The organism is Streptomyces sp. NPDC086989 (genome assembly GCF_044745505.1).
Lineage (GTDB): Bacteria > Actinomycetota > Actinomycetes > Streptomycetales > Streptomycetaceae > Streptomyces.
The window spans coordinates 259,214-314,194 of record NZ_JBIVAL010000011.1; the positions used below are offsets into that span (position 1 = coordinate 259,214).

At 73.0% G+C, this 54,981-nt stretch carries 53 protein-coding genes and 1 pseudogene (1 of these 54 running past the window's edge); 30 read left to right on the forward strand and 24 right to left on the reverse strand.

Features of this window, described 5'->3' with window-relative positions; translation table 11 throughout:
* Nucleotides 1–908: the 3' portion of an alpha/beta hydrolase gene (locus tag ACIPK4_RS26625; RefSeq protein ID WP_402316694.1), read on the forward strand. The gene continues 106 nt to the left of window position 1, outside the view; the window shows 908 of its 1,014 coding nt (coding positions 107–1,014); the start codon falls outside the window, past its left edge; the stop codon is at nucleotides 906–908.
* Here the strand turns inward: ACIPK4_RS26625 and ACIPK4_RS26630 are convergent.
* Nucleotides 868–1,449 (reverse strand): TetR/AcrR family transcriptional regulator, encoded by a 582-nt coding sequence (locus ACIPK4_RS26630; protein ID WP_402316697.1) that lies wholly within the window; start codon nucleotides 1,447–1,449, stop codon nucleotides 868–870. The genes ACIPK4_RS26625 and ACIPK4_RS26630 overlap by 41 nt on opposite strands.
* 155 nt (nucleotides 1,450–1,604) lie before the next feature.
* Here ACIPK4_RS26630 and ACIPK4_RS26635 point away from each other — a divergent pair, with 155 nt between their 5' ends.
* On the forward strand, nucleotides 1,605–2,360 hold the full coding sequence (locus ACIPK4_RS26635) for an SDR family oxidoreductase (protein ID WP_402316699.1): 756 nt from the start codon (nucleotides 1,605–1,607) through the stop codon (nucleotides 2,358–2,360).
* A gap of 126 nt (nucleotides 2,361–2,486) precedes the next feature.
* Nucleotides 2,487–4,139, forward strand: a complete 1,653-nt coding sequence (gene dacB, locus ACIPK4_RS26640; protein WP_402316701.1) for a D-alanyl-D-alanine carboxypeptidase/D-alanyl-D-alanine-endopeptidase — start codon at nucleotides 2,487–2,489, stop codon at nucleotides 4,137–4,139.
* Nucleotides 4,140–4,151: 12 nt separating this feature from the next.
* Here the strand turns inward: dacB and ACIPK4_RS26645 are convergent, their stop codons facing one another.
* On the reverse strand, nucleotides 4,152–6,155 hold the full coding sequence (locus ACIPK4_RS26645; protein ID WP_402316704.1) for an ABC transporter ATP-binding protein: 2,004 nt from the start codon (nucleotides 6,153–6,155) through the stop codon (nucleotides 4,152–4,154).
* Nucleotides 6,156–6,302: 147 nt separating this feature from the next.
* Here ACIPK4_RS26645 and ACIPK4_RS26650 point away from each other — a divergent pair, with 147 nt between their 5' ends.
* Nucleotides 6,303–7,280, forward strand: a complete 978-nt coding sequence (locus tag ACIPK4_RS26650; RefSeq protein ID WP_402316706.1) for a MerR family transcriptional regulator — start codon at nucleotides 6,303–6,305, stop codon at nucleotides 7,278–7,280.
* Here ACIPK4_RS26650 and ACIPK4_RS26655 read toward each other — a convergent pair.
* Entirely contained in the window at nucleotides 7,270–8,310 is a 1,041-nt protein-coding gene (locus ACIPK4_RS26655) for a vWA domain-containing protein (RefSeq protein ID WP_402316707.1), read from the reverse strand. The two genes, ACIPK4_RS26650 and ACIPK4_RS26655, sit on opposite strands and share 11 nt — an antisense overlap.
* 186 nt (nucleotides 8,311–8,496) lie before the next feature.
* Here ACIPK4_RS26655 and ACIPK4_RS26660 point away from each other — a divergent pair, with 186 nt between their 5' ends.
* The 3 genes from ACIPK4_RS26660 to ACIPK4_RS26670 all read left to right on the forward strand — a co-directional run bounded on the left by ACIPK4_RS26660 (nucleotide 8,497) and on the right by ACIPK4_RS26670 (nucleotide 10,508).
* Nucleotides 8,497–9,045 (forward strand): DM13 domain-containing protein, encoded by a 549-nt coding sequence (locus ACIPK4_RS26660; RefSeq protein ID WP_402316709.1) that lies wholly within the window; start codon nucleotides 8,497–8,499, stop codon nucleotides 9,043–9,045.
* 123 nt (nucleotides 9,046–9,168) lie between these two features.
* A complete protein-coding gene (locus ACIPK4_RS26665; protein WP_402316710.1) occupies nucleotides 9,169–10,074 on the forward strand; it encodes an NmrA/HSCARG family protein in 906 nt (301 codons plus the stop codon).
* A complete protein-coding gene (locus ACIPK4_RS26670; RefSeq protein WP_402316711.1) occupies nucleotides 10,071–10,508 on the forward strand; it encodes a MarR family winged helix-turn-helix transcriptional regulator in 438 nt (145 codons plus the stop codon). Before ACIPK4_RS26665 ends, ACIPK4_RS26670 begins: the two co-directional genes overlap by 4 nt.
* A gap of 7 nt (nucleotides 10,509–10,515) precedes the next feature.
* Here the strand turns inward: ACIPK4_RS26670 and ACIPK4_RS26675 are convergent, their stop codons facing one another.
* Nucleotides 10,516–11,256, reverse strand: coding sequence for a MarR family transcriptional regulator (locus tag ACIPK4_RS26675; RefSeq protein WP_402316713.1), 741 nt, complete (start codon nucleotides 11,254–11,256; stop codon nucleotides 10,516–10,518).
* A gap of 253 nt (nucleotides 11,257–11,509) precedes the next feature.
* Here ACIPK4_RS26675 and ACIPK4_RS26680 point away from each other — a divergent pair, with 253 nt between their 5' ends.
* On the forward strand, nucleotides 11,510–12,181 hold the full coding sequence (locus ACIPK4_RS26680; protein WP_402316715.1) for a DUF4097 family beta strand repeat-containing protein: 672 nt from the start codon (nucleotides 11,510–11,512) through the stop codon (nucleotides 12,179–12,181).
* 35 nt (nucleotides 12,182–12,216) lie between these two features.
* Nucleotides 12,217–13,326, forward strand: coding sequence for a serine hydrolase domain-containing protein (locus ACIPK4_RS26685; RefSeq protein WP_402316717.1), 1,110 nt, complete (start codon nucleotides 12,217–12,219; stop codon nucleotides 13,324–13,326).
* 70 nt (nucleotides 13,327–13,396) lie between these two features.
* On the opposite strand, the gene ACIPK4_RS26690 is transcribed toward ACIPK4_RS26685, so the two are convergent.
* From ACIPK4_RS26690 to ACIPK4_RS26700, 3 genes are all read right to left on the reverse strand, one after another.
* The gene (locus ACIPK4_RS26690) at nucleotides 13,397–14,443 is read right to left on the reverse strand and encodes a S66 peptidase family protein (RefSeq protein ID WP_402316719.1); all 1,047 of its coding nucleotides are present in this window, start codon (nucleotides 14,441–14,443) and stop codon (nucleotides 13,397–13,399) included.
* On the reverse strand, nucleotides 14,440–15,063 hold the full coding sequence (locus tag ACIPK4_RS26695) for a GNAT family N-acetyltransferase (protein ID WP_402316721.1): 624 nt from the start codon (nucleotides 15,061–15,063) through the stop codon (nucleotides 14,440–14,442). The genes ACIPK4_RS26690 and ACIPK4_RS26695 overlap by 4 nt, the downstream gene beginning before the upstream one ends.
* A 73-nt stretch (nucleotides 15,064–15,136) precedes the next feature.
* Nucleotides 15,137–15,592, reverse strand: a complete 456-nt coding sequence (locus ACIPK4_RS26700; RefSeq protein WP_402316723.1) for a MarR family winged helix-turn-helix transcriptional regulator — start codon at nucleotides 15,590–15,592, stop codon at nucleotides 15,137–15,139.
* A 115-nt stretch (nucleotides 15,593–15,707) separates the two neighbouring features.
* Here ACIPK4_RS26700 and ACIPK4_RS26705 point away from each other — a divergent pair, with 115 nt between their 5' ends.
* Together ACIPK4_RS26705 and ACIPK4_RS26710 are read left to right on the forward strand one after the other, a co-directional pair.
* A complete protein-coding gene (locus ACIPK4_RS26705) occupies nucleotides 15,708–16,121 on the forward strand; it encodes a DUF1398 domain-containing protein (protein WP_402316725.1) in 414 nt (137 codons plus the stop codon).
* A 53-nt stretch (nucleotides 16,122–16,174) separates the two neighbouring features.
* Nucleotides 16,175–16,576 (forward strand): annotated as a pseudogene (locus ACIPK4_RS26710) (HD domain-containing protein); the annotation flags it as partial.
* A gap of 40 nt (nucleotides 16,577–16,616) precedes the next feature.
* On the opposite strand, the gene ACIPK4_RS26715 reads toward ACIPK4_RS26710, so the two are convergent.
* Nucleotides 16,617–17,594, reverse strand: coding sequence for a TetR/AcrR family transcriptional regulator C-terminal domain-containing protein (locus ACIPK4_RS26715; RefSeq protein WP_402316727.1), 978 nt, complete (start codon nucleotides 17,592–17,594; stop codon nucleotides 16,617–16,619).
* 226 nt (nucleotides 17,595–17,820) lie between these two features.
* Between ACIPK4_RS26715 and ACIPK4_RS26720 the strand changes: the two genes are divergently transcribed.
* The 3 genes from ACIPK4_RS26720 (at nucleotide 17,821) to ACIPK4_RS26730 (ending at nucleotide 21,289) form a co-directional block, all read left to right on the forward strand.
* Nucleotides 17,821–18,984 carry an FAD-dependent monooxygenase gene (locus tag ACIPK4_RS26720; protein WP_402316729.1) on the forward strand — a complete coding sequence of 388 codons (1,164 nt, stop codon included), beginning with the start codon at nucleotides 17,821–17,823 and terminating at the stop codon, nucleotides 18,982–18,984.
* A gap of 66 nt (nucleotides 18,985–19,050) precedes the next feature.
* On the forward strand, nucleotides 19,051–20,001 hold the full coding sequence (locus ACIPK4_RS26725; RefSeq protein WP_402316731.1) for an RNA polymerase sigma-70 factor: 951 nt from the start codon (nucleotides 19,051–19,053) through the stop codon (nucleotides 19,999–20,001).
* A 91-nt stretch (nucleotides 20,002–20,092) separates the two neighbouring features.
* Complete coding sequence (locus tag ACIPK4_RS26730) at nucleotides 20,093–21,289, forward strand: NAD(P)/FAD-dependent oxidoreductase (protein ID WP_402316733.1); 1,197 nt, start codon at nucleotides 20,093–20,095, stop codon at nucleotides 21,287–21,289.
* A gap of 130 nt (nucleotides 21,290–21,419) precedes the next feature.
* On the opposite strand, the gene ACIPK4_RS26735 is transcribed toward ACIPK4_RS26730, so the two are convergent.
* Nucleotides 21,420–22,088: a DUF4097 family beta strand repeat-containing protein gene (locus tag ACIPK4_RS26735; RefSeq protein ID WP_402316734.1), complete on the reverse strand. Its 669-nt coding sequence runs from the start codon at nucleotides 22,086–22,088 to the stop codon at nucleotides 21,420–21,422.
* A 250-nt stretch (nucleotides 22,089–22,338) separates the two neighbouring features.
* Here ACIPK4_RS26735 and ACIPK4_RS26740 point away from each other — a divergent pair, with 250 nt between their 5' ends.
* Nucleotides 22,339–23,088 (forward strand): helix-turn-helix domain-containing protein, encoded by a 750-nt coding sequence (locus tag ACIPK4_RS26740; RefSeq protein ID WP_402316737.1) that lies wholly within the window; start codon nucleotides 22,339–22,341, stop codon nucleotides 23,086–23,088.
* Between the two features lie 46 nt (nucleotides 23,089–23,134).
* On the opposite strand, the gene ACIPK4_RS26745 is transcribed toward ACIPK4_RS26740, so the two are convergent.
* The gene (locus tag ACIPK4_RS26745; RefSeq protein ID WP_402316739.1) at nucleotides 23,135–24,220 is read right to left on the reverse strand and encodes a DUF5937 family protein; all 1,086 of its coding nucleotides are present in this window, start codon (nucleotides 24,218–24,220) and stop codon (nucleotides 23,135–23,137) included.
* A gap of 100 nt (nucleotides 24,221–24,320) precedes the next feature.
* Here ACIPK4_RS26745 and ACIPK4_RS26750 point away from each other — a divergent pair, with 100 nt between their 5' ends.
* Both ACIPK4_RS26750 and fabV read left to right on the forward strand, forming a co-directional pair.
* Complete coding sequence (locus tag ACIPK4_RS26750; protein WP_402316742.1) at nucleotides 24,321–25,523, forward strand: MFS transporter; 1,203 nt, start codon at nucleotides 24,321–24,323, stop codon at nucleotides 25,521–25,523.
* A 160-nt stretch (nucleotides 25,524–25,683) separates the two neighbouring features.
* Entirely contained in the window at nucleotides 25,684–26,910 is a 1,227-nt protein-coding gene (gene fabV / locus ACIPK4_RS26755) for an enoyl-[acyl-carrier-protein] reductase FabV (RefSeq protein WP_402316745.1), read from the forward strand.
* 82 nt (nucleotides 26,911–26,992) lie between these two features.
* On the opposite strand, the gene ACIPK4_RS26760 is transcribed toward fabV, so the two are convergent.
* Entirely contained in the window at nucleotides 26,993–27,949 is a 957-nt protein-coding gene (locus ACIPK4_RS26760) for a LysR family transcriptional regulator (RefSeq protein ID WP_402316747.1), read from the reverse strand.
* Between the two features lie 160 nt (nucleotides 27,950–28,109).
* On the opposite strand from ACIPK4_RS26760, the gene ACIPK4_RS26765 reads away from it, so the two are divergent.
* Genes ACIPK4_RS26765 through ACIPK4_RS26775 form a run of 3 tightly spaced genes read left to right on the forward strand, consistent with a single transcriptional unit; the run spans nucleotide 28,110 to nucleotide 30,583 of the window.
* Entirely contained in the window at nucleotides 28,110–29,363 is a 1,254-nt protein-coding gene (locus ACIPK4_RS26765; RefSeq protein ID WP_402316750.1) for an MFS transporter, read from the forward strand.
* 27 nt (nucleotides 29,364–29,390) lie between these two features.
* Nucleotides 29,391–30,185 carry an SDR family NAD(P)-dependent oxidoreductase gene (locus tag ACIPK4_RS26770; RefSeq protein WP_402316753.1) on the forward strand — a complete coding sequence of 265 codons (795 nt, stop codon included), beginning with the start codon at nucleotides 29,391–29,393 and terminating at the stop codon, nucleotides 30,183–30,185.
* Between the two features lie 26 nt (nucleotides 30,186–30,211).
* Nucleotides 30,212–30,583, forward strand: a complete 372-nt coding sequence (locus ACIPK4_RS26775) for a MerR family transcriptional regulator (RefSeq protein WP_402316892.1) — start codon at nucleotides 30,212–30,214, stop codon at nucleotides 30,581–30,583.
* Nucleotides 30,584–30,717: 134 nt separating this feature from the next.
* Here the strand turns inward: ACIPK4_RS26775 and pip are convergent, their stop codons facing one another.
* On the reverse strand, nucleotides 30,718–31,731 hold the full coding sequence (gene pip / locus ACIPK4_RS26780) for a prolyl aminopeptidase (RefSeq protein ID WP_402316756.1): 1,014 nt from the start codon (nucleotides 31,729–31,731) through the stop codon (nucleotides 30,718–30,720).
* 343 nt (nucleotides 31,732–32,074) lie between these two features.
* Here pip and ACIPK4_RS26785 point away from each other — a divergent pair, with 343 nt between their 5' ends.
* The 3 genes from ACIPK4_RS26785 (at nucleotide 32,075) to ACIPK4_RS26795 (ending at nucleotide 35,868) form a co-directional block, all read left to right on the forward strand.
* Nucleotides 32,075–34,123 carry a calcium-binding protein gene (locus ACIPK4_RS26785; protein WP_402316759.1) on the forward strand — a complete coding sequence of 683 codons (2,049 nt, stop codon included), beginning with the start codon at nucleotides 32,075–32,077 and terminating at the stop codon, nucleotides 34,121–34,123.
* Nucleotides 34,124–34,341: 218 nt separating this feature from the next.
* Nucleotides 34,342–34,965, forward strand: a complete 624-nt coding sequence (locus tag ACIPK4_RS26790) for a histidine phosphatase family protein (RefSeq protein WP_402316761.1) — start codon at nucleotides 34,342–34,344, stop codon at nucleotides 34,963–34,965.
* 87 nt (nucleotides 34,966–35,052) lie between these two features.
* Nucleotides 35,053–35,868, forward strand: coding sequence for a class I SAM-dependent methyltransferase (locus tag ACIPK4_RS26795; protein ID WP_402316764.1), 816 nt, complete (start codon nucleotides 35,053–35,055; stop codon nucleotides 35,866–35,868).
* Nucleotides 35,869–35,876: 8 nt separating this feature from the next.
* On the opposite strand, the gene ACIPK4_RS26800 is transcribed toward ACIPK4_RS26795, so the two are convergent.
* Nucleotides 35,877–36,440, reverse strand: coding sequence for a pyridoxamine 5'-phosphate oxidase family protein (locus ACIPK4_RS26800; protein ID WP_402316766.1), 564 nt, complete (start codon nucleotides 36,438–36,440; stop codon nucleotides 35,877–35,879).
* A gap of 227 nt (nucleotides 36,441–36,667) precedes the next feature.
* Nucleotides 36,668–37,249, reverse strand: a complete 582-nt coding sequence (locus ACIPK4_RS26805; RefSeq protein ID WP_402316769.1) for a TetR/AcrR family transcriptional regulator — start codon at nucleotides 37,247–37,249, stop codon at nucleotides 36,668–36,670.
* 50 nt (nucleotides 37,250–37,299) lie between these two features.
* Here ACIPK4_RS26805 and ACIPK4_RS26810 point away from each other — a divergent pair, with 50 nt between their 5' ends.
* Nucleotides 37,300–37,491, forward strand: coding sequence for a nuclear transport factor 2 family protein (locus ACIPK4_RS26810; RefSeq protein ID WP_402316772.1), 192 nt, complete (start codon nucleotides 37,300–37,302; stop codon nucleotides 37,489–37,491).
* Nucleotides 37,492–37,512: 21 nt separating this feature from the next.
* Here ACIPK4_RS26810 and ACIPK4_RS26815 read toward each other — a convergent pair whose 3' ends face one another.
* Entirely contained in the window at nucleotides 37,513–37,998 is a 486-nt protein-coding gene (locus ACIPK4_RS26815; protein WP_402316773.1) for an NUDIX hydrolase, read from the reverse strand.
* Nucleotide 37,999: 1 nt separating this feature from the next.
* Complete coding sequence (locus ACIPK4_RS26820; RefSeq protein WP_402316776.1) at nucleotides 38,000–38,344, reverse strand: MazG-like family protein; 345 nt, start codon at nucleotides 38,342–38,344, stop codon at nucleotides 38,000–38,002.
* A 508-nt stretch (nucleotides 38,345–38,852) separates the two neighbouring features.
* Between ACIPK4_RS26820 and ACIPK4_RS26825 the strand changes: the two genes are divergently transcribed.
* Together ACIPK4_RS26825 and ACIPK4_RS26830 are read left to right on the forward strand one after the other, a co-directional pair.
* The gene (locus ACIPK4_RS26825) at nucleotides 38,853–39,446 is read left to right on the forward strand and encodes a TetR/AcrR family transcriptional regulator (RefSeq protein WP_402316779.1); all 594 of its coding nucleotides are present in this window, start codon (nucleotides 38,853–38,855) and stop codon (nucleotides 39,444–39,446) included.
* Nucleotides 39,443–40,363: an alpha/beta fold hydrolase gene (locus tag ACIPK4_RS26830; RefSeq protein WP_402316782.1), complete on the forward strand. Its 921-nt coding sequence runs from the start codon at nucleotides 39,443–39,445 to the stop codon at nucleotides 40,361–40,363. The genes ACIPK4_RS26825 and ACIPK4_RS26830 overlap by 4 nt, the downstream gene beginning before the upstream one ends.
* Nucleotides 40,364–40,682: 319 nt before the next feature.
* Here ACIPK4_RS26830 and ACIPK4_RS26835 read toward each other — a convergent pair whose 3' ends face one another.
* The 6 genes from ACIPK4_RS26835 to ACIPK4_RS26860 form a co-directional block, all read right to left on the reverse strand.
* Nucleotides 40,683–41,345, reverse strand: coding sequence for an SGNH/GDSL hydrolase family protein (locus ACIPK4_RS26835; RefSeq protein WP_402316784.1), 663 nt, complete (start codon nucleotides 41,343–41,345; stop codon nucleotides 40,683–40,685).
* Nucleotides 41,346–41,431: 86 nt separating this feature from the next.
* Nucleotides 41,432–41,986, reverse strand: coding sequence for a hypothetical protein (locus tag ACIPK4_RS26840; protein WP_402316787.1), 555 nt, complete (start codon nucleotides 41,984–41,986; stop codon nucleotides 41,432–41,434).
* Between the two features lie 17 nt (nucleotides 41,987–42,003).
* Complete coding sequence (locus tag ACIPK4_RS26845) at nucleotides 42,004–42,270, reverse strand: hypothetical protein (protein ID WP_054223900.1); 267 nt, start codon at nucleotides 42,268–42,270, stop codon at nucleotides 42,004–42,006.
* A complete protein-coding gene (locus ACIPK4_RS26850; protein ID WP_376196056.1) occupies nucleotides 42,267–42,515 on the reverse strand; it encodes a hypothetical protein in 249 nt (82 codons plus the stop codon). Before ACIPK4_RS26850 ends, ACIPK4_RS26845 begins: the two co-directional genes overlap by 4 nt.
* Before the next feature lie 79 nt (nucleotides 42,516–42,594).
* On the reverse strand, nucleotides 42,595–43,392 hold the full coding sequence (locus tag ACIPK4_RS26855) for a response regulator (protein ID WP_402316790.1): 798 nt from the start codon (nucleotides 43,390–43,392) through the stop codon (nucleotides 42,595–42,597).
* Entirely contained in the window at nucleotides 43,389–44,717 is a 1,329-nt protein-coding gene (locus tag ACIPK4_RS26860; protein ID WP_402316793.1) for a sensor histidine kinase, read from the reverse strand. Before ACIPK4_RS26860 ends, ACIPK4_RS26855 begins: the two co-directional genes overlap by 4 nt.
* A 358-nt stretch (nucleotides 44,718–45,075) precedes the next feature.
* Between ACIPK4_RS26860 and ACIPK4_RS26865 the strand changes: the two genes are divergently transcribed.
* The 3 genes from ACIPK4_RS26865 to rox all read left to right on the forward strand — a co-directional run bounded on the left by ACIPK4_RS26865 (nucleotide 45,076) and on the right by rox (nucleotide 51,651).
* Entirely contained in the window at nucleotides 45,076–47,370 is a 2,295-nt protein-coding gene (locus ACIPK4_RS26865; protein WP_402316796.1) for an MMPL family transporter, read from the forward strand.
* 422 nt (nucleotides 47,371–47,792) lie between these two features.
* A complete protein-coding gene (locus tag ACIPK4_RS26870; protein WP_402316799.1) occupies nucleotides 47,793–49,820 on the forward strand; it encodes a HelD family protein in 2,028 nt (675 codons plus the stop codon).
* A gap of 313 nt (nucleotides 49,821–50,133) precedes the next feature.
* On the forward strand, nucleotides 50,134–51,651 hold the full coding sequence (gene rox, locus ACIPK4_RS26875) for a rifampin monooxygenase (protein WP_402316801.1): 1,518 nt from the start codon (nucleotides 50,134–50,136) through the stop codon (nucleotides 51,649–51,651).
* A 128-nt stretch (nucleotides 51,652–51,779) separates the two neighbouring features.
* Here the strand turns inward: rox and ACIPK4_RS26880 are convergent, their stop codons facing one another.
* Both ACIPK4_RS26880 and ACIPK4_RS26885 read right to left on the reverse strand, forming a co-directional pair.
* Nucleotides 51,780–52,577: a VOC family protein gene (locus tag ACIPK4_RS26880; RefSeq protein ID WP_402316895.1), complete on the reverse strand. Its 798-nt coding sequence runs from the start codon at nucleotides 52,575–52,577 to the stop codon at nucleotides 51,780–51,782.
* Nucleotides 52,578–52,729: 152 nt separating this feature from the next.
* Complete coding sequence (locus tag ACIPK4_RS26885; RefSeq protein WP_402316804.1) at nucleotides 52,730–53,833, reverse strand: DUF5954 family protein; 1,104 nt, start codon at nucleotides 53,831–53,833, stop codon at nucleotides 52,730–52,732.
* A 338-nt stretch (nucleotides 53,834–54,171) separates the two neighbouring features.
* Here ACIPK4_RS26885 and ACIPK4_RS26890 point away from each other — a divergent pair, with 338 nt between their 5' ends.
* Nucleotides 54,172–54,912: a class I SAM-dependent methyltransferase gene (locus ACIPK4_RS26890; RefSeq protein WP_402316898.1), complete on the forward strand. Its 741-nt coding sequence runs from the start codon at nucleotides 54,172–54,174 to the stop codon at nucleotides 54,910–54,912.
* Nucleotides 54,913–54,981: the final 69 nt, after the last annotated feature.

A 54,981-nucleotide genomic window follows, 5' to 3' on the forward strand; every position in this document is an offset into this window, starting at 1 on the left:
CCTGGCAGCGGCGGGACGCCGCGTCCCGCCCCCGGCCCACCGCCGAGGACCTGCGCGCCGACGGCCGCTTCGAGGTGACGGAGCTCCGCGTCCCGGGCCCGCCGGACGCACCGGACGTCACGCTCGTCAGCGCGCGCCCCTCGGGGCTCACCGGCCCGTTGCCGCTCCTCTACTACATGCACGGCGGCGGCATGGTCATGGGCAACGCCTGGTCCGTGCTCCCGGGGATCCTGCGCGAGTGGGCCCACCCCCTGAACCTCGCCGTCCTCTCGGTCGAGTACCGCCTCGCACCGCAGGCCCGTTACCCGGAGCCGCTGGAGGACTGCTACGCGGGACTCCGCTGGGCGGCCGCCCACGCGGCCGAACTGGGCATCGACGCGGAGCGCATCGTCATCGGCGGCAAGAGCGCGGGCGGCGGGCTCGCCGCGGCCCTCGCGCTGCTGGCCCGGGACCGCGGCGGCCCCGCCGCCCTGGGCCAGCTGCTGCTGTGCCCGATGCTCGACGACCGCGGCAGCACCTTCTCCAGCCACCAGATGACCGGCCTCGGCGCCTGGGACCTCACCTCCAACACGACCGGGTGGCAAGCCCTGTTGGGCGAGCGCCACGGCGCCGCGGACCTGCCGCCCTACGCGGCCCCGGCCCGCGCCACCGACCTCTCCGGGCTTCCCCCGGCCTACGTCGAGGTCGGGTCGGCCGAGATCTACCGGGACGAGGACGTGGCGTACGCGAACGCCATCTGGCAGGCCGGCGGCCAGGCCGAACTGCACGTGTGGCCCGGCGCCTACCACGGCTTCGACGGCCTGGCCCCGCACGCCGCCCTCAGCCGCGACGCCCGCGAGGCCCGCACCCGCTGGCTCCGCCGCCTCCTCATCCCTCCGACGGAGCGCGCCTCAGACCGTCCAGGGTGAGGTCCAGCAACCGTTCGGCCTGTTCCCGCTGTTCGGGCTCGGCCGAGGTCAGGGCGATGCCGGCGAGCGCCGCGAACATGTCGGCCGGGCCGATGTCGGTCCGGATCGCCCCGGCCTCGGCGCAGGCGTCCATCAGCGTGGTGATGGCGCTCCGGATCATGTCGTGGCTGTGGGCGTACGGGTTGCTCCCCGCGGCGGCGATGGCGCGCAGCGCATCGGCCATGCCGAGTTTGGCCGTGGCGTAGTCCATGAAGAGACGGGTCCACGCGCGCAGCGCCTCGTACGGCGGCCGCGAGGCCAGCAGCTCGGGGACGACGTCACGCAGCTGCGCCACCTCGTTGCGGTAGGCCGCCTCGACGAGGGCCTCGCGGGTGGGGAAGTTGCGGTACAGGGTGGCGGTGCCCACGCCCGCTTCCCTGGCGATGCGCTCCAGGTGCGCGTCCAGTCCCTCCTCCGTGAACACGCGTACCGCCGCGGCCAGGATCTTGTCCCTGTTGCGCTGCGCGTCGGCCCTCAACGGGCGTGCTGCGTCCCGGCTCATCCGCGGGGTCCGTCCTCTCGTTCTCCGTCATTTCGTTCTCCGACATTTGCTAAGTGGAGGCGCGCCCACTTAGTCTGCAGTAAGTGGTGCCGCCTCCACTTGACTCTAGGGCATGCCCTGGCCTGCCCGTATTCCTTCCGGAAGGACTGCCGATCATGTCGGGAATCGCATACGAGAACGACGGTATCGAGGGCAAGGTGGTGGCGATCACGGGTGCCGGCAGCGGCATCGGCGAGGCGACCGCCCTGCTGCTCGCCGGACGTGGCGCCAAGGTCGTCCTCGGCGGGCGCCGGACGGAGCGGCTGCACGCCCTGGCCGCCCGCATCGAACGGGCCGGCGGCGAAGCCGCCTGGACCCGCACCGACGTCACGCGCCGCGAGGACGTGACCGCGCTCGTCGACCTGGCGCGCGAGCGGTTCGGCCGGCTCGACGTCCTCGTCGGCAACGCCGGGGTCGGCCTGTTTTCCCCGCTGGACGAGCTCCGCGTCGAGGACTGGGAAAGGATGATCGACGTCAACCTCAAGGGAGTCCTGTACGGGATCGCCGCCGCCCTGCCGGTCTTCCGCGCACAGGGCTCCGGGCACTTCGTCCACACCGTCTCCACCGCCGGACTGCGGATCGTCCCGCTCCAGGCGGTGTACGCCGCCACCAAGAACGCCGTACGCACCCTCTCCGAGGGCCTGCGCCAGGAGGCCGGGGACAGCCTGCGCGTGACCGTCGTCTCGCCGGGTGTCACACGGACGGAATTCGCGGATTCCATGTCACCGCAGATGCAGGCCCTGGTCCGTGACCGCATGGACAGGACGGCGATCGCGCCGGACGCCATCGCCCGCGCCATCGCCTACGCCGTCGAACAGCCGGCCAACGTCGACGTCGGCGACATCGTCGTCCGCCCCACCGCGCAGGACTGACGGCCGCCGGCCGCCCCCGCCGCCCGCCGCCACCCGGGGTGACATGCGCGCCGGAACGCGCCGTGCCACCCTGTTCACACGCCCCGGAGCCTCGGGAGACGACAGCCGCGACGAACGGAGCGTGCTGTGGGACATCCGATACGTGGTGTGGCGTGCGGTGCGGCGCTGCGGCGCCGGGCGGCCGCCGCCTTCGCCGCCCTCCTGCTGGTCACACTGGCCTCGGGTACCGGCGCCCGCGCGGCCCCGGCCCCCGCCCCGCCTCCCACGCCCTCGCCGTGGCCGTACGGCGACGCGGGCGACCCCGGCCGGCTCGACCCGCGCATCACGGCGATCATGCGCAAACCCGAGTACCGGCACGCCCAGTGGGGACTCCTGCAGACCGAACCGGCGGGCGGACGCGTACTGCACAGCATGTTCCCCGGTCAGTTCTTCGTCCCCGGCTCCACCGCGAAGCTGTTCCCCGTCTCCGGCACCTGGCGGACCCTCGGCACGGACCACCGCTTCGTCACCCCCGTCCACGCCGTCGGGACCCGCACCGGCGCCACGCTGACCGGCGACCTCGACCTCGTCGCCCAGGGCGACCTCACCCTGGGCGGCCGGACGCGGCCCGACGGCACGGTCGCGTACACCGACCTCGACCACACGTACGCCAACGACTTCCCCGGCGCGACCCTCACCCCGGAGAACCCCCTGGCCGGCATCGACCAGCTCGCCCGGCAGGTCCGCGCCTCCGGCATCACCCGCGTCGAGGGCGACGTCATCGTCGACAGCCGCCTCTTCGCCCCCGACCCGGTCCTCGACCCCACCCCCACCCCGCTGATCATCAACGACAACCTCATCGACCTGCTGACCACGCCCGGCGACCGGGCGGGCGCCGCCGCCCGCCTGGACTGGCGGCCCAAGGTCGCCCCGTACCAGGTCACCTCCACGGTGAAGACCGTCGCCGCCGGCGGGCCCACGAACATCACGGTGACCGCCACCGGCGGCGGCACCCGCATCCACCTGTCCGGCACCATCGCGGCGGACGCCCAGCCGCTGCTGCGCACCTCACCGGTCACCGACCCGAACACCTTCGGCCGCACCGCGCTGATCGAGGCGCTCGCCCGGGCCGGCGTGCAGGTCACCGCCGCCGCGAACGGCCCCAACCCGGTCGCCCGGCTGCCGCGTTCCTACGAGGGCCGGCCGCGGGTGGCCGCGTACACCTCGCCGCCGTACGACCAGTACGCCAAGCTCATCCTCAAGGTCAGCCACAATCTGGGCGCCAACCTCGGCATCTGCCTCATGGCCGTCACCACCGGCAGCCACCAGTGCGCCGACGGGTTCCCGGTGCTCGCCGACTTCCTCGACCGGGCCGGTGTCGACCGCGAACAGGTGGAGCTCATGGACGGCCGGGGCGGCAACCCGGCCGACCGGGCCACCCCGCAGGCGCTCGTGCAGATGCTGGCTTACTGGCAACGCACCCCGGAAGCACGGCGCTTCCGCGAGGCACTGCCCATCCTCGGCGTCGACGGTCTGCTCGCCGAGAACTGCCGCAGCTGTCCGGCGCGCGGGAAGGTGTTCGGGAAGACCGGCGCCGCCGTCGGCGGGGACTCCCTCAACGACCGCCTCGCCGTCGGCGCCATCACCATCGCCGGCTACCTCGACAAGGGCGGCGGCCGCTTCGACCCCTTCTACGCGGGCGTCAACGGCGCCTCCACCCCGACCGCGAACCCCGTCGACGTCCTGTCCATCGCCAATGACCTGGCGCTGATCGCCGCCCACCTTCAGGAGTCGCCGTAACGGCCCGGCGGATCACGGTGGGTCGGACGGAGACGGAGACGGGGCCGAGGACGGAGACGGGGCCGAGGACGGGGACGGGGACGAGGACGGGGACGAGGGCGCCGGTACGGACGAGGGCCGGGGCGCCGACGAGGGCGGGGGCGCCGACGAGGGCGGGGGCGCCGACGAGGGCGGGGGCGCCGACGAGGGCGGGGGCGCGTCGTCGAGAAAGCCGCCCGACTGGTGCTGCCACAGCTTCGCGTACGTGCCGCCGGCGGCCAGCAGCTCCCGGTGCGTGCCCTGTTCGAGGATGCGGCCGCGGTCGAGGACGACGAGCCGGTCCATGTGCGCCACCGTGCTCAGCCGGTGCGCGACCACGAGCGCGGTCCGCCCCTCCATCAGCCGCCACAGCGCTTCCTGGACGAGGATCTCGCTCTCCGAGTCCAGGGCGCTGGTCGCCTCGTCCAGCAGCAGGATCGGCGCGTCGCGCAGGATCGCCCGCGCGAGGGCCACCCGCTGGCGCTGCCCGCCGGACAGCTTGACGCCGCGCTCCCCGACCATGGTGTCGAGGCCGTCGGGCAGCGCGTCGGCGAACTCCGTGACGTGCGCCGCCTCGGCCGCGCGGCGGATCTCCGCCTCGGTGGCGTCCGGGCGGGCGAACGCGATGTTCTCGCGCAGCGTGCGGTGGAACATCGCCGGGTCCTGCGGCACGTAGGCCATCAGGCTGCGCAGATCGCGCTGGCGCAGCCGGCTGATGTCCTGACCGCCGATCAGGATCCGGCCCGCGTCGATGTCCGTCATCCGCAGCAGCAGCCGGGTGAGCGTGGTCTTGCCGCCGCCGGACCGGCCCACCAGCCCGATCTTCGCCCCACTGGGCACGGCCAGGTCCAGCCCCTCGAACAGGGGTTCAGCCCCCGCGTGCGTGAAGGTCACCTTCTCGAACCGCACCTCGCCGGCCCGGTCCGCCGCGGGTGCCGGCTCCGGCGACGGCGGGTCGAGCACGGTGGGCGGTGTCAGCAGCAGCTGCGTGAACTGCGACGCCTCCGTCATCGAGCTCTCCAGCCGCCGGTAGATCTGGTTGAACTCGAACATGATCCGGGTGGCGTTGGAGTAGTACGTGAACGCGACCACGACCGCCTCCACGCCGTGCCCCTGCCCGCCCCCGGAGGCCGTCACGGCCGTCACGGCGAGCAGCAGCCCCAGCGCGTTGGTCACCACGGACATCGGCGCGACGACGGTGTCGATCCGAAGGTTGCCGTAGTCCCACGACCGCAGCGTGAGCCCGCGCGAACGCGCCACCCGGGACCGGTGCTCGGCGGCCTCGCGGTCCTCCGCACCGAACGCGCGGACCGTGTCCATGTTCATCAGACTGTCGGAGACGTGCCCCGAGACCCGGGCGATCGCCTCCTCGCGCCGGTCGACGAGCGCCTGCCGGCGCCGTACGAGGGGCAGCACGCACACGCCCGTCACCGCGATCATGACCAGGAGCGCCACGACGAGCAGCGGCTCGTAGCGCCAGAGCACCACGGCCCCGAACAGCAGCGGCACGAACCGGCCCACGACCGAGAAGGTCAGGGTGTCGACGAACTCCTCGAAGCGGGAGGCGAAGCTCAGCACCCGCTTGGTCAGCGACCCGGCGAAATTGTCGTGGAAGAACGCGGCGTCCTTCGCGAACAGCCGGTCCATGCCGATCACGTACAGGCTCTCGATGCCGAGGGCGTCGAGCCGGTTCAGGCAGTGCAGGCCGGCCCGCCACGCGGCCTCGGAGAGCAGCAGGACGGCGGCGAACCCGAGGACGTACGGGAGCGCCGACCCGAGGCCGAGGCCGCCCCCTGCGCCGCCGCCGGCGATGCGGCCGACGAGCTTCGCGACGACCAGCGGCGCGATGTAGTTGATCCCGATGTTGCCCACGGCAGGCAGCAGCATCGCGGGTGCCGTCCACCACCGCAGCCGGGTCAACTCCCTTCCGTAGTAACGCAGCGCGAGGACCACCGGTCCCCTGCCGGGCGGGCCTCCTCCTGATGCAGCCGATTCCATGGCAACCCTGTGTATTCGTCTCGTAACGGAATCCGCAGTCTCCCGCGCCCGCGCCGACGCCGTCCAAGCGTTTTCCGTGTGGGTGACACGGGGACGCCGACCCGGTGGCTTGACTCTCCACCCGCTGGAGACCGGAGAGTGGGCGTCATGAACGGCACGACGACGTCCCTGCTCTCGATCGGCGACCTGGCCACCCGTACCGGTGTGCCGGTACGCACCATCCGGTTCTACTCGGACGCCGGTCTGCTGCCCCCCACGCACCGGTCCCGGGCCGGCTACCGCAGCTACGACACGGCGGCCCTCGAACGGCTCCGGACCATCTGTGTCCTGCGTGAGCTGGACGTCGACCTCGCCACCGTCCGCCGCGTCCTCGACGGTGACCTCCCGGTCGCCGAGGTCGCCGCCGCGCATGCCGCCGCCACCGAGGTCCAGATCCGTGTGCTGCGCCTGCGGCAGAGCGTCCTGCGCCACCTGGCCCGGCGCGGCTCAACCCCCGAGGAGATCTCTCTCGTGCACCACGTCACCCGCCTCACCTCCGATGAACGACGCCGCCTGGTCTCGGACTTCATCGACGGCCTCACCGACGGCACCCCCTCCGCCCGGACGGCCGCCGCCGCTCTGCGCACGGCCGTCCCCGACCTGCCCGACGACCCGACCGACGCGCAACTCGACGCGTGGACGGAGGTCGCCCGGCTCATCGCCGACGAAGACTTCCGCCGGCGGATCGCCCACGCGGCGATCCCGCCCGCAGACGAGGACGCCCTGCCGGGGGTGGACCCCGGGACTGCAGCGGATCTCGTGTCCTTCACCCGGGACACGGTCGTCGCCGCGATGCGGTCGGGCACGGATCCCGAGAGCGCAGAGGCCGACGTCGTGGTCGATGCCGTCGTCGCGCGCTTCGCCGCCGTACTCGGCCGCACGGTCGGCCCCGAGCTGCGTGCATGGATGGCGCGGCAGTTCGAGGCGGGGCACGACCCGCTCGTCGAGCGCTACTGGCGCCTGGTGTGGACCGTCAACGACTGGCAGGTGGTCCCCGGGCACCTGCCCTTCCAGCCCTGGATCGTCAAGGCCCTGCGCCGTCCCCGGCCGGACCGGGACGGGGGCCTTCAGGGCGTCAGCCCATGAGCAGGAGGCGCGTGTTCGGCACCAGCTTCCGGTTCACGCTGGTGCTCTGGACGAAGATGGTGAAGTCGTCGTTGTGGTCCGGCTTGACCCGGACCTCCACGTCCGGCAGGCCGAGCAGGGCACGGGCCTCCGGCCCCGTGTACACCCGGTCCGTCTTCTTTTCCAGCACCGCGATCTGCTTACGCGCCTGGACCTTTTCCGACTTGCTCAGCTGGTAGAAAGCACAGCCGGTCCGATAGGTGTTCCCGCTTTCCACGACCCATTCCCGGATCCCCGCGTCACGGGCCACCGGAATCAGCTGGTATTCCGACGGATCGACCGGGGTGAGGCCCGCCGCCTCGATGGTGTCCTTGTTCACCGTGTCCGCGCCCATGGAGAAAACCGCCCGCGATCCCCGGATGCCCTGGGAGCGGCCCACCATGAATTTCTCGGTGGCCTGCTTGATGACCTCGCCGGCGTCTTCCAGACCCTGCGTGCTCGTGGCGTCCCAGATGGCGATGTTGTCCTTCGGGAAACCGCACTGCATGGCCTCGCGCTTGCCCATCTGGTCCGGTACGAGCACGGCCAGCGTCCAGTTGTCCTGCTGCGTCGCGATCAGCTGCGACACGGCCTGCACCAGTTCGCGCGGGTCGCTGGAAGGGGCGTCCGAGCAGCGGTGACTCGCGTTCTCCTGCCCGTCGGTCAGTACGAACGTCAGGAAGCTGTGGTCGCCGTACAGCTGGGCCGTCTGCGCCAGCTCCCGCTGCGACTTCAGGGTGGCCGCCAGCAGGGCCGTCATTCCGCCGACCCGGTACATCTGCTTCAGGGACGGCATCCGCAGCACGTCCTTGTCGTAGATGACGCATTCCACCTTGTCCGCGAACACGTACACCGTGACCCGGGTCTCCTGGTCCAGTTCCTGCGAACGGCGGGCCAGATATGCGATCTGCTGGTCGGCCACTTCCACGACCTTGCGGTTCAGATGCGACATCGACGAACTGGCGTCCAACACAAGAGCAACGTGATTGATGTAGTTCTGGTTTCCGGACATGGCCGCTCCCCCTCTTTCCGACTGGATGCTCCAACCTTCTCACCCGCCACTGACAATCGAGGGGGAGCGGCCGCGCCCGACGGGGCGTGCGCACGACGTAAGGGTTTCGTCATCGGTCCGCGCATGGTCCGGGGCCCCGCTGCCGCGTTGAATGACGTGACGCACCACCGAAGATGAAGGATCGTCATGACACGACGCACGGGACGCCGCGCCACGCTCATCGTCACCGCCCTGCTCGCCGCCACGGTGCTGCTGGGCGCGGGCCTGTACTGGTTCCAGCCGTGGAAGCTGTGGCAGGACCGGACGGTCCGGGAGGCCGCGCCGGTCGCACCCGCCGCCGCGGCATCGGCACCGGCCCCGGCGGGCAAGGGCGCCCCCGGCCCGCGAACCGTCGCCACCGGCTCTCTGATCAGCCACGAACACACCACCACGGGCACGGCGGAGCTCGTCCGCCTCCCGGACGGCTCGTACACCCTGCGCCTGGCGAACCTCGACACCAGCAACGGTCCGGACCTGCGCGTCTGGCTCACCGACGCACCGGTGAAGGAGGGCGTGGACGGCTGGCGCGTGTTCGACGACGGCAAGCACGTGAGCCTCGGCAAGCTCAAGGGGAACAAGGGCGACCAGAACTACGCGGTCCCCGCCGAGGTGAACGTCGCCGACTACAGCAGCGTCACCATCTGGTGCGACCGCTTCGACGTCTCCTTCGGTGCGGCTCCCCTGCGCGCCACCTGACGGCCGCTCGGCCCCGGAGCGGCATCCCCCGAAAGGATTACTGCGCGGCGCAGGGAAATCGGCTAGTCTTCTGTGTGGCGCAGACAGTGCGTCACGCAGATACAGCGATCTCTGGGGGGACCCATGCTCACCATCGCCGTCACCGGAGCCACCGGGGCCCAGGGCGGGGCCACCGCCCGCGACCTGCTGGCCGCCGGCCACCGGGTCCGCGCGCTCACCCGCCGGCCCGGATCGCCCGCCGCCGATGCGCTGCGCCGCCTCGGGGCGGACGTGCGCCACGCCGACTTCGACGACCGGCGCTCCCTCGACGCCGCTCTGGCCGGAGCGGACTCCCTGTTCGCGGTCACCACCCCGTTCGGCGCCGACACCGCCACGGAAACCCGGCAGGGCAGAGCCCTCGTCGACGCGGCCGCGGCCGCCCGCCTCGCACACGTCGTGCTCACCTCCGCCGCCCACGCCGACCGTGGCACCGGCGTACCGCACTACGAGAGCAAGCACCTCGTCGAGCAGCACCTGCGCGCCGCCGGCCTGCCCTGGACCGTGATCGCCCCGGCGGCCTTCATGGAGAACTACGCGAGCGGCTGGACCCTCGACGGCCTGCGCGAGGGCGTCTTCGCGTGGCCCATGCCGTCCGACCGGCCACTCACCCTCATAGCCGTCGCCGACATCGGCGCCTTCGCCCGGCTCGTCTTCGAACGCCGGGGCGAGTTCGCAGGGCGCCGCATCGACATCGCCTCCGACGTGTGCACCCCCGCCCGGATGGCGCAGATCCTCGCTGAGGCCACCGGCCGCCCGATCATCCACCAGGAGGTGCCCCTGGCCCACGTCCGGAGCCGGTCGGCCGATCTGGCCGCCATGTTCGCCTACTTCACCAGCGCGGGCCTCGACGTCGACCTCGCAGGGCTCCGCCGCGCCTACCCCGAGGTCCGCCGGCAGACCTTCGCCGACTGGGCGACCGCCCAGGACTGGCCCGCACTGTTGTCCCCGGTGGCCGCCGAGCCGCGAAACCGTGAAGGAGTGTCGTCGTGAAGCCCATCGGTTACTGGCTCAACCGCACCGACAGAGCCCTCACCCGTTCCATGAACGACGTGTTGGGGGAGTTCGGCCTCACCCGCATCGTCTGGCAGGTTCTCAACGTCCTCGACGCGACCCCCGAGGCCACCGACGCCGAGGTCCTGTCTCTCCTCGCTGCCAACGCGGACATACCCACGCTGACCGCGGCCGTCGACACCGTGCTCGCCCAGGGCTGGGCCACCCGCTGCGCGCCGGACCGGCTCGTGCTGACCCCCGGCGGCCGTCGGTGCCTGGCCGACGCCGGGGCGCGCGTCGAGGCATTTCGCGAACGGTCCGTGCACGGCATCCCGGTGGAGGATTACCGCACTGCCGTTCGTGTCCTGGAGCGGATGACCGGCAACCTCGAAGAGGCGACGACAGCCGACGGCGCTGCTGTGCGCTCCGCCTGACGGTGGGTCAGGGCGCGCTGCCGCCCGGGTCCGTTGCGGGCTTGGTATGGAGGATCTCGCGTGCTTGGTCCGCGGCGCGGACGATGCTCTCGGAGACGAAGTCGACGAAGTGGGCGATGTTGGCGAGGCGGGCCCCTGCGGGAGTGCCGGCGCCGAGGACGCCGACGCCCTGGCGGGCGATGTCGGCGAGCTGGGCGGTGCCCCGTGCGCTGGCGACCGTGGACTGGTACCAGACGTCGTCGTCGACGGCGTAGCGTTCGCGGCGGCCCTCGTGACGCTCCCGGCGTATGAGGCCCTGGGCTTCGAGGAACGTGATCGCCTTGGAGACGGAGGCCGGACTGACTTCGAGACGCCGGACGAGTTCGGCCGCGGTGAGGCTGCCGGTGTCGCTCATGCACAGACAGGCCAGGATCCGGGCCGTCATCCTGGACATGCCCGTCTGCATGAGGACGTTGGTGAACGTCTCCTCCTCGTACTCGCGCACGGCCTCGGCGTCGCGCCCGCCGGCCTGCGCGGGCACCTGCGGGCCCCGGGGCGCAGGCTGCCTGCGCCGCCGGGCACGGCGCTCGGTGGCCCGGTGAGCCAGGTCGGCGCGGTATCCGGTGGGACCGCCGTTGCGCATCACCTCTCGCGTGACCGTGGACGTCGGACGGTCGAGGCGCCTGGCGATCTCCGCGTAGGCCAGCCCGTCGGCCACCCCCAGCGCGATCTGCTGCCGCTCCTGCTGGGTGAGCCTGCCTCCCGGCATCGCGGTCTCCTTTGCGGTCGTTCGTGGCCCTGGGCGCACCCAGCTTAGCGTTCATTGCCAGCTCATTGCAACGTACGGTCGGAGGTTCATTGCGTTAGGCGTCAACCCGTTGCAATGAATAAAGGGGCTTGACCTGCGTATACGTGGATAACGCGCAATGTGATTATTCCTGAAACGGTGAACGCAACGTAGTGTTTCTGTCATCGGAAACGGTGCACCAAGAGGTGCGCACGACAGAGTCACGGAGAACACCATGCTCAAGTTCGACACCCCCGCCCCCGTCGCCGCCGTCCTGAACGTCCCCGCCGGACTGGTCCGGTTCATCGCGGCGGACCGGGCGGACACCACGGTCGAGGTCCGGCCCGCGAACGCCTCGAAGAGCCGCGACGTGAAGGCCGCCGAGGGGACCACGGTCGAGTACCGCGACGGAGTCCTGCACATCACCGCCCCGGAGGCCAAGAACCAGCTCCTCGGCGCCTCCGGCTCCCTGGAGGTCACGGTCCAGCTGCCCGCCGGCTCCCGCATCGAGGCGAAGACCGCCGCCGTCGAACTCCGCGGCGTCGGACGCCTCGGCGAGGTCACCTTCGACGGTGCGCAGGGCCCGGTCAGGATCGACGAGGCCGCCGCCGCCCGCCTCACCCTCCTCGACGGCGACATCACCATCGGGCACCTGCGCGGAGCCGCCGACATCAGCACCGCCAGGGGCGACATCCGGATCACCGAGGCCGAGCGCGGCACGGTCACCCTGAGCACCCAGCAGGGCGACATCTCCGTCGGCGCCGCCCGCGGAACCTCCGCCACCCTCGACGCCGGTACCGCATACGGCCGGATCCACAACACCCTGACCAACACCGAGGGCCCGGGCGCCGCCCTCGACATCCACGCGACCACCACCCAGGGCGACATCACCGCCCGCAGCCTCTGAAGCGCACGGGACCGAGAGGGGAAGGGGAACCGATCATGAGTGACATCACGACCGTGGGGCCGGACCGCCCGGAGCTGCAGCGGGCCGTCGAGGCGATCGTCGAGTCCGGTTTCACCGGGATGACACTGCGCGTGCACGACGAGCGCGGCCACTGGGTGGGCAGCGCCGGAGTGGGCGAGCTGGGCGGGAGCGCCAAGCCGCCGACCGAGGGGCGGTTCCGGATCGGCAGCAACACCAAGACCTTCACCGCAGCCCTCGTACTGCTCCTGGTCGCCGAGGGCAGGATCGAGCTGGACGGCCCGGTCGACGACCACCTGGCGGAGTTCGGGCCGGACCGGCGGATCACGACCCGGATGCTGCTCCAGCACACCAGCGGCGTGTTCAACTTCACCGGCGAGTACCACGAGGACGGGACGGTCGTGCCGGGCATCCCCTGGCAGGGCCGGGAGTGGGTGGAGAACCGCTTCCGGACCCACCGCCCCGAAGAACTCGTACGACTCGCGCTGTCCAAGCCGGCGCGGTTCGCTCCGGGCACGGACTGGAGCTACTCCAACACCAACTACGTACTGGCCAGGCTGCTGGTCGAGAGGGCCACGGGCCGCCCGTTCGCCGAGGAGATGCACCGGCTGGTCCTGGACCCGCTCGGACTGTCGGACACCGTCCTGCCGGAGACCTCGCCCGAGATCTCCGGGCCGCACGCCCACGCCTACTACCGGTACGAGAACGCCGGCCGGCAGGAGACGGTCGACGTCACCCGCCAGAACCCCTCCTGGATCTCCACCGGCGGCGACATGATCTCCACCACCCGGGACCTCCACACCTTCATCTCCGCGCTGGCGGGCGGCCGCCTCCTCCCCGCACCGCTCCTGGCCGAGATGCGCACGCCGCACCCCAAGGCGGGCTACGGCCTGGGGGTGTTCGTCCAGGACACGGGCCCGGGCGGCGTCACCCTCATCACCCACAACGGCGGCATCGCGGGCCACGCGGGGCTGATGTACAGCACGCCGGACGGCAGGAAGACCCTGACCGCATCCCTGAACTACGTGGACGACGCCGCGATGTCCCTGGCGGCGGCCTACCAGAAGGCAACGCAATCCCTCCTCGCCGAGGTCTTCCCCACCGCCCACCCCGAGCCGACGCCCTGAACTCCGGCCCCGTCGCGCGCTGCGCGCGCCGCGCACTTGGACGGTCTCCCGGGCGCCTGTGCGGCGGGCGTCAGTACGTCACCGTGATCCGTCGCGCCGGGCCGTCCACGCCGACCCGGCCGCCGTACGGGATCACCAGCTGCGGATCGGTGTGCCCGAGGTCGACGTCGAACACCGCCATGGTGCGCGGAGCGTACGCCGCCAGCGCACGCAGCACGGCCTCGCGCTGCTCGGCGGCATGACGCCGCTTGCCGGCGCTGTCGTTCGGCTGCCGGAACGACCACGCCTTGGCGCGCCCCATCAACAGGGCCGGGAAGCGCTCCAGCAGGCCGCGTTCGCCCATGTTGCGCAGGATCCGGAACACTTCCTCCGCACTCGGCATCTCCTCCGACGTCTCCAGGAACAGCACGCGGCCCTCGTACGCGGCGGGGTCGCGTTCGATCTCGCGGTCGGCCATCAGCAGCCACGACAGGATCTCCAGGTTGCCGCCCCAGGCGCGGCCCTCGACGAGCCGGTCGGGCCGGTGCCAGGTCCAGCCCTCGCCGGGCTGTGCGTCGGGTTCCGCGGTGAAGGTGGCCGGGTCGGCCCAGTCGCGGTCGCAGTCGCGGTAGCGCCGGGCCGGGCGGAGCTCGTACGGGCCGGACGTGAACAGAGCCGCGCGCACCGAGTCGGCGGTCAGCGGGTGCAGTGCGTACGGGCGGCCGATCTCGGTCATCACACAGGCGCCGTGGTAGCCGACGATGCCGAGGTTGTGCAGGAAGAGCAGCAGATTGGTGTTGTCGCTGGAGCCGAAGAACGGCTTGGGGTTGGCGCGGATCAGCTCGCGGTCCAGCAGCGGGAGCACGGTGATCTGGTCATCGCCGCCGATGGAGGCCATCACCGCCTTGACGGTCGGATCGGCGAAAGCGGCGTGGATGTCATCGGCGCGCTGCCGGGGGGTGGAGCCCATGGTGCGCGTGGCCGGGTACTCCACCGGTTCGAGGCCGAACTCCTCGCGCAGCCGCCGGAGCCCCAGCTCGTACGGGAGCGGGAAGAGGCCCGGCAGGCCGGACGAGGGCGAGACGACCGCGATGCGGTCGCCGGGCACGGGCTTGGGAGGGTACGCGGGAGCGGTCACCGCCTGCTCCCGCCCCCGGCCGCGTCCCGGTCCCGGTCCGGGTCCCCGTAAAACCGCCCCCCGGAGTTCCAGGCTTCGCGCGTGAGCGCGTACTCCACGTCGCCGTGCTCGGCGCCCTCGATGTACTCGGGCCACTCCTCGAAGAACGTACGGACCAGCGAGAGGCCCGCCTTCTCCATCACCCTGCGGGACGCGGCGTTGACGGTCATCGTGGTGGCCACGACCCGCTCGGCCCCCAGCTCGGTGAAGGCACGGGCCACGAGCGCCCGCGCGCCTTCGCTCGCGTACCCGCGGCCCCAGGCCGAAGGCAGCAGCCGGTAGCCCAGCTCCGTCCCGCCGTCGAGTCCGGCGCTGCTCGCCGGACGGAGGGAGAACCAGCCGAGGAACGCCCCCGAGCCCTTGTCCACCGCGGCGAAGCAGCCGTGTCCGCCGGGGAGTTCCCCGTACTCGCGCAGAAGGGACGGCAGGGTCTGCCGCGCGACCACGGCCCGGGGAACGGGGCGGCCGTCGTCGATGTACCGCATGACCTCGGGGTGACCGTGCAGGGCAGCCAGGTCGTCGACGTCCGCCCCGGTGAAGCGGCGCAGCGCCATGCGGTCGGTTTCCAGGTGGTCGTCCATGCCCCCGATCCGAACAGCTCCCCCCGCTCCCCGCAACTGCCTTTCGCGTCCGGGCCCGAGCGGACGCTCGGCGTCACGGGATCTGCCCGGCCTGGTCGGGGTCCTGGTGACGGCGTACCTGTGCGACGAGCCGTCGCAGTACGTCGCGGGCGGCCGCGATCTCCTCCGGCGCAATGCCGGCGGTCATGCCGCGGTGGGCCTCGGTGGCGCGGGCCGTGATCCTCTGCAGCGTCGCGTGCCCATGGGGGGTGAGGCCCAGGAGCGGCGAGCCCTTGTGGTCGGGGTTGGGGTGGAAGGCGGCCAGGTCCTCCCGTACGAGGTCGTTCGCGACGCGCTGTACGCCCTGGCGGGCGATGCCGAGACGGCGGGCGGCCTGGGGCACGGTCAGCGGCCGGTCCGAGACCACGCTCAGCAGCTGCCAGCGGGCCTGCGTCTGCCCCTCGGCGGCGGCGAGCCCCTCGCCCGACCTGCGCAGGAGGCCCGCGGCCTCGAACACGTCCGCGACCAGGAGCGCCATCTCGTCGGCCATGTGACCACCCCACCCAAGCTTGACAACATGATGTCTATTTGGAAATCTGTTGTCATTCTACCCGTGATGCCGGTCCGAGCCCACCCCACCCCCCTACGAACACCCGGAGGAGACCATGAGCACCGCGATCGCCAACCTGCAGGCCGCCCTCGAACGCGCGGCGGCCATCCGTCCCGCGGTCGGCGGATTCCCGTACCTCGCCGAAACGCTCCGCCGGGCAGGGGTCAGCCGCTGCCGCATGGCCGTGCCGTCGAACGCGATGCTGTACCTCACCGACGCCGGCCCGGTGGCCGTTCAGGGCGAGCCGCTGGCTCTGGGGCCGGTCGACGTCCCCCCGTTCGACCGCGAGGCACTCATCGCGGCGCTCCGCACGGACCAGGCGGGCGAGAGCACGTTCCCCGAGTTCGTCAGGGGCTGCTGGGAGGCGGGCGTCGTCTGGTACGACGTCGACCTGAGGGCCCGCACCTGCACGTACCACGGCGCGGACGGCGACAGCTACACCGAGACGTACCCGCCCGTCGATCTCTGACGCCGACGGGCGGGCGACTTGGTCAGTACCCTGACGCGGTGATGACCAGCACTCTCGACCGTGAGGCGGTGCTCTTCGGGGCGGCCACGCACGACGTGGGAAAGACGCTGCACATCTCGGAGCTCTCCGGGCCCGGCGCGGCGCACGAGGAGGCGGGGCGGACGATTCTGCTCGACCGTGGGGCCGGTCCCGAGCTGGCCCGTTTCGCGGCGACGCACGCCTCGTGGGCGGATCCGGGTGCTGACTTCGAGGACCTCCTGGTGAGCCTCGCCGACAAGGTCTGGAAGAACAAGCGGGTTCCCGACCTGGAGGATCTCGTGGTGGCCCGGCTGGCCGAAGCCACGGGCAGGGCGGCTTGGGAGGAGTTCCTCGCGCTCGACGAGGTCCTCTCCGACCTCGGTGCCGGGGCCGACGAACGCCTGGCGTTTCAGGCGGCCTTCCCGATCGACGGCTGACGGACGGCGTGTTCCGGGCTGGTTCGAGGGCGGGGGAGGGCTAGTCCTGGGGGCGGCCTTCGATGAGGGGGGTCAGGCCGTCCAGGAGGGCCTTGAGGCCCAGTTCGAAGAGGGCGTCCAGGCGCAGGTCGTAGCCGTTCTCGAAGGCGCCCACCGCCTTGGTGAAGGCCGGGAAGCGGCCGGAGTCGACCAGTTTCCGGAGGGCCGGGGCGCGGTGGGCCATCCACTCGTCCTCCGACTGGCCCGTGGTGGCCTCGGCGTGGGCCTCCCACTCCAGGTGCACCGCCAGCCCCTGCACGTGGCTGTACAGCAGGACGTGGACGTCGAACAGCGTGGTGGGATCCAGGCCGTGACCGTCCAGTGCGGTCAGCACCCATTCGCCGTGGACCATGAGGTTCGGCACGAGCAGCGGGCGGGTCAGGGAGCCGAGCTGGGCCAGCCAGGGGTGCCGGCGGTACAGGGCCCACAGGGTCCGGCCGCCCAGCTCGACGCGGGAACGCCAGTCCTCCGGGCCGGGGGCGTCGGCCGGATCCGCGGGGTAGGACTCCTCGCCGAAGGCGGCGTCGGCCATGAGCAGGACGAGGTCGTCCTTGCTGGGGACGTACCGGTACGGCGACATGGCCGCGACACCGAGCCGGGCCGCAACACCGCGCATGGAGAGCGCCGAGAGCCCTTCCGCGTCGGCGATGTCGATGGCGGCGCGGACGATCCGGTCGAGGGTCAGGTCGCCTTCGTGTGCCGGTGCCGGTGACGGCCGGCGGTGCGGGGGTGGCGTCGCCGCAGGACGTGCGGCCACGACCGTGCCGGTGCGCGGCCGCGCCTCGACCAGTCCCTCCACGCGCAGGGCGGTCAGGGCCTTGGCGGCGGTGGCCGACGCGACGTCCCACTCCCTGGCGACCTGACGGGTCGACGGGACCCGGTCGCCGGGGGCGAGTTCGCCAGCCGTGATGCGGCGCCGGATCTCACCGACGATCCGCAGGTAGGGCGGCTCGTCCTGCGCCCCTGTGGGATGCGTCACGTTCTTTCCCCCTCCTCCTCTGTACTAGCACAGAGGCTAGCAGCCAAAAGGGTCGACGGAGCTCAACTGTCCTAGGTCAGAGGGCCAATTCAGCCAGTTGTAGGGGCTGCGCGTACGCCGTACGTTCACTCGCGTACACAGCACGTACGGCGCGTACAGCACGTACAGCGCGTACAGCACGTACGGCGCGTACAGCGCACGGCACGGACACCGAAGGAGCCCTCCCATGCAGACCGTTCTCATCTCCGGCGGCGGAATCGCCGGCCCCGTCCTCGCCCACTGGCTGCGCCGGCACGGCTTCGAGCCGACCGTCGTCGAACGGGCCCCCGGCCCCCGCGCCGGCGGCCAGGCCGTGGACATCCGCGGCGTCGCGCTCGACGTCGTCGAGCGGACGGGTCTGCTGGAGCAGGCCAGGAGCGTACGCACCCACATGCGCGGCATGTCGGTCCTCGCCCCCGACGGCGAGGAGGTCGAGCGCTCCACCGAGGCCACCTTCAGCAGCGGCCGCCTCGACAGCGACGACATCGAGCTGCTGCGCGAGGACCTCGTACGGATGGTCCACGACCACACCCGCGCGGACGTCGAGTACCTCTTCGGCGACAGCATCACCGCGCTCGCCGAACACGGGAGCGGGGTCCGCGTCGACTTCACGCACGCGGCGCCGCGCACCTTCGACCTCGTGGTCGGGGCCGACGGGCTCCACTCCACCGTACGGCGCCTGGTCTTCGGGCCCGAGGAGCGGTTCACCCACCATCTGGGCAGCCACCTGTCCGTCTTCAGCGCGGACAACTTCCTCGGCCTCGACGACTGGCAGCTGTGGCTGCGCGACGGTGACACCGGCTTCGGCATCATGCCCGTCCGTGAGAACACCGAACTGCGGATCGCCTTCGGCTTCGAGTCCGCAGGACCGCTCGCCCGTACCCCCGACTCCGCCGACGTATTGCGCCGGCTCGTCGTGGAGAAGCTCACGGCTCTGCGCTGGAACGGCCCCCGCCTCGCCCGGGCCGCCGGGGAGGCCCCCGACTTCTACTGCGACGCCATGGCCCAGGTCCGCATGGACAGCTGGTCGCGCGGCAGGGTGACCCTGCTCGGCGACGCCGGCTACTGCCCCTCCCCGCTGTCCGGGCAGGGCACCAGTCTCGCCCTCGTCGGCGCGTACGTCCTGGCCGACTGCCTCGGCCGGGCCCGCGGCGGCGGCCACGGCGCCGACCACGGCGGCGAACGCGGCGTCGACCACGCCACCGCCTACGCCACCGCCTACGCCGACTACGAGCGCCGGATGCGCCCCTTCGTCGCCCTCAACCAGGCCCTGGCCACGGAGAATCCCGGCGGCCCCGCCTCCGGGGAGTCCGTAGAGCGCGCCAAGAACGCCCTCTCCCTGGACAGTTGAGCTCCTGGCCCCGCAGAGCACCGGGGCGGGTGGACGGGTCCCGGGCCTGTGGCAGATCATGTTCGGATGCCGCTCCCTCCGCATGCGACCGAAGCCGATCTGTTCGAGGACTCCAGGGGCCGCCTGGAGGCGATCGCCTACCGGCTGCTGGGGTCGGCCGGCGACGCGGAGGACGCCGTGCAGGACACGTTCCTGCGGTGGCACGCGGCCGACCGGGAGCGGATAGAGACGCCCCGGGCGTGGCTGACGAAGGTGCTCACCAACATCTGCCTCAACCAGCTCACCTCGGCCCGGGCCAGGCGGGAGACGTACGTGGGCCAGTGGCTCCCCGAGCCGGTCCTGGCCGGCGACCGGATGCTCGGGCCGGCCGAAACCGCCGAACAGCGCGAGTCGGTCTCCCTCGCGGTGCTCACCCTCATGGAGCGGCTGTCGCCCAACGAGCGCGCCGTGTACGTACTGCGCGAGGCGTTCGGGTACGGGCACCGGGAGATCGCGGAGATCCTCGACCTCACCGAGTCGAACTGCCAGCAGATCCACCGCCGCGCGAAGCAGCACCTCACCGCCGAGCGGGCCCGTACCGAGGTCGATGCGGCCGCCGCCCGCAAGGTCGTCGAGGAGTTCCTCGCCGCGGCCCTTAGCGGTGACACCGAGCCGCTGATCCGGCTGCTCACCGACGACGCGGTCAGCGTGGCCGACGGCGGTGCCAAGGTCCGGGCCCGCAGGACCCCGGTCATCGGTGCGCTCGGCATCGCGCGTTACCTGCGGGGCCTGTTCCGGCCCAACGCCGTGAAGCGCGCGTACGTCGGGGGGAGCGTCGCGGTCCATGCCGTTGACGTCAACGGCGCCCCCGCCCTGCTGCTGGAGTCCGGCGAGCAGGTCCTCGGCGTCATCTGCGTCGCCGCGACGCCCGACGGCGTCGAGGCGGTCCGGATCCAGGTCAACCCGGACAAGCTGGAACGCATCACGCGCCGGTGGGCGGCCGCCGGGCCCCGTCGCCCGCTCGCGGAGATCTGGTGACCCCGGTGTGACGCACGTCACGCGGCGGTTCTGTCAGGGATCGTGCGGCTGTCCGGTTCAGGAGGTGAGTCCCACCGGATAGGAGCCAGCCATGAAGCACCGCATCGTCGTCCTGGGAGCCGGTTACGCCGGAGCCATCACCGCCGGTCGCCTCGCCCGGAGGCTGCACCGCGACGACGTCGAGATCACCTTGGTCAACGGCGATCCCGACTTCGTCGAGCGCGTACGTCTGCACCAGCTCGCGAGCGGCCAGGACCTGCCGCGCCGCCCGCTCCGCGACCTGTACGAGGGCAGCGGCGTGCAGGTCCGGACCGCACGGGTCACCGCCGTCGACGCCGACGACAGGACCGTCGACCTCACCGGTGACGCAGGCCCCGAGACCCTGGCCTACGACACCCTCGTCTACGCCCTGGGAAGCACCCACGCGGAGCACGGCGTCCCCGGCGTGGCCGAGTACGCCCACCACCTCGCCGGGAAGGAGGGCGCGCTGCGGCTGCGGGCGCGCCTCGCCGAGCTGGAGCCCGGCGGGACCGTGCTGGTGGTCGGCGGCGGCCTGACCGGCATCGAGGCGGTCACCGAGATCGCCGAGGCGCGCCCGGACCTCGACGTCGCCATCGCCGCCCGCGAGGGCGTGGGCGGCTGGCTCAGCGACAAGGCGCAGCGCCACCTGCGCGTCGTCCTCGACCGGCTCGGCGTCACGGTCCACGAAGGGGCCGCGATCGCACAGGTCGGAGCCGACCGCGTCGTGACCGCTGCCGGCGAGGAGATCCCGGCCCAGGTCACCGTGTGGAGCACGGGATTCACCGTGCACCCGGTCGCGGCCGCCACCACGCTGGAGGTCTCGGACACCGGGCGGATCGTCGTCGACGCCACCATGCGCTCGGTCTCCCACCCCGACGTGTACGCCGTCGGCGACGCCGCGTACGCCGAAGGCGTCGGCGGTGAGCCGCTGCGGATGGCCTGCGCCACGGCCAGCCCCATGGCGTGGCAGGCCGCGGACGCCCTGGCCGCGCGGCTGACCGGCCGCAAGGTGCCCGAGAAGCCGATCGGCTACGCCGCCCAGTGCATCAGCCTCGGACGCCGCGACGGAATCCTCCAGCGCGTGACCCCCGAGGACCGGATGACGTCCACCGTCATCACCGGCCGGGCCTGCGCCCGGATCAAGGAGTTCATCTGCGCGGGCACGGTGTGGAGCGTCACCCACCCGACGATGCTCCTGCCCGTCCGCCGCCGCCGCATCGCCCCGTCCACCCGCGCGGCACTGCCCCGGTACGCCGCCACCCGGTGACGGCACGCCCACGAGCCGCGCGCTCAGCGGGGAAGCTGCGCGAGCGTCTGCGGCCCGATGCCGATCGGGGCCGGGCGGTCCGGTATCGCCCGCGCCGCCGTTGATCCACCGCGGTGTGACCTCGTCACGCTCAGAGGCTGCGGGCGGTGATGTCGCCGTGGGCGGTGGTCGCCCGGACGTTCAGGGCGGCGGTGCCCTCGGCGTTCCTGAGGGAGTTGTGGATCCGGCCGTAGTCGGTGCCCGCGTCCAGGGCGGCGGAGACTCCGGCGGCGGCGCCGACCGAGATGTCGCCGGCCTGGGTGCGCAGCACGACGGTGCCGCCGGCGGCCTCGGTGATCCGGATGTCGCCCTTGGCGGTGGTGATCTCCGCGGAGCCGTCGAGGTGGCCGACCGAGACGTCGCCGGCCTGCGTGGTGACGCGGGCGCTCGCTGCCTCCTCGATCTCGACCGCGCCCTGCGCGCCGTCGAAGGTGACGTCGCCGAGCCGGCCGACGCTGCGGAACCCGCCGTCGGCGGTCTTCGCCTCGACGCGGGATCCGGCGGGCAGCTGGACCGTCAACTCCACGGAGCCGGAGGGGCCGAAGTACTGGTTGTCCGCGGCCGGGGCCGCGATCCGCAGGACCCCGTCGGCGTACGCGACCGTGGTCTGCTCGGCCGCCTTCACGTCGCGGCTCTTCGAGGCGTTCGCCGGCAGGACCCGGACCGTGGTGTCGGCGCGGTCGGCGGCGACGATCCGGACGAGCCCCGCGGGGATGTCGAGGACGGCGGAGATGGCGGCGGGGGTGTGGAACTGCTGCATGGTGTTCTCCTTGGTCGAGCTCTTCGCTCTTCGTTTCTGATGATGGAAAAGCTACGTTGCGTTCATGAAATGGGCAATGGATTCGTTGTAGGCCAGCCCTGTATTCGCAGGTCATGGCGCGTATATCGTTGCAACAGCTCTAAAGCTAATGCAACACCAGCCAAGGGTTCGTTGCAATGGAATGCAGGCGAACGCTATGCTGCGGCGCAAGAGGGCAAGAGGGACCGCAAGGAGCACGAAGGAGACCGCGATGCCGGGAGGCAGGCTCACCCAGCAGGAACGCCAGCAGATCGCGCTGGGCATGGCCGACGGACTCGCCTACGCGGAGATCGCCAGACGCCTCGACCGCCCCACCTCGACGATCACGCGCGAGGTGCTGCGCAACGGCGGCCCCACCGCCTACCGCGCCGACCTCGCCCACCGCGCCACCGAACGCCGCGCCCACCAGCGCAGGCAGGCCGCGCCCCGGGAACCGCAGGCGCCCGCGCAGGCCTACGGGCGCGACCCCGATGCCGTCCGCGAGTACGAGGAGACGTTCACCGCCATCCTGATGCAGCAGGGCCTGCCCAAGATGATGGCCCGGGTGCTGACCTGCCTGTTCACCACCGACGAGGGAAGCGTGACCGCGTCCGAACTCGTCCGGCGCCTCCAGGTCAGCCCGGCGTCCGTCTCCAAGGCCGTCACGTTCCTCGAAAGCCAGGGACTCGTGCGCCGGGAACGCGACGAACGCCGCCGCGAGCGCTACCTCGTCGACGACGACGTCTGGTACCAGTCGATGATGGCCGCCGCCCGGGCCAACACCCAGGTCGCCGAGACCGCCCGGCAGGGCGTGAGCCTCCTCGGCCGCGAGAGCCCGGCGGCCGTCCGCCTCGAAAACATCGCGCGCTTCGTCGACTTCGTCGGAGAGAGCATGGTGCGAGCCGCGGAGCAGGCCCGCGACATCCTCCACACGAACGACCCGGAACAGACGGACGGCCGACGGCTTACGGCCGGCGGCTGACGGCTGACAGCTGACGGCTGACGGCTCACGGCTGGCGGTCGGCGGCTCAGCGCAGTACTGCGGCCAGCAGGTCGGAGCCCAGCGCCGTCAGCCCCGGCACGTCGAGGGTGTAGCGGACGTAGCGGCCGTGCCGCCGCCCCGTGAGCAGACCCGCCCGGCGCAGGACGGCGAGGTGGCGGGACACCTCCGGGGACGACAGCTCCCAGGCGTGGGCCAACTCGCCGTTGGTGTGCGGGCCGCGGGCCAGCGTACGCAGCAGCCGCAGCCGCACCGGATGGGCCAGCGCCTCCAGCCGCAGCGTGATCGTTTCCAGCGAGACCGGCTCCGACGGACTCGGCTCGGCCACCGGGTACTGCACCACCGGCTGCCATCCGGAGGCGTGGACCACGACCAGGTGCGGGCTGCCGAAGACACTGGGGACGAAGGTGACCCCGGCGCCGTGGGCGGCGGTCGACTTGTCCTGCAGTTTGTCCACGACGATGTGGTCGCCGTCCGGTGCCAGGGTGACCGCACCGGAGACCGAGGCGAGGGCCGGCCCGATGCCGTGACGTTTGAGCAGGTCGTTCTTGACGCGCAGGTCGGTGGCGAGCTGTACGGCGACGCGCTCCCAGGCAGCGTCGAAGAAGGCCCCGGCACACTGTTCGAGGGTGTCGCGCACCCGCGCCCGGACCGCGGCCGGGTCGGTGAGCAGCCGTTCCGCGAAGGCGCCCTGGACGGCGCCGCGGGCCTGTGCCAGGTCCAGGGCCCGCTCGCGCGCGGTCGGGTCGGTCAGCGGCGACGGCGCGGCGAAGTGGACGCGGCTGCTGCCGCAGGTGGTGACGAGCGCGGCGGTCACGTACGTCTCGTCGTCGATGCGGTCCACGTCGTCCAGCTCCTCGGCGAGGGTCGGCCGGGGCCGGGCCGGGACCAGGAAGTCGGCCCGCGAGGAACGCCAGAGGAACTCCGCCTCCCGCAACCGGTCGGCGAGCCCCGGCGGCAACCCGGCCCAGACGTCCGCGGCCCAGCCGGCGAGCTGCGGATGGTGGCCGGGTTCGGCCAGGACGTGCAGCATCGCGGCCAGTTCGGCCAGCGGGGAGGCGGCGAACCGCAGGCGCTCGGACGGCAGGCCGCTGATGTCGATCCTCAACGTCACCGGCCCATCATCACCGACCGGACGGCTGGCGACGACGTCGGTTGACGGACTCCGTCAACCGACGCGGCGAACCCCGCTGCCCGAACGCACCGTTGACGCCATGCCACTCACCGCACAACGCACCGGGACGGCCGTGCTCCGGCCCGGCGCCCTCGTCCGCGCATCCGGAGGCCCCCGCTACGCCGTCGCGCTGGCCGTGGACGCGCTCGGCACCGGCCTGCTGCGCCCGTTCCTGCTGCTGTACGGAGTGACCGTACTGGACCTCTCGGCGCCGGCCACCGGCACCGCCATGACGGCCGGCATCATCGCGGGCCTGGTGTGCATGCCCGCGGTGGGCCGATGGCTGGACCGGGGCGCACGCAGCACCGTCGTGGCGGCGTCGATGCTCGTACGGGTGCTGGGCGTGGCACTGCTGCTGGCCACCCCGGCGGGACACGTCCAGCCGTTCGCTGCCGCGGCGCTGTTCCTCGGCATCGGCAACCAGGCCTGGCCGGCCGCCCACGCCGTCCTGGTGGCGACGGTCACCCACGGCCGGGAGCGCGACGCCGCCCTCGCGGCGGGCCGCGCCCTGCGCAACGCGGCGCTGGGGGTGGGCGCCCTGGTGGCCACGGCGTGCCTGGCGGGCGGCACCACCGCCCTGCGGGCCCTGGCGGCGGTCACCGGCCTCGCCTACCTCGCCGCGGCGGCCCTGGCCTGGTCGGTCCGCCTCCGCGCGGATGCGGTCCGGGCCGAGGACACCGGCGACGGGCCGGCACCCCGGACCCGGATGCGCGCACTGCTGGCCGCCAACGTCGTCTATGCCTTCTGCCTCAACGTCCCCGAGATCGCGCTCCCGCTGGTCCTGGTGACGCAGCTGCACGCGTCCCCGATGTGGTCGGCCGCCGTCTTCGTGGCCAACACGGTGCTGGTGGTCACCCTTCAGGTCCCGGTGACCGCCGTGCTGTCCCGTTTCCCCCGGCGCACCGTGATGGCCCTCGCCGGCCTCGTCCTCACCGCGTCCTACGTCGGTTTCCTCGGGGCCACCTCACTGGGACACGGCTGGGCCGCCCCGGCGGTGGCCGCGGTGTCCGTGGTCTGCACCCTCGGCGAGATCGTCTACGCCGGCAGCGCCACCGCCCTGGCCACCCACCTCGCCCCGGCCGGCGCCCTGGGCCGCACCCTGGCCCGCTTCGAACTCTCCACGGGCCTCGGCCTGGCCGTCTCCCCGGCAGCCATCACCACCCTGGCCCCCCACGGCCCCACCGCCCTGTGGACCACCCTCGCCACGGCCACCCTCCTCTCGGCCGCGGCGGTCGCCCACTGAACCGATCGCGGGGTCGCAAGTGGTGGAACACTCCAAGATCGACTCGTGAACCTTGTTCCTGCGCGGGTCACTGCCCGCGTGCGGGCCGTCGCAGACTGGCAGGGCGCGTCGGCCGGTCGGTCGCCGCGGTCCCGTTCCGGCCGACCCAAGGACTGCCATCGTGAACGAGCGCGTTCTCACCCCTCGGAACCGAGGGTTCCTCTTCCTCGACTCCCACCCGGCCGGGTGCGCGCAGCTGGTCGCCGACATGTGGCAGGCCTGCCCCGACCCCGCCCCCGCCCCCGCCGGCGGGCCGCTGGGCGACGGGCCGGTCGCGCTGGTCATCGGTTCCTCCGCCGGGTACGGCCTCGCGGCCACGCTCGCCGGACTCAAGCGCGCCGGCATCCGCGGCATCGGCGTGTGCTTCGAGAAGGCGCCCACCGTACGCCGGACCGCGACCGCCGGCTGGTACCGCACCGCCGCCACCGCCGACATCGCCCGCGCCGCCGGACGGGACCTGGTCCTCCTCAACGGCGACGCGTTCTCCGACGCGATGAAGGGCCAGGTCGCCGACCTCATCGAGCAGCGCTTCGGCGGCCGGCTGGACCACCTCGTCTACTCGGTGGCCGCGCCCCGCCGCACCGACCCCGACACCGGCTCCACGTACGCCTCCGTCCTCAAGCCGATCGGCGGTGCCCACCGCACCAAGACCCTCGTCTTCGACGACGAGGGCGTGCCCGAGGTCCGCGAGGTCGAGACCGGGCCGGCCGAGGGCGACGACGTGGAGCAGACCGTCGCCGTGATGGGTGGCGCGGACTGGGAGCGCTGGATCGACCACCTCGCCGGACGCGGCCTGCTCGCCGACGGGTTCTCCACCGCCGCGCTCTCGTACATCGGCTCGCCGCTGACGGCGGCGATCTACCGGCAGGGCACCATCGGCGCCGCCAAGGCACATCTGGAAGCCGCCGCCCGCACCCTCGACGAGCGGCTCGCCAAGACGGTGGGCGGGCGGGCCGTGACCTCCGTCAACGGCGCCGCCGTCACCCAGTCCTCCACCGCGATCCCCGGCATCGCCCTGTACACCGGCCTGCTGCGCGGCGTCCTCGGTGACGGCCTCGTCCCGCCGGTCCACCAGCTCGCCGACCTGTGGGACCAGCTCACCGGCGCCGCCCCGCTCGCCCTGGACGACGAGGGCCGTGTCCGCCTGGACACGTTTGAACTGGCCGACGAGGTCCAGGCCGCCGTCGCCGAACGCTGGGAGAGCGCCACCACGCGGACCATCGCCGACCTGGCCGACCTCGACTGGTTCCGCTCCGAGGTCCGACGCCTCTACGGCTTCTCCGTACCCGGCATCGACTACGCCGCCCCCGTCGACACCGACGTTCCCTGGCCCGGCCACACCCCCTGACACACCCTCGGCCACGCCCCCTGACACACCCCCGGCCACGCCCCCGGCCACACCCCCTGACATCCGCCCGTCGCGGCGCCGGTCACCGCGGCAGCACCCAGCCCGGCACCCACGTCCCGGCGGCGGCAGCGGTGTCGGGCTCGCCGCCGGGCCCGGCCGTCGTGGCGGCGAGGTGCGCGCGCAGGGTGCCCAGCGCCGGGTGGGGGTTGTCCCGGTGCCACAGCAGCGAGTGCGGGTAGACCGGCGTCGGGTCGGTCACCGGGATGCGGCGCAGGCCGTGGCCGGTGGGCCACACGAGGCGCGTGTGCTCACCCATGAAGGTGGCCAGGGCCGGGGTGTCGGCGATGGTGTCGAGGAGCGCGTCGGAACCGAAGTTGGGACCGGTCGCCTCGATGGTGAGGCCGAACTCCGCGACGAGGTCGTCGTAGTAGGCCGCCCACTCGGTGCCGGGGACGATGCCGGGCATCCAGATCCGGTGTCCGGCGAGCCGGGCGAGGGCCACCGACCGCGCGCCCGCCAGCGCGTGGTCGGGGCCGGTCAGGAGCTGGAGCGGCTCGTCGGCCACCCGGACGGACTCGATGTCCTCGGGCAGGGGCCGGCCCGGTGCTGCGACGGCGCGGAAGGAGGCGTCGATCGCCCCGGAGCGGACCGCGGCGACGGCCGTCTCGATGTCGAACAGCGTCACCACGTCGAGTTCGATCCCCGGGTACGCGCGGTGGAACCCCCGCAGCAGGCCCGACGCCGCACCCCGCAGGTTGATCACGTCGACGCGCAGCGGCCGGCTGCCGGTCCGCACGGACGCCACCGCGCGCTCCGCGACGCGCAGCAGTTCGCGCGCGTGGGGCAGGAACGCCTGCCCGTCGATGGTGAGTTCGGCGCCGCGCGCGGTACGGAGGAACAGCCGCACACCGAGGCTGCGCTCCAGCGCGGCGATGCGCTTGGAGACGGCCTGCTGGGTGACGGCCAGCTCCGCGGCGGCCTCCTGGAACTGCCCCGCTTCAGCGGCGGCGACGAAGGTCCGGACGGCGTCGAGATCCATGCCCCCACCCTATGTGCACAACCTTTGGTTGTGGGTCGGAGGCCCGCGGTTGTTTGATCGCAGGGCCCGGCGCTCGCTTTGATGGATCCGATCGCGGATCGGTTGTACGGGTGAACGGCGGCGCCAGGCCCGCGGCGAGGGGAGAGGGGCGGTATCGGGTATGCGGGGCGGACACCGGCTGGGGCGACGGTTCGGGTGGCTCTGGGGAGCGTACGGAACCAGCGCGCTCGGCACGTGGCTCGCCTTCGGCGCGTTCCCGCTGATCGCCCTCCGGGTGCTGCACGCCGGACCGGCCGAGGTCGCCGCGCTGTCCTCCGTGGGCGCTGCGGTCGGTGCGGCCGTGGCGGTGCCGCTCGGCCCGTGGGTGGAGTTCCGCCGCAAACGGCCGGTGCTGATCTCGATGGACCTGGTGCGGTGCGCCGCGCTGCTGACGATCCCCGCCGCGTACGCACTCGGCGTGCTCACCTTCCTCCAGCTCCTGCTGGTCTCGGTCGTCGTCGCGGCCGCCGACATCACCTTCCGCGCCGCCTCCGGCGCGTACCTGAAGACGCTGCTGCCGGCCGAGGACCTGCTCGTCGCGAACGCCCGGTTCGAGTCCACGGCCTGGACGACCACGATCCTCGGACCGCCGCTGGGCGGCGCGGCGATCGGGCTGCTCGGCCCCGTCGCGACGGTGGCGGCCGACGCGGTCAGCCACCTGCTCTCGGCCCTGGGCATCCGCGCGATGGGCGGGCACGAACCGCACCCCGAGCACCCCGAGCACCCCGAGCGCCCCGAGCGCCGGGAGCCGCCGCGCATGCGGGCCGGGGACCTGCTGCACGGCTGGCGCCACATCCTGGCCGACGCGACGCTGCGCCCGCTGTTCCTCAACACCGTCCTGTTCAACGGCCTGGTGATGGCGACACAGCCGCTGCTGGCCGTCCTGATGCTCGGCCGGCTCGGGTTCACGCCGTGGCAGTACGGCCTCGCCTTCGCCGCGCCCTCGGTCGCCGGGCTGCTCGGCTCCCGGCTGGCCCGGCCGCTCGCCACCCGGTTCGGGCAGCACCGGGTCCTGGCCGTGGCCGGTTCCCTGCGCGCGGTCTGGCCCGTCGGCCTGGCCTTCCCGGGCCCGGGCACCGCGGGGCTGCTCCTCGTCATCGGCATCGAACTCGGACTCGTCTTCTGCTGCGGCGTCTTCAACCCCGTCCACGCCACCTACCGCCTCCGGTGCACCCCGGCCGACCGGGTCGCCCGCACCCTGTCCGCCTGGGCGGTGACGACCAAGGCCTCGACCGCACTCCTCACCGCCGTCTGGGGCGTACTGGCCGCCCTGCTCGGCCCCCGCACGGCGATCGGCCTGGCCGGAGTCCTCGTACTGGCGACCCCGCTGCTGCTCCCGGGCCGCGCGTCGACCCAGCTGAGGGCTGACCGTTGACCTTGCCGCTGGCGGCAGGGTTGCACGATGACCGGCATGAACAGCACGAGCAGCACGAGCAGCACGCACAGCACGCACAGCACGAGCGGCAGGGTCGTCGTGGTCACCGGAGCGGGCAGCGGCATCGGCCGGGCCACCGCCCACGCCTTCGCCGCCGAGGGCGCCCACGTGATCGCGACCGGACGCAGGAGCGAACCGCTCGCGAAGACCGCGGCCGGGCACGACCGGATCACACCGCTGCCCGCCGACATCACCGCGGAGGGCGAGCCCGAGCGGATCGTCCGCGCGGTGGTGGAGCGGCACGGCCGACTGGACGTGCTGGTCAACAACGCCGGCATCGTGCGCAGCGGCGCCCTCGGCACGCTGACGCCGGACATGATCAGTGCTCAGCTCGCCACCAACCTCATCGCCCCCGTCCTGCTGGCCCAGGCGGCACTGCCGTTGCTGGAGACATCGAGCGGGGTGATCGTCAACGTCAGTACGTCGGTTGGGCAGCGGGGGTGGCCCGGCAACTCGGTCTACGCGGCGACCAAGACCGCCGTGGAACTGCTGACCCGGAGCTGGGCGGTCGAGCTGGCACCCCGGGGGATCCGGGTGGTGGCCGTCGCCCCCGGCGCGATCGACACCCCCATCGGCGAGCACCAGGGCCTGACGCCGCAGCGCAGGGCCGCGGTCCGCCAGTGGCAGCTGGAGCACACCCCGCTGGCCCGGATCGGCCGCCCCGAAGAGGTGGCGTGGGCGATCACCCGGCTCGCCGCGCCGGACGCGTCGTTCGTCACCGGCGTGGTCCTCCCCGTCGACGGGGGAGCGGTGGTGGCGTGATAGGAGTGGCGGGGGAGGTGGAACGGGTGCGGATCGGTGAGCTGGCCACGGAGACGGGGACGACCGCTCGTGCGCTGCGGCACTACGAACAGGCGGGGCTGATCTCCTCGGAGCGGGCCGCCAACGGCTACCGCATCTACGACGAGCGGGCCGTGGTGCGGGTTCGCAACATCCGTCACCTGCTGGCCGCCGGGCTCACCCTGGACGACGTGCACGTGTTCCTGCCGTGCCTGGACGGCGACGTGGCGGCCGCACCGCCCTCGGAGAAGGGCCTGCGGGTCGCGCTGGAACGGCTGGCGGTCCTCGACGACCGGATCGCCGCCCAGACCGAAGCGCGTGACCGCCTGGCCACCGCCCTCCGGGTACAGACCGGCAACCACGCCCACCCCGCGCCCTGACCGCGGACCCACGACCCGAACGACCCGAGCGCTCGACGAAGGCCCCCGACGCGAACGCCACCGGGGGCGGCCCCACCGGCCTCGGCATCCGGAGGAACCCTCGCACGCGGGCACGGTGCCTCCGAACCGTCCGGTCATGCCCGGGCGAACCGGTCGAGGGCTCCCAGGACATGGGTGCGCGTCGCGGCGTTGCCCAGGTGGCCCGCGTCGGCCACGACGGTCAGCTCAGCGTCCGGCCAGGCACGGGCCAGTTCCCAGGCGGTGTCGAGCGGCCCCGCCAGGTCGAGCCTGCCGTGGACCAGTACGCCGGGGATGCCGGCCAGACGGTCGGCGTCGCGCAGCAGCGCGCCCTCCTCCAGCCAGGCGCCGTGGGAGAAGTAGCGGGAGCAGATGCGCACGAGGGCCAGCTGCGCGGCCGGCGGACGGTCGCCGTACGGGTGGTGGGCGCCGTTCGTCTCCCCGGAAAGGACCGCGTCCTCCCAGGCGCACCAGTCGGCCGTTGCCTTCTCCCGTACCGCGGCGTCCGGGTGCTCCATGAGGCGCGCGTACGCCGCGACGACGTCCCCGTCCCGCGGTGTGCCGGGGGCTCCCGCCAGGAAGCGCTCCCATTGCTCGGGGAAGAACCGGCCCGCGCCCCGGTAGAGCCAGTCGATCTCGGAACGCCGGGTGGTGGTGACACCGGAGATGACGATCTCCGACACCCGCTCGGCGTGCGTCTCGGCATAGGCCAGGATCAGCGTGGAACCCCACGAGCCGCCGTACAGCAGCCAGCGGTCGATCCCCAGGTGCTCGCGCAGCCGTTCCATGTCGGAGATCAGGTGCCGGGTGGTGTTGTGCCGCATGTCGGTCAGCGGGTCGCTCGCGTGCGGGAGGCTGCGTCCGCAGCCGCGCTGGTCGAACAGGACGACGCGGTACCGGTCCGGGTCGAAGTACCGGCGCGCCGCGGCGCTGCACCCCGAACCCGGGCCGCCGTGGACGACGAGCGCCGGCTTGCCGCCGGGATTCCCGCAGACCTCCCAGTACACGAGGTTGCCGTCGCCGACATCGAGCATTCCCGTCTCGTACGGCTCGATCGGCGGGAAGAGCCCGCACGAGGGCAACGCCCTTCCATTTCCTGACGGGTTCCCGTCCGCGGTGGCTGCAGTCATGCAGCCCATCCTGCCCGCGCCCACCGGCACACCTGCCGCCACCCGTCCGGCCGGGCACGTGGCCGAGCGCACACTCACGTTCCGGGATCCGTCGGTGGTGGCCATGGCACGGGCCTTGCCGCGCGCGGTCCTTGGGCATGTTCAACCCCGCCCTCACGGCCCGGAGCGCCGCGTTCTCCGTGTCCCCGCGGACGGACGCGGGGCACGTGCGCTCCTCCGCCGGGGTGGTTCCCCGGGCTTTCGCGGCCGGCGTACGGCACGGCCCCCGGGCGCGGGCCGGGTCCCGTACGAAGCTGTGCGCTGCTCCCCGCACCACCCCGCCAGGCCGGAGGTCCGCACGCCCATGACCCACGCACATCTGACACCGGCGGTACGGCGGCGCCGGCCGGGCAGGACGGCCGCGGCGGCGGCCGTGCTCGGCATGACGCTCGCGCTCGTACTCGCGCTGTCCGGAGCGGCGTCGGCCGCGCCGGGCGATCCGGATCCGGCCTTCGGCACCGGCGGCCGCGTCACCACCTCCTTCCCCGGCCACGCCGAGGGCCACGACATCGCACGGCAGGCCGACGGCAAGCTGGTCGTGGCGGGCCTCAGCGAGGGCGGCTTCGCGCTCGCCCGGTACGGCACCAACGGCAGCCTCGACCCGTCCTTCGGCGCCGCCGGTACGGTGACCAGTGACTTCGGCGGCGCCGACTCAGCGAACGCGGTGGCGATCCAGCCCTCGGACGGGAAGATCGTCGTGGTGGGCACCACCCAGGTCGTCGCGGAGGAGGGCGGCGGCTGCTGCTTCTTCTCGGTGGCCCGCTACAACACCGACGGCAGCCTGGACACCGGCTTCGGCAACGGCGGCCTGGTACGGGTCGACGAGTTCGGCGGCTCCGCAGACGGCGCGGACGTGGCGGTGCAGCCCGACGGCAAGATCATCGCCGCGGGCAAGGGCGCCGGCGGCGGCTTCGCCCTGGTCCGCCTCGACAGCGGCGGACACCTGGACCCCACCCTCGGCGGCGACGGCGCGGTGGTCGCGGGATTCACGCCCGCCTCGCCCCAGGACGCCGGCGGCACGGTCCGCGGCATGGCCCTCCAGCCGGACGGGAAGATCGTCTCCGTCGGGTACGTGGGCAACACCGCGTTCGACATCGGAGTGGCCCGGTACAACGCCGACGGCAGCCTGGACACGACCTTCAGCGGCGACGGCATGGTGACCGCGGACTTCGGCGGCACCGAGTTCGGCAACGCCGTGGCGGTCCAGCCAGACGGCAAGATCGTCGCGGCGGGCGACGGCGGCGCCGCCATCGCCCTCCTGCGCTACAACGCGAACGGAACCCCCGACACCGGATTCGGCACCGGCAACGGGCGCACCTCGGTCCGGTTCCCCGGCGACGGCGGCACCGCGAACGCCATGGCGCTCCAGCCGAACGGAAAGATCGTCCTCGCCGGCCTGGCCGACGACCCCAGCAGCTCCGAGGCCAACGACTTCGGCCTGGTCCGCTTCAACCCCAACGGCACCGTGGACACGGGCTTCAGCGGCGACGGCTTCGCGGTCACCGGCTTCGGGGACTACGACGAGGCGCGCGCCGTGCTCGTCCAGCCGGACGGCAACATCGTCGCGGCCGGCTACGGGGCGGGCTACGCCTTCGCCCTCGCCCGCTACCAGGGCGGCGACGGAGCGCCTCCGCCCCCGCCGCCGAGCGCGGACCTGGCGGTGACGAAGACCGGTACGGCCACCGTGAGCATCGGCGACCGCGCCTCGTACACGGTGACCGTCTCCAACGCCGCGGCCTCCACCGCGACCGCCACCGGCGTCACCCTGACGGACACGCTCTCCGGCGCAGCCGCGAGCCTCGTCTCCGCCACCCCCTCGCAGGGCACCTGTACGACCACGGCCACCGGGGCCAACTGCGCCCTCGGCTCCCTGGCCCCGGGCGCGAGCGCCACGGTCACGGTGACGGCCGAGCCCCGCGCCACCGGCACGCTCACCGACACGGCCACCGTCGCCGCCATCCAGCAGGACCCGGCGACCGCCGACAACAGGGCCACGGCGACCACCTCGGTCAACAACGCCCGCGGCTGCACGATTATCGGCACCAGCGGCGCGGACACGCTGACCGGCGGCTACTCCAACGACGTGATCTGCGCCCTCGGCGGCAACGACACCGTCCGTGCGGGCTACGGCAACGACACGGTGTACGGCGGCGAGGGCAACGACAACATCGACGGCGGCTTCGGCGACGACACCCTGAACGGCGGCCCGGGCAACGACACCCTGACCGGCTACTACGGCAACGACCGCCTCACCACCACCGACGGCGTCGCGGGCAACGACACCGCCAACGGCGGCACCGGCACCGACACCTGCACCACCGACCCCGGCGACATCCGCATCAGCTGCCCCTGATCCCGATCCCGATCCAGATCCCGATCCTGATCCCGATCCCCGGTCGGACGGCCGCCCGCGCGTCCGGGAGCCGTCGCCAACTGCACGCAGCACGCAGCACGCAGCACGCAGCGCGCACACGGCGACGGCTCCCGCGCATCCGGCATGAAACCGCACGGCCGACGTCGGCGTCCCTCCCTGCATCCGCAAGATCACGAATGCTGACGGAGGACCCGCCGATGCCCGCAACAGCCGCCCGTTACCTCTACCTCGCACGGCACGGCGAGGCTTCGGCCGACGAGAGCGAGCTGACGGACGCCGGGCGCCGCCAGGCCACCCTGCTCGGCGAGCGGCTCGTCGGCACACCGCTGGCCGCCGTCCACCACGGTCCCCTGCCCCGCGCGGCGCAGACGGCGCGCCTGGTCTGCGACCAGCTGGACGGCGTACCGCTGGAGGAGTCGAAGCCGGCCGGGGACTACATCCCGTACGTGCCCCGGCGGGAGGAACTGCCCCCGGTCTCGGCCGATGCCATGCTGGCCCGTCTGGCGCTGTTCCCCGCCGAGGAGCGCGAGGGCGGTCCGGCCCTGGCGCAGGCGGCGCTGGCCCGGTTCACCGGACCCGTCGAGGGCGACGTACCGCGCCACGAGCTGGTCGTGACCCACAACTTCCTGATCGGCTGGCTCGTCCGGGACGCCCTCGACGCGCCGAACTGGCGCTGGTTGGGACTCAACCACGGCAACGCCGCACTGACGGTCATCCGCTACGCCCCCGACCGGCCCGCCGCGGTGCTCTTCCACAACGACATGGGCCACCTCCCCGAAGACCTCCGCTGGACCGGCTTCCCGCCGGAGCTCCGGGCCTGAGGACGCCGGGCCGGCGGCTGCGCGGGCGGCTGCGCGGGCGGACGGGCGGGCGGGCGGCTGCGCGGGCGGACGGGGGAGAATCCCCTCATGACGCGCTCCGCACCGGAACCCGGCAACGACGGCGGGTACCTCCTCGACAACGCACAGCCCGAGGCGGGCACCCGGTTCGAGGCGCTCGGCGAGCTCTTCGACCCCACGACCTTCCGGCACGTCGAGGCCCTGGGGATCGCCCCGGGCTGGCGGTGCTGGGAGGTCGGTGCGGGCGGCTCCTCGGTGGTGACGTGGCTGGCCGACCGCGTCGGCCGGACCGGGCGGGTGGTGGCGACCGACATCGACACCTCCTGGGCCTCCCGGGCCGCGGGTGACGTCATCGAGGTGCTGCGCCACGACGTGGGCCGGGACGAGCCCCCGGGCGGCGGCTTCGACCTCGTCCACGCGCGGCTGGTGCTCGTCCACGTGCCCGACCGGGACCGCGCCCTGCGCGCCATGGCCGGCGCCCTGCGGCCGGGCGGGTGGCTGCTGGTCGAAGACGCCGATCCGGCGTCACAGCCGCTGCTCTGCCTGGACGAGTACGGGCCCGAACAGGCCCTGGCCAACAGACTGCGCACCGGATTCCGCACGCTGATGGCCGCCCGCGGCGTCGACCTGGCCTACGGACGCAAGCTGCCCCGGCTGCTGCGCGGGGCGGGACTGGCCGACGTCAGCGCGGACGCCTACTTCCCGGTCACCTCACCGGCCTGCGACGCCCTGGAGGCGGCGACGGTCAGGCAGGTACGGGACCGGCTCGTCGAGGCGGGCCTCGCCACGGACGAGGAGATCGACCGGCATCTCGCGGCGGTCGCGTCGGGCCGCCTCGACCTCACGACCTCACCCATGATCTCCGCCTGGGGCCGCCGCCCCTGACGGACCGTTCAGAACGTCCACCGCGTGTGCGTGTACACGCCGTCGTCCCGGCCGAAGCCGTAGGCCGTGGCCGGGGTCACCGCGAAGACCACCACGTTCCCCTTCCGGAACGCGTCCCCGATCCCATGGAAGGTGCCCTCGGGCGAGGTGATGTGCGACGTGTACTTCGCCTCGTACGCCGCGATCACCTGCTCCAGCACCGCCGGATCGGTGACCTGCTCGGCCGTGCCCTCGACCACGAGGTCGAGCCCTTCGGTGAGCGAGTTCCCGCCGGTGGTCAGCGCACAGTGCCCGTGGTGAGCGAGGTTCTTCGCCTTCTGCTCCTCCGCACCGGTCGAGAAGTACACCGCCCCGTCGTGCCAGGCGGCGATCACCGGAGTGACGTGCAGCCGGCCGTCCGGTCGCACCGTGGACACCCAGAAGATCTCGGCGGTCTCCAACTGCCGTCGCGCCTCGGCCCAGTCGGTGGCGCTGACGTCCGCGGCCCCCGGGCGCGGATTGAGCGCGGAGCTGTAGCGGGCGTCGAGCTCGGTGGCCGTGGGTTGTTCCTTCGCGGGTCCCTGCGCTGTCATGGGGACCTCCTTCCTCCCCCGGTAACGACGGGACGCCCGCGCGGAAACCGGCGGGAGGCCCGCTTTCGCCCGTACGCCGCCGCCCGCGTCTTCGGAAGCCTCGCGTTGCAGTGCCGGGCCGGCCCCCTCCCCGGGCCGCCCGGGCCGGGGTCCCGGAGCCGGCCTCTCCAGGCCTGCCCGGGCCTCCTGGACCGGCCTCCCCAGGCCTGCCAGGCCTCCCGGGCCGGTCAGCGTGGCCGCAGGCCGTCGAAGACCACGTCGAAGATCCGCTCGCGCGCCGCCGGGTCCGCGCCGAGCTGCTCAAGCGTCGCGCCCGTACCGACCAGCAGGGCGAGCAGCTCCGGCAGTCCCAGATCCGGGCGGATCTGCCCGCCCCGCTGTGCCCGGGACAGCAGGCCGGCCAGCCTGGCCTGGATCTCCCCGGTCGGCTCCCGCAACGCCGCGTGCACGTCCACACCGGCCGCGGCGAGCGCCTGGGCGAACTCGTTCTTGCCCGCCGACTGTTCCACCACCAGCCGGAAGCAGGCGAAGAGGGCCTCGGCCGGTTCGGCCGGATCGGCTCGGTCCGCCAGCTGTGCGGTCATGGCCGCCATCGCTTCGAGCCTGCGCACCATCACCGCCTCCAGCAGCGCCTCCTTGGTGGGGAAGTGCCTGAAGAGCGTGCCGACGCCGACCCCGGCGGCCCGGGCGATCTGCTCGGTCGGCACGCCGACGCCGCGGGTGGTGAACACCTCCGTGGCGACGTCGAGCACCTTGGCCCGGTTGCGGGCCGCGTCGGCCCGCAGCGGCCGCTCCTGAGCGCCACTCATCCTCTTCCGCCTTCCCTGGACTGGTCGTCCGGGAGACCGACGACCCGGAGGTGGTGGTCGCGGAGTGGGACTACGAGGTGCACCACCGGGCGACGGGACGCTCGTTCGTGGCCGCCAACATCCAGGTACTGCGGGTCCGCGACGGCCTGATCGTCAGCAGCCGGGACTTCCACGACCACCTGGCCCTCGTGGTGGCCGGCGGCCGCCTGCCCGAGCTGGTGCAGGCGCTGGAGGCCCACTGAGCGCTGCCGCACGGGGAGCCGTCACAGCGGGCGTCCCTCGCGGAGGTAGACCGTCGTGCCGGACCGGGCGGCGGTGTGGAGGGCGGTCAGGGTCTGGAGGCCGGCGGCGAGCGGGGTGTCCCGCAGGTCGTCCAGGTGCTTGAACGCGTGGCGGTCGTGCTCGTCGCTCAGCCGGATGGGCCGCTCGCCCGTGTGGACGCCGCCGTGGAAGAAGTAGTCGATCACGGGGCCGGTGTTCTCGACGTCGACGCGGTGGTCCGTGCCGATCAGCCTTGGCACATCGGCCAGTTCGACCCCCGTCTCCTCGCTCGTCTCCCGCCGCGCCGCCGCCCACGGGTCCTCGCCGTGGTCGAGCATCCCGCCCGGCAGCCACCACCGTCCCGACACGGGCGTGCCGGGGCCGTACCGGAGCAGGAGGACGCGGCCGTCGGGGTCCAGCAGCAGGACGCAGGAGGCCACGACCGTCTGCGGCAGCGTCTTGACCCACTCCTCTCGGGGAATCCACACGTCACGCCTCCGGGACGGGGGTGGTGGCGGCCAGGGTGCGGGCGGCGGTCTTCTCCAGGTGCGCGGTGAACAGGGCGGCCGGGTCCGCGACGCCGAGCCGGTGCAGCGTGACCATGGCCGTGACCAGGACGTCGCACACCTCCGACTCCACGTCCTGCCACGAGTGGGACCGGCCCTTGCGGGGGTTGGTCCCGGTGGCGCCGATGACCGCCTGGGCGGCCTCGCCGAACTCCTCCCCGATCTTGAGCACTTGCAACACCTTGCGCTGCTCGGCGGGAACATGGGCGGCGGCCTCGTCGAAGAAGACGGCGAGCTCCCCGGTGACGTCCCAGGCGTTCTGCTCCACGATGGTTCCTTTCGTCCGGCTGTCGTTCGGTCTCGGCCCTGTGAACGAACAAGAGGGCGTCCGGGATGCAGCGTCGCCGGGCACGGGTGGCTGGATGACGCGGTGTCCGACTCCCCCCATGAACCATGGCCGCCCGGCATCGCGTTCAACCCGGCGGCGCCTCCCGTGTACCGCTGGCTGAATTGCGCCTTCACCACTGTTCGCCGGCCGGCCGGCGGGGCGGGAGGCGGACCGTGACGCGGGGGGAGGAAGTGGGCGACCAGGGGGCCCAGGGACCCGCGCACCGTCGTGGTGGAGCAGCTCGCCACGGCCGTACTCCCCTCACCTCACGGTCGGCGGCTCACCTCACGGTCGGCGGCCGTCGCGCCCGACCCCGGCGTAGCCCTCCGCAACGCCGCATCCGTACCTGGAACTTGGAAACCTCGGGAAACCTGGCAGGCTTGGAAAACCTAGGACCTCTAGGTTATAACTAATACCCCTAGGAACGAGTGAGGGAAGGCGACGACGCATGGCGCGGGCAGGACTGACGGCGGAGCGCGTGACGGCCGCGGGCGCCGAACTGGCGGACGAGGCCGGACTCGACCGGGTGACCATGTCGCAGGTGGCGCGGCGGCTCGGCGTGAAGGACGCGAGCCTCTACACGCACGTGCGCAACCTGGAGGACCTGCGCGGACGGATCGCGTTGCTGGCCGCGGACGAGAAGACGATCCGCATCGCGGAGGCCACGGCCGGCCGGTCCGGCAAGGACGCACTGGTCGCGTTCGCCAACGCCTGGCGGGATTACGCCCACCGGCATCCCGGCCGCTACGCGGCGACCCAGACACCCATCGAGATCGACCCCGTCCTCGCCGCACAGGCACCCGGCCCGCGGCGCGCCGTCGAGCTGACGTACGGGATGCTGCGCGGCTACGGCCTCGCCGAGCCCGATCTGACGGACGCGGTCCGACTGCTGCGCAGCACGTTCCACGGGTTCGTCGCGCTGGAGGCAGCGGGCGGATTCGCCCACGCGCGGGCACCGCAGAGCTCCTGGCTCCGCGCCCTCGACGCCCTGCACACCCTCCTGGAGCACTGGCCCCCGCACGGAGAAGGAGACTCCGCATGACCGCCCCGACTTCCCGGCAGACTTCCGGCAGCCTGCGCGTGGACGGCGCGACCCTGCACTACGACGTACGCGGCCGGGGCCCGCTCCTGCTGCTCATCCCCGGCGGATCGGGCGGCGCGGCCTCCTTCGTCGGCGTCGCCGACGACCTGGCGGCCGAGTACACCGTCGCCACGTACGACCCCCGCGGCATGTCACGCAGCACGCTCGACGACCCCGAGGCCGAGCAGAGCGTCGCTGAGCACGCCGACGACGCACTGCGGATCCTGGACCTGCTCTCGCCGGAGGAACCCGCCCTGGTCTTCGGCAGCAGCTCGGGCGCGATCGCCGCCGTGCACCTGCTCGCCACCCGCCCCGAACGCGTCCGGCGCCTGGTGGCCCACGAACCGCCGCTGGTGGAGGTCCTGCCAGACGCGCCCGTGCACAGGGCCCTCCTCGTCCGCGTGCAGGAAACGCTGCGCACCCGGGGGCTCATGCCGGCGATGGCCGAGTTCGCCGCCGGCCTGAGGAAGGAGGACGGCGAGGACACGCCGCCCACGCCGGCACCCACGCCCGCACCCACGCCCGCACCCACACCCACTCCGCAGGCCGAGGTCGAGTTGCCGCCCGGTGCGGCGGCGCGGGCCGAGCGGACGATGGCCAACCTGCCTTACTTCGTGGGGCGCATCGTGCCCGCCTTCATGGGCCACGCCCCCGACGTCGACCGCCTCGCGGAGGTGTCGGACCGGCTCGTACTCGCGGGCGGCCAGGACTCCCGCGGCGAGCTGCCGTACCGTCCGGCCGCACTCCTGGCCGAGCGCCTCGGCAAGAACCTCCTGCACTTCCCCGGCGGCCACACCGGCCTGACCACACACCCCGGGGAATTCGCCGACACCCTCCGCAAAGCCCTCCGCGGACAGCTCCCGACCACGCCGGCCTGAACGGTCACCCACGGTCCCGCCATCAACGCATCAACCGCACGTTCCGGGAGCAGGCCGGCAAGGCCTGGTGACCGGGGGGCGCGTAGCGGCCACCCTGACGGTCGCAGGCCTGGGCGCAGCGGTGGAGGAGGCGGTGGCGGCGGACGCAGAGATGGTGGTGCCCGGCTCCCCGGCTCCCCGGCTCCCAACGGCCACCGCGTCGTACAGCGGCACCCCACGGCGGGGTCACCCACGGCGGGGTCTACGAGGGCTTCGGCCCCTCAGCCGTCCCCCTCAAGGGGACGGAGCGTGTCCGTCCGGGCCCGGGCGTCCGGGGCGGTCACGCGACCAGGCGCAGCCAGGCCTCGGCGAGCGCGGCGTGACCGGCCGGCGTCGGGTGGACGCCGTCCGCGGCCCAGTGCTCCGGGCCGGCCGTCGCGCCGAGTCCGGCGAACATGCCGTCGGCGGCGAGGAGTTGGGCGCCGTACCTGCGTGCGAGCTTGCGCACGACCTGGATCTTCGGGTCCAGGTCGGCGCGCCACGCGCTCCGCTCCTTCTCCCCGATGAGCACGGGACCGGCCTCGACCACACCGTGGACGGGCAGGAGGAACGGCTCGATGAGGATCAGCTCCGCGCCCGCCTCGGCGAGGGGCGCGAGCAGGCGGTCGTATCCCGCCTCGAACTCCTCCGCGGAGATCACGTACCCCTGGGGGTCGAGGCTGTGCCAGCCCATGTCGTTGACCCCGACGAGGATCGACACCACGTCCGGGCGCGCGTCGAGGACGTCCCGCTGCCAGCGGGCTTCGAGGTCCCTCACCTTGTGGCCCCCCATCCCGGTGTTCCGCCAGGTCACGGGCCGGTCCGGATGCCGGAGCCCCCATTCGCCCGCGATGCGCAGCGGGTAGCCGAACCCGAGGCCGTCTTCACTCTCCAGCCGTTGGCAGTCGGTGATGGAGTCGCCGGTGAACATGACGGTGCTTCCCGCACGGAGGGTGATGGCCATGGGCGCTCCCGGAACTGGGGGTGAGAAGAGGACCTCTCGAGGGTGCCGGACCACGCCGACATCGCACCGACGCCCCACCGCCAGCATCAGCCCCCGCCCCTGTTCCCGCCCCCGTCCCCGCCTCTGTCCTCATCCACGTTCCATTCGCCGGGCAGTGCCCCGTCGCAGAAGACGCAGACGAAGTCCTGCTCGCGCACGATGTTCAGCTGACCGCAGGCGGGACACCGGCGGAACACCACCTCGTGGGTGAACGCGGACGGAGGCACGATTCCGGCCGCGTCCAGGGCCCATGCGACCGCCGGCCATGAGCGGACGTCCGGGCAGTAGCCGGTCGACTGGTTGCTGACCTCGCTGACCGTCCACTGTCCGGACTCCACGCGAAAGGTGATTTCCCCGGCGCTCAGGACCGTTTCCCCACCCGCGCAGACGACGTGCTCGCTCCGACGCGGTGCCAGGCGCAGTACGCCCGTGGCGTCGACGACGAACGTGAAGGGCTCGGCCGACTCCTCCGGCGTCAGGCTCCGGGCCCAGGCGTCGAGGTCGGCTGCCGAGCGGATGCTCCGACCCCCGCCACCCGGCCGGACGAGCGCCAACAGGTCGGCCGGGCCCACGTACCGGTAGGCACGCCCCTGCATGTCCATGTCGCTCCCGCTCCCGCTTACAGCGCCGGTGGCGTCCAGCAGTCGGGGCCGCCGCCGCGCCAGTCGACGTGGGCCGGGTCCGTCAGGTCGAAGTCCTCCGCGTCCTCCATTCCCGTGGCGGCGAGGAAGACGGCTATGTCGCTGATCCGGTACGCAGTGCCCAGGCTCTGCCCGTCGTACCGCACCCGCCGCCAGCCGCGGTGGTCCGGGGGATGGACGACCAGTCGGGCGGCAGGGCCCGGCGCGTCGTGGCCCCGGTCGTTGCCGGGGCAGGCGCTGGTCATGCCGCCCTCGCCCACGCTCGGGACCGCGCCGCGCGGCGCAGCTCGGCGGGGCCACCCGCCGCACGGACCGGACGCGACCAGTACGGATGGACGGCGATCGCGCACGACAGGCCGATCAGCCTGCGCCGGAGCCCGGTATGGCCGGCCGACGCGGACAACCGGGCCAGTTCCCGGTACGTACGGAGCCAGTCGGCCTGGAGCCCGACCAGGTCGTCGGGGAAGGAGGCGGGGGAGGTGCACTGCATGCACCAATTCAAGCACGTGTTCGATTTACGGCGCGAGCCGGAGCACACCGCCCAGAACGAGTCCGGCTGCGCCGCAGCGCTAGCCGGTGGGACCGGCGGGGGGCGTCGTCCCGCCTGCGGTGACCAGGCCCGATTCGTACGCCGCGATGACCGCCTGGGCGCGGTCCCGGACGGCCAGCTTGTCGAAGATGCTCGTGATGTGGTTTTTGACCGTGGACAGGCTGATGTCCAGGGCGCCGGAGATGCCGGCGTTGTCGTGGCCGGTGGCCATCAGGCGCCACACCTCGACCTCGCGGGGCGTGAGTTCACCCGTCCCCGTCTCCCTCGTCGGGTTCGGCCGCGGATCGCGGGATGCCCGTACGTACGTGGAGATCAGCCGGGTGAGCAGGCGCGGTGCGACCGCGGCCTCGCCGGCGTGGACCGTACGGATCGCCGCGCTCAGGTCCTCCGGGGAGCTGTCCTTGGGCAGGAACCCGGAGGCGCCGGCGCGCAGCGCGCCCACGACGTACTCGTCGAGGTCGAACGTGCTGAGGGCCAGGACCCGGCAGCCGGGCACGGTGGCGGCGAGCTCCGCGGTCGCACCGACCCCGTCCAGGACGGGCATCCGGATGTCCATCACCACCACGTCGGGGTGCAGCTGACGGGCGAGGTTGACGGCCTGCGCGCCGTTCTCGGCCTCGCCGACCACCTCGAAGGAGGGTTCGGGGGACAGGATCAGCGACAGTCCGCGCCGCACCAGCGGCTGGTCGTCCGCGATCAGGACCCTGATCCGGGCCGTGGGCGCGGTCGGCCCGCTCTCGGCTCCCGCTCCCGCCCCCCTTGCCGTTCCCGCTCCCCTTGCCGTTCCGGTTCCCGTTGCCGTTCCGTTTTCGGTCATCGCCGTGCCCCTTCGTGCTGGACGGCCGCCTCGGCCGCCTCGTCCGAACCCAGCGGCAGCTCGGCCACCACGGCGAAGCCCCCGTCGGCCTGCGGGCCCGTGGTGAGGGTGCCCCCGTGCAGCGCCACGCGCTCGCGCATGCCGATCAGGCCGTAGCCGCCCGAGCCCGCCGACGGCGCCGCGTCGTGAACTGCCGTGCCCCCGCCGCCCCCGCCGACGTCCCGTACCTCCACCGTGACCCGGTCCTGCCGGTACGTCAGCCGTACGGACGCCCCGGCGGGCCCCGCGTACTTGCGGGCGTTGGTCAGGGCTTCCTGGACGATCCGGAACACCGTGAGGCCGAGGGTCGGCGGCAGCGGGCGCTGCTCCCCGTGGACGCCGAACTCGGTGGGCAGTCCGGCGAGCCGCGATTCGGCGACCAGGCGGTCGAGGTCGCCGGCGCCGGGCTGGGGCTGCGAGAGCTCGGCCTCCGGCTCGTCGCCGGCCCGCAGTACGTCGAGCAGTTGGCGCATCTCGCGCAGTGCCAGCCGCCCCGAGGACTCAAGGGTGACCAGGGCGTCGCGGACCACTTCCGGATCGCCGATGTTGGCCCGGGCGCCGCCGGCCATGAGCTGCATGGTGGTGATGTGGTGGGCCACGATGTCGTGCAGTTCCCGGGCGATGCGGCGGCGTTCGTCGGCCACGGCGCGGTCGGCGAGGAGCCTGCGGTTGGCCGCGACCTCGTGCTGCCAGCGGTTGACCACCAGGGCGGTGCCAATGACGATCAAGGTGGAGGCCGGTGCGGAAACGGCGGCCTGCCAGGACGGGAGCCGGCCGTGGCTCTGGCTCAGCAGCGTCACCGACACCGTTGCCACGGCGGCGCCCGCCGTGACCCGGCCGGGGCGGGCGCGCGCGACCGCGTACAGGGCGACGATCAGCACGGCACCGAAGTGGGTGGACAGCGGCACGGTCAGGCTGGCCGCCCCGTCGAGCGCCAGCACGGCGGCGAGCACCGCGACGGGGTGGGTGCGCCGGGCGAGCAGCGGCACGGCCCCCAGCGCGACGAGCAGGAACCCGAACACGCTCACGACGTGTTGGACCTGTCCCGCTCCCTGTCCGTGTCCCTGGCCGGCGGCGTCGTTGAAGAACACGTAGCTGAGCAGGTTCAACGCGCACGCGCCGCCGGCGACCAGTGCGTCGTTGCGCGTCCACGAAGGCACGCCGGTGTCGTCGCCGTAGCCGCCGTAGCCGCCGTAGCCGCCGTTGCCGCCGCTGTCGCCGACTTCACCGCCGGCGTCAGGCAGCTCCCCGGCATCGCCGGGCCCGAGATCTCGGCTTCTGGGCATGTCTGTTCCCTGTTCCCTGCATCCGGCCTGCTCCCGGCCCCACCCGCACAGGGTTGCACAACACCCGCGTGACCAGGACCGCAGCCGGGACTAGGCCCTGTCGTCAAACTCCCGTCGTCGCCCGGAGGGCGGCCCCGCGGCGTCTGGTGCGTGCTCTCGGCGCGCCGGGCGGAAGACCGCGTACTGGACGTACTTGGCTTTTCGCCCGGTGCGGCGAGAGCGCGTGCCAGGCGTCGCGGGGCAGACGGCAGTTTGACGACAGGGCCTAGGACCAGGGTCCCGGTCGCCGCCCGGTCCGGGACCCAGGGCCCCGGTGCGGATCATCCGCTGCCCCGACGCCCGACCGCACCCCGCGCTGATGGTCTGGACACCGGCCGGGAGCCCCCCGGCAGCCATCCGCATCCTGCACCCCAACGCGTCCGCCGGAGGACCCATCGTGATCCGCGCCCTGACCGGATACTCCACCAGACACCCCTGGAAGGTCATCACCCTCTGGATGGTGCTCGGTCTCGCACTGAGCGCCCTCGCCCCGCTCCTGCTCGCCCGCGTCACCCAGAACCAGACCGGGGAGTTCCTGCCCCGCAGTTACGACTCCGCCGCCGCGCTGCACATCGCCCAGGAGCAGTTCGGGGCCGATCCCGACGCGACCACCGTGACGCTGCTCGTGGCCCGGGCCGACGGCGAGCCCCTCGCCGACGCCGACCGGAAGCGGATCGAGGCCGAGGCGGCGAAGCTGGCCCAGCGCCGGGTGGTCATGCCGAGGAAGGACGACAGGCCGGAGTTCATGGTCCCCGACCGCTCCCAGACGCCCCGGATCGCCCCGGCGATGACGGCGCCCGACCGGAGCTTCGAACTGCTCACCGTCGCGCTGCTCGGCAATCCCGCGGACGAGGGCGTCCAGGGCGTCTACCGGGCCTTCCGTGACTCCGCCCGGACGCAGTTCGCCGAGGCGGGGATGCGTACGGGCTTCACCGGGGGCCTCGCGGACAGCGTCGACACCGCCGACGCCCACGAGACCGCCACGAAGGCCGGCGGCATCCTCGTCACGGTGCTGATCGTGCTGCTCAACGTGCTGGTCTTCCGCAGCGTGCTGGCGGCCGTGCTGCCGCTGCTCGCGTCCGCCATGATCATCGGCGTGGCGGGAACGGCCGTCGCGGGCGCCGCCATGCTCACCGGACTCAAGCTCGACGCGAGCACCCCGGGGCTGATCAATCCGGTCCTGCTCGGCATCGGCATCGACTACCTGCTGTTCCTGATGTTCCGCTTCCGCGAGCAACTGCGGGCCCGGCCCGGGCAGTCCGCGCGCGAGGCGGCCGCGCAGGTCTCCGCCCGGGTGGGCACCGCGATCACCTCCGCGGCGCTGACGATCGTGGCCGCGTTCGCAACGCTGGGCGTGGCGACCTTCGGACAGTTCCGCTCGCTGGGCCCCGCCATCGCCGTCGCCGTACTGGTGATGCTGCTCGGCAGCCTGACCCTGATGCCGGCGCTGCTCGCGGCCGCCGGGCGCAAGATGTTCTGGCCCTCCCGGACCCTGCGCCGCGAGCCGCCCGAGGGCCGGTCCGCCCGCTTCGGCGCGCTGGTCGCGCGACGCCCGCTGATGATGCTGACGGCCTCCGTCGCCCTCCTCGCCGCACTGGCCGCCGGGATGCTCGGCATCCGCATGGACTACGGGCAGGGCGACTCCGGGGCCCGTACCCCGGCGGCGGCCACCGCCGCCGAGGTCACCCGCGCCCTGCCGGCCGGTGTGTCCGACCCGACGAGCGTCTTCGTCACCGCGAAGGACGGGGGCACCCTCACCGCCGACCGGCTGGGCGGCCTCGCCCGTGCACTCACCCGGGTCGAGGGCGTGGGGCAGGTGGGGCAGACCGTCCTGAACGAGGACCACCGGGCCGCCCGCATCGACGTCTACCCGACCGCGGACCCGCAGAGCCAACAGGCCCGGGACCTGGCCTCCGGACCGATCCGGGCCGCCGTGGCCGCCCACACGCCCGCCGGGACGACGGCCCATGTGGGCGGAACCGCCGCGGTCTTCGCCGACATCGCCGCCGCCGTCGACCACGACCTGACCATCGTCTTCCCGGTCGCGGCCGCGCTGATCGCGCTGATCCTGCTGCTGCTCCTGCGCAGCCTGCTCGCCCCGGTGGTGCTGATGCTGTCCGTCGGACTCGGCTTCGCCGCCACCCTCGGCGCCGCCACCCTCCTCTTCCAGCACGGCCTCGGCCGGCCGGGCGTCAGCTTCACCCTCCCGCTGGTGCTGTTCCTGTTCGTCGTGGCCCTGGGCACCGACTACAACATCCTGATCACCGACCGGATCCGGGAGGAGATGAGCCGCCCGGGCCCGGCCCGCGCCGCCGTCGCCCGCGCGCTGCGGCACACGGCGCCGGCCATCGCGACGGCCGGTCTGATCCTGGCGGGTTCCTTCGCCACCCTCGCGACGACCCCGGGCACCGAGCAGGTCGCCTTCGCGATGACGCTCGGCATCCTGCTCTCGGCGCTGCTGCTGTCCCTGGTGCTGGTCCCCGCCGTCGCGGCCCTCCTGGGCCGGAGCCTGTGGTGGCCGACCCGCCCCCGCCCCACCCACCCGCGCCCGACCCCCGGCGCCCATCCGCACGACCCCGCCCGGAACCCGGAACCAGCCCGGATCACGGCGTAGGCCGTCGGTAAACCCTGTCATCAGCCGTCATCGGATCGGACGGGACCGGCGCCTCCGCCGGTCCCGGAAACACAGGTGTATTCGACGTCCGCCGCGCCTGTCGTCATTCGTTCCTCCGACGACATAAAGGCGCGGAGGCCGAGGACCGCTTAATCCGGGTCGGATGGTCCGGGTGCGGACGGGCCTGCGGGCGTCGGGAGCGCAATAGGCGATATACGGAAAGGCGGAATGCGCGGCACGTCGTACGGTCGCGTACGGTCCGCCGTCCATGGGTTCAGCCGCAGGGACACGGATTCACGAGGTAAGTCAAGACTTACCTTCAGGGGGATTTGATCGTATGGTGTGGCTCGAATCGAAGGAGCCCCCTGTTGTCGAAAACAAATGATTCCGCTGTGCGTGCAGTTGCATCGGAGCGGGGTTATGTGTCCTCCTTGTATGAGTTGCTCACCGAGCGGATTTCCGAGGCGCGAGGGCAGCGAGCGAGCTTACTGAAGGCCCCGGCGGAAAGCGCCGCTGAGGCATACGAGAAAGAAATCGCCGCCGATCGTCTGACCAAGGAGATCGGCCGGCTGGAGGGAGCCGAAAAGGGGCTCGTCTTCGGACGTATCGACTGGACGGACGGCACGGCCCTGCGCATCGGTCGGATCGGACTGCACACGGAGGAGGACGACCTGCCTCTGCTCGTGGACTGGCGCGCGAACGCGGCGCGGCCCTTCTACGAGGCGACACCGGTCCACCCGATGGACCTGCGGCGGCGCCGGCACCTGCGCCTCGAGGGGCGCACGGTCGTCTCGGTGAGCGACGAACTGCTGGACGGGACCGCCCCGACCGACGAGGACGTCGTGGGTGACGGCCCGTTGACCGAGGCTCTGTCGGCGCGGCGTACGGGCAGGATGCACGCGGCCGTCGCGACGCTGCAGGCCGAGCAGGACGAGATCGTCCGCTCAGCCCACCGCGGGGTGACGGTGGTGCAGGGCGGCCCCGGCACCGGCAAGACGGTGGTCGCCCTGCACCGGGCGGCCTACGTCCTGTACGCGTTCCCGCGCGCCGCGGAGGAGGGTGTCCTGGTGGTGGGCCCGAACGCCCGGTTCCTCGACTACATCTCCCAGGTCCTGCCCTCGCTCGGAGAGAACGACGTCGTCCTGGCGACCTGCCCGGAACTGGCCGGAGTGTCCACGGACACGGTGGACCCGTTCGACACGGCGCGCCTCAAGGGCGGCTCCGGCCTCGCCGACGCCTTGGCCGGCCTGCTGCGCGACCACCAGGCCCCCACAGGTGACTTCACCGTGCGGGTCGGACGGGAACTGGTGCACCTGTCCGGCGAGGAGGTCGCGACGGCACGCGACGCCGCCGTGGCGGCCGTACCGGGGCACAACCCCGCACGCCAGGTGTTCCGGGAGCTCTTGGCCGACGCCGTCACCGACGCGATGCAACGGGACATGGGCGACCTCCTGGAGCAGATCGACGCCGATGCCGAAAGGATGACGGGCATCGACCTCGACCGGTTCACGGGAGCCGACCGGAGCCGTGCCGAAGGCGCGGCCGACCCGGATCCGGCCCACGAGCTGGACGTGGACGCCATCCGGGCCGACCTCCTCGAGGACGCCGGCGTAAACCGAGCGGTCGAGGCGTTGTGGCCGCGGCTGGCAGCCAGTGACCTCGTGAGGGCGCTCCTGACGGACGCCGGCGCTCTCGCCGAGCACCTGCCCCACCTGACCGCGCAGGAGCGGTCCCTTCTGCTGCGCGGTCCGGACGACCCGTGGACCGATGCCGACGTGCCGCTGCTGGACGAGGCGGCGAGCCTGGTCGACGGACCCCCCGAGCGGACGTACGGGCACGTCGTCGTCGACGAGGCACAGGAACTGACCGCGATGCAGTGGCGGATGATCGTCCGCCGCTGCCCGGCGCGGGCGATGACACTGGTGGGTGACTTCGCCCAGGCGGGCCCGGTCGCGGCAGCACGCGGCTGGAAGGAAGCACTGGGCCCCCACGTCGGACCGCGGTTCAAACTGCACAACCTGACCGTCAGCTACCGCACCACGCAGGAGATCCTGGAGAGCGTCCGGGACCTGCTCACGCGGATCGCCCCGGACCAGGAGCCCACACGGTCACTGCGAAGCGGTGAGAGCCCTCGCACCGTGGCCACGCCTCCGGGCGGGTCGGTCACCGCCGTCGTCCGGGAACTCCGCGCCCAGAGCACCGCGCACCCGGGCGAGCTTCTGGGAGTGATCTGCGCGGACACCAAGGTGAGCGAGCTGACGGCCCGGGGCGTCGCCCACCACGCACGCATCGTGCCGGCGTCCGAAGCACGCGGCCTGGAATTCGACGGGGTCGTCGTCATGGACCCCGACGAGATCATCACGGCCCGACCCGGTGGGGAAAGGGACCTGTACGTGGCCCTGACCCGGGCCACCAAGCGCCTGTGCACCGTCACCGTCCAGCCCGCCTGACGACTCCTGTCGGCCGGGCCCACCGCTACGGGCCCACCGCTACGGGGCCGCGGAGCAGGGCCCCGCATCGCGCGCAGTGGCACACATGACAAAGGCAAGGAGGGCGTTGCCCACTCCTTGCCACTATCAAGATATAGCGCACAGGGGGCCTTGCGGCAAGGCCCCGGTCATGTTGCAGAATCTCCGACCGGACCCGGAAACAGCCGGAAATCGGGGATTCGCGAAGTACGTACGCGTTCGACGGCGTACGGGCCGGGCCGGTCGCAGGCGCGCAGCGGCCGGTCGAAGGGCAACGCGCTCAATGGGGGTATTCATGACCGAAGCAGATACGACCGTGAACCAGCACACAGACCCGGACACACACCTGGCCGCGGACCCGGACACAGACCTGGCCGCGGACCTGGACGCGGACGTGATCGTGGCCGGTGGCGGGCCGACCGGCCTGATGCTGGCCTGCGAGCTGCGCCTGCACGGCGTGCGGGTGCTCGTACTGGAGAAGGAGACGGAGCCGACCCAGCAGTCCCGCGCCCAGGGGCTGCACGCGCGCAGCATCGAGGTCATGGCCCAGCGCGGTCTGCTGGACCGGTTCCTCGCACTCGGCAAGCAGTACATGGTCGGCGGCTTCTTCGCCGGTCTCGCCAAGTCCTGGCCGGAGCGGATGGACACGGCGCATTCGTACGTCCTCCACATCCCGCAGACCACCACCGAGCGGCTGCTGACCGAGCACGCCGTCGAGGCCGGCGTCGAGATCCGGCGCGGCTGCGAGGTGGTCGGGCTGGCCCAGGACGACCGCGGGGTGAGCGTCGAGCTGGCCGACGGTACGCGGCTGCGCTCGCGCTACGCCGTCGGCTGCGACGGCGGCCGCAGCACGGTGCGCAAGCTGCTCGGCGTCGCCTTCCCCGGCGAGCCCTCCCGCGTCGAGACGCTGTTGGGCGTGATGAAGCTGGACGTGGACCCGCAGACGCTGGCCGACGTGACGGCCGAAGTGCGCAAGACGCAGCTGCGGTTCGGCGCCATGCCCATGGAGGACGGCGAGTACCGGGTCGTCGTGCCCGCCGAGGGGGTGGCCGAGGACCGCGCGGCCGCGCCGACCCTGGAGGAGTTCAAGCAGCAGCTGCGGGCGTACGGCGGCACCGACTTCGGCGCGCACTCGCCGCGCTGGCTCTCCCGCTTCGGCGACGCGACCCGCCAGGCCGAGCAGTACCGCGTCGGCCGGGTGCTGCTGGCCGGCGACGCGGCGCACATCCACCCGCCGACCGGCGGCCAGGGCCTCAACCTCGGTCTCCAGGACGCGTTCAACCTGGGCTGGAAGCTGGCCGCGGAGGTCGCCGGCTGGGCACCGGCAGGCCTGCTGGACAGTTACCACGCCGAACGGCACCCGGTGGCGGCCGACGTACTGGACAACACCCGCGCGCAGATCCAGCTGATGTCGTCCGAGCCGGGCGCGCAGGCGGTGCGCCGGCTGATGGCGGAACTGGTGGAGTTCGAGGAGGTGAACCGGTACCTCATCGAGAAGATCACCGCGATCGCGGTCCGCTACGACTTCGGCGCGGGCCACGAGCTCCTCGGCCGGCGGCTGCGGGACCTCCAGCTGAAGCGGGGCCGCCTGTACGACCTGACGCACGCGGGCCGCGGCCTGCTCCTCGACCAGACCGGCCGCCTCTCGGTGGCCGGCTGGGCGGACCGGGTCGACCACGTCGTCGACGTCAGCGAGGAGCTCGACGTGCCCGCGGTGCTCCTGCGCCCGGACGGTCACGTCGCCTGGGTCGGCGAGGACCAGCAGGACCTCCACGCCCACCTCCCCGTGTGGTTCGGCCCCGCCACGGCCTGACCGCACCACTGCGGGCCTCCCGGGCCGGGAGGCCCGCACGGGGCCGGTCGCCCGTCGCCCGGCGGCGCGGGCACGGGCGCGGGCATGGGCCGAGTCGCCGGGCAGCATGCCGGGGCGCGTCGCGCAGGCTAGGCGGGCTGTTCGGGTGCCGAGGCCGTGATCACCGCGAACGTGCCGCCCTGCGGGTCCGACAGGACGGCCATCCGGCCCGCCGGCATGTCGAAGGCCGGAGCCATGACGTCGGCGCCGGCCCGCACCGCGGCGGCCTGGACGCTGTCCACGTCGTCCACGTGGAAGTACGGCAGCCAGTGGGGCGGCACTCCGGCCGGCAGCGCGGACAGGTCCATCATCCCGCCGACCGCCCGGCCCCCGACCTTGAACTCGGTGTACCCCTCGGCACCCGGCATCTGCGACGCGGCGGTGCTGATCGGGAGGACGGCCGAGTAGAACTCGGCGGCGGCGCGGGTGTCACCGGTGCTCAGCTCGCTCCAGATCAGCGCACCGTGTTCGTTGACGATGCCCGCGCCGTCGAAGCTGCCGGCCTGCCAGAGGCCGACGGTCGCGCCGGTCGGGTCGGTGATGAGGGCCATCCGCCCGAGGTCCATCACGTCCATCGGGCCCATCATGACGCTGCCGCCCGCGTCGGTGACCGACTTGAGGGTGGCGTCGATCGCGTCGGTCGCCAGGTACGTCGTCCAGACGGTCGGCGGCATCGGGTCGGGCACGGTGCCGTCCGGGTTGGACGCCTTCATGATGCCGGCGACCGGCTTGCCCTTGAGCTGGCAGACCGAGTACCCGCCGGTCTCCGGCGGTCCGACCTCTCCCTGCCAGCCGAACAGGTCGCAGTAGAAGTCGAGGGCGGACTGCTGGTCGGGGACCATCAGGTCGATCCAGCAGGGAGTGCCGGGCTTGTAGGGGCCGTTCATGTCGGGCACGGGGCCTCCGCGTGGCGGGAAAGGGGTCGGACGGGCCATCCCCTTCCCTGACCCCGCACCCCGAACCGGGCCGTACAGGTGAATCACGGCCCGCGCCGCCGGTGAATCCCGGCCCGCGCTGCGGCTGAGTACGGCACGCCGGATCAGCCGCCGGGCTCGGGCAGGATCCGGCCGTCCTCGTCGAGCAGGGGGTGCAGGCGCGCCGGGTCCTGGGTGTCGACGTCGGACGGGCGCGGGCCCTCGGGGCCGTCGGGGCCCCAGCGCACCAGGCGCCGGGTGCGGGCGATCTCGTACACGCTGCCGTGGAACTCCAGCCGGTTGACGCGCCCGCCGGCCCGGAGCCGGTCGGCGGCCGCGGCGTACTCGGTCAGCTCCGCCGCCTGCGGTCCGGCGAAGGCCGTGCCGGCCGCGGCCGCGGCCGCGGTCCGGGCGTCGGTGTGCAGGTCGGCGTCGTACGCGATCAGGCCGCGCATCCGCGGCCACATCCACGTCAGGGAGAAGTCCAGCGCCCGGCGGGCGGCATGCGCGCTCGCGTGCGGCCCGTTGACCGGAGTCCAGCCGCCCGCGGACCGCTCCACGACCGTGAACGACGGCGGCAGCAGCAGGACGTCCGGATGGCCGGCCAATGCCTGCCGCGAGTCGGAGCGCACGTCCTGCGGGAACCGGCCGCCGGCGTAGGACAGGCCGCGCAGCGCCAGCCGTTCGACCGCCTGCGCCGGGGTGACCGGCGCGTCGGGGTCCAGGACCAGGTCGTCGTCGACGTCCGGGCCCTCCGCGCCGCGGGACCAGTCCGGGACGGGCGGTTCCGGATCGGTCGGGCGCGGTCCCTCCATACCGCCGCCGGGGACCGTGACGGCGTACTCCTCGGCGCGCACGATCCGGTACCGGGTCCCGGCCACCGCGAGTTCGTCGACCCGCTCGCCCTCCAGGCGGGCGACCGCGCTCAGCAGGGCGCGCCGCTCCGCCCGGTCGTGCACGTCGTCCTTGGCACGGAACCACAGCAGGGAATTCAGGCTGTCGCGGGCCTGCTGCGGGCAGCCGCCGGTCACCGCGGACAGCACCCGCCAGCGGGGCCCGTCGCCGGATCCCTGCGCCGCCACCCCGAACACCGGGCCGCGCACGACCACATCGCCGGCACGGGCAGGGGCGTCGGCCGCATCGGCTTCCACGGCGGCCTCCACCGGCTCCACGGGCACCCGCACCACCATCGGCCGCGACCCGGCCCGCCCCACATCCCCACGGTCCATGGCCCCACCCTGTCGGGCACGGTCCGCCCCGTCGCGGATTCGCCCGTTCCACAGCCGCGGACCGGCCGCGTGTGACAGGGTGCGGCCGCACCGGGGCCCGGGTGGCGCCGGCGCCGGGCCACTGCTGACGGATCGCCGGCCGACCCGTGCCGTGCGCGCCCGCCGGCCCGTGCGCCCGTACGGGAGGCCGGGACGGGACCCGGATCTTTGGGGGTTCTGCCAGTACGACGGCCCGGCGGCGTGTGGAGAGACTGCCAGTCGGAGCCGCGGCGCCGAGCCCCGGAGACGGGGGACGGTCCGCGGTCGCGAACATGACCGCACACGGGGAGGACGACACGATGGGCGTGCAGCAGTACGACGGGATCGGCGAGGCGTACGAGGGCTTCAAGGCGCTGCCGCTGGAGCAGTACGCGGTGGTGCCCGGCTTCCTGGCCCTGGTCGGGGACGTGACCGGCAAGTCGGTCCTCGACCTGGCCTCCGGCACCGGCTTCTACAGCCGGGAGTTCAAGCGGCGCGGCGCCACGGAGGTGCTCGGCGTCGACATCTCCGGTGAGATGGTCGCCGTGGCGCAGGCACTGGAGGAGCGCGAGCCGCTGGGCGTGCGCTACGAGGTGGGCGACGTGTCCGAACTGCGCCCCTTCGAGCGACAGTTCGACATCGCCCTGGCCGTCCAGCTGCTCAACTACGCGCCGGACGTCGCCACCACCGAGCTGATGTGCCGACGCGTGCACAGCAGCCTGAAGCCCGGCGGCGAGCTCTTCCTGCTGAACCAGTCGCCCGACTTCCGCTTCGACGGCCCGACCCCGGAGAAGTACGGCTTCCGCAGCGTGCTGACCGGCGGTCAGGCCGAGACCGGCCCGGAGGTGCGCACCACCGCGCTCCTCGACCCGCCGGTCTCGTTCGTCGCGAACCGCCCGCGCCGCGAGGTGTACGAGGACTCCCTGCGGGCGGCCGGATTCAGCGACGTGACCTGGGTCCCGATCTCGGTGTCGGAGGCCGGCGTGCGCACGTTCGGTGCGGACTTCTGGGCGGACTTCCGTGCCAACCCCCCGCTGGAAATGCTGCGCTGCCGCGCCTGACGTCCGCCGGACCGCGCCTCGGCCCCGTCCGAACTCCGCTGGCCGGAAGCGGAGTTACCGCGTCGCACT

Bases quoted from the DNA above. Each gene is read 5' to 3' on its own strand.
- ACIPK4_RS26630 (WP_402316697.1), bottom strand. From the start codon at position 1,449: ATGAGCCGGGACGCAGCACGCCCGTTGAGGGCCGACGCGCAGCGCAAC.
- ACIPK4_RS26635 (WP_402316699.1), top strand. From the start codon at position 1,605: ATGTCGGGAATCGCATACGAGAACGACGGTATCGAGGGCAAGGTGGTG.
- ACIPK4_RS26645 (WP_402316704.1), bottom strand. From the start codon at position 6,155: ATGGAATCGGCTGCATCAGGAGGAGGCCCGCCCGGCAGGGGACCGGTG.
- ACIPK4_RS26650 (WP_402316706.1), top strand. From the start codon at position 6,303: ATGAACGGCACGACGACGTCCCTGCTCTCGATCGGCGACCTGGCCACC.
- ACIPK4_RS26655 (WP_402316707.1), bottom strand. From the start codon at position 8,310: ATGTCCGGAAACCAGAACTACATCAATCACGTTGCTCTTGTGTTGGAC.
- ACIPK4_RS26660 (WP_402316709.1), top strand. From the start codon at position 8,497: ATGACACGACGCACGGGACGCCGCGCCACGCTCATCGTCACCGCCCTG.
- ACIPK4_RS26665 (WP_402316710.1), top strand. From the start codon at position 9,169: ATGCTCACCATCGCCGTCACCGGAGCCACCGGGGCCCAGGGCGGGGCC.
- ACIPK4_RS26675 (WP_402316713.1), bottom strand. From the start codon at position 11,256: ATGCCGGGAGGCAGGCTCACCCAGCAGGAGCGGCAGCAGATCGCGCTG.
- ACIPK4_RS26680 (WP_402316715.1), top strand. From the start codon at position 11,510: ATGCTCAAGTTCGACACCCCCGCCCCCGTCGCCGCCGTCCTGAACGTC.
- ACIPK4_RS26685 (WP_402316717.1), top strand. From the start codon at position 12,217: ATGAGTGACATCACGACCGTGGGGCCGGACCGCCCGGAGCTGCAGCGG.
- ACIPK4_RS26695 (WP_402316721.1), bottom strand. From the start codon at position 15,063: ATGGACGACCACCTGGAAACCGACCGCATGGCGCTGCGCCGCTTCACC.
- ACIPK4_RS26700 (WP_402316723.1), bottom strand. From the start codon at position 15,592: ATGGCCGACGAGATGGCGCTCCTGGTCGCGGACGTGTTCGAGGCCGCG.
- ACIPK4_RS26705 (WP_402316725.1), top strand. From the start codon at position 15,708: ATGAGCACCGCGATCGCCAACCTGCAGGCCGCCCTCGAACGCGCGGCG.
- ACIPK4_RS26720 (WP_402316729.1), top strand. From the start codon at position 17,821: ATGCAGACCGTTCTCATCTCCGGCGGCGGAATCGCCGGCCCCGTCCTC.
- ACIPK4_RS26725 (WP_402316731.1), top strand. From the start codon at position 19,051: ATGCCGCTCCCTCCGCATGCGACCGAAGCCGATCTGTTCGAGGACTCC.
- ACIPK4_RS26730 (WP_402316733.1), top strand. From the start codon at position 20,093: ATGAAGCACCGCATCGTCGTCCTGGGAGCCGGTTACGCCGGAGCCATC.
- ACIPK4_RS26735 (WP_402316734.1), bottom strand. From the start codon at position 22,088: ATGCAGCAGTTCCACACCCCCGCCGCCATCTCCGCCGTCCTCGACATC.
- ACIPK4_RS26740 (WP_402316737.1), top strand. From the start codon at position 22,339: ATGCCGGGAGGCAGGCTCACCCAGCAGGAACGCCAGCAGATCGCGCTG.
- ACIPK4_RS26750 (WP_402316742.1), top strand. From the start codon at position 24,321: ATGCCACTCACCGCACAACGCACCGGGACGGCCGTGCTCCGGCCCGGC.
- ACIPK4_RS26760 (WP_402316747.1), bottom strand. From the start codon at position 27,949: ATGGATCTCGACGCCGTCCGGACCTTCGTCGCCGCCGCTGAAGCGGGG.
- ACIPK4_RS26765 (WP_402316750.1), top strand. From the start codon at position 28,110: ATGCGGGGCGGACACCGGCTGGGGCGACGGTTCGGGTGGCTCTGGGGA.
- ACIPK4_RS26770 (WP_402316753.1), top strand. From the start codon at position 29,391: ATGACCGGCATGAACAGCACGAGCAGCACGAGCAGCACGCACAGCACG.
- pip (WP_402316756.1), bottom strand. From the start codon at position 31,731: ATGACTGCAGCCACCGCGGACGGGAACCCGTCAGGAAATGGAAGGGCG.
- ACIPK4_RS26785 (WP_402316759.1), top strand. From the start codon at position 32,075: ATGACCCACGCACATCTGACACCGGCGGTACGGCGGCGCCGGCCGGGC.
- ACIPK4_RS26790 (WP_402316761.1), top strand. From the start codon at position 34,342: ATGCCCGCAACAGCCGCCCGTTACCTCTACCTCGCACGGCACGGCGAG.
- ACIPK4_RS26795 (WP_402316764.1), top strand. From the start codon at position 35,053: ATGACGCGCTCCGCACCGGAACCCGGCAACGACGGCGGGTACCTCCTC.
- ACIPK4_RS26800 (WP_402316766.1), bottom strand. From the start codon at position 36,440: ATGACAGCGCAGGGACCCGCGAAGGAACAACCCACGGCCACCGAGCTC.
- ACIPK4_RS26805 (WP_402316769.1), bottom strand. From the start codon at position 37,249: ATGAGTGGCGCTCAGGAGCGGCCGCTGCGGGCCGACGCGGCCCGCAAC.
- ACIPK4_RS26825 (WP_402316779.1), top strand. From the start codon at position 38,853: ATGGCGCGGGCAGGACTGACGGCGGAGCGCGTGACGGCCGCGGGCGCC.
- ACIPK4_RS26830 (WP_402316782.1), top strand. From the start codon at position 39,443: ATGACCGCCCCGACTTCCCGGCAGACTTCCGGCAGCCTGCGCGTGGAC.
- ACIPK4_RS26835 (WP_402316784.1), bottom strand. From the start codon at position 41,345: ATGGCCATCACCCTCCGTGCGGGAAGCACCGTCATGTTCACCGGCGAC.
- ACIPK4_RS26840 (WP_402316787.1), bottom strand. From the start codon at position 41,986: ATGGACATGCAGGGGCGTGCCTACCGGTACGTGGGCCCGGCCGACCTG.
- ACIPK4_RS26845 (WP_054223900.1), bottom strand. From the start codon at position 42,270: ATGACCAGCGCCTGCCCCGGCAACGACCGGGGCCACGACGCGCCGGGC.
- ACIPK4_RS26850 (WP_376196056.1), bottom strand. From the start codon at position 42,515: ATGCAGTGCACCTCCCCCGCCTCCTTCCCCGACGACCTGGTCGGGCTC.
- ACIPK4_RS26855 (WP_402316790.1), bottom strand. From the start codon at position 43,392: ATGACCGAAAACGGAACGGCAACGGGAACCGGAACGGCAAGGGGAGCG.
- ACIPK4_RS26860 (WP_402316793.1), bottom strand. From the start codon at position 44,717: ATGCCCAGAAGCCGAGATCTCGGGCCCGGCGATGCCGGGGAGCTGCCT.
- ACIPK4_RS26865 (WP_402316796.1), top strand. From the start codon at position 45,076: ATGGTCTGGACACCGGCCGGGAGCCCCCCGGCAGCCATCCGCATCCTG.
- rox (WP_402316801.1), top strand. From the start codon at position 50,134: ATGACCGAAGCAGATACGACCGTGAACCAGCACACAGACCCGGACACA.
- ACIPK4_RS26880 (WP_402316895.1), bottom strand. From the start codon at position 52,577: ATGAACGGCCCCTACAAGCCCGGCACTCCCTGCTGGATCGACCTGATG.
- ACIPK4_RS26885 (WP_402316804.1), bottom strand. From the start codon at position 53,833: ATGGACCGTGGGGATGTGGGGCGGGCCGGGTCGCGGCCGATGGTGGTG.
- ACIPK4_RS26890 (WP_402316898.1), top strand. From the start codon at position 54,172: ATGGGCGTGCAGCAGTACGACGGGATCGGCGAGGCGTACGAGGGCTTC.